The sequence below is a fragment of the Paenibacillus sp. AN1007 genome (genome assembly GCF_040702995.1).
GTDB lineage: Bacteria > Bacillota > Bacilli > Paenibacillales > Paenibacillaceae > Paenibacillus.
On sequence record NZ_CP159992.1, the window covers coordinates 4,837,501 to 4,895,171 of the forward strand.

Below are 57,671 nucleotides of genomic sequence, written 5' to 3' on the forward strand. Positions count from 1 at the left end.
TTCAGATTCAGGCAAAATGATAAGTGTAAGGAATGCTGCCAGCAAACCGGCAACCCCGGCCGCGTAAAAAGGAACCCGTATGCCGAACTCGGCAATGTAACCACCGATTCCTGGACCAATGATAAAACCGGTTGTAATGGCTGCATTAATGAGCCCCATACCTTTACCCCGCTCTTCTTCGGTCGTTATATCAGCCGTGTAGGCCATAACTGCCGGGAAAATCATCGCCGCACCAATACCACCCAGCATCCGGGCTGCAAAGAGCAGATAAGGCACATTCACCGCGCCAAACATAAATTCAGATACCGCAAAGATCAGCATTCCGAAAATAATAATTTTTTTACGTCCCCATTGGTCCGACCACCTGCCTGCAGCTGGAGAAAATAGAAACTGTGTGAAAGAAAACGCTGCAAACAAAAGCCCCATCGTGAACCCGGTAATATGAAGCAGGTTCATGTAAGCAGGCATGATCGGAACAACCAGACCAATACCCATAAATACGAGAAAAATATTCAACATCAACAGCAGCAGTGCGCCCCTGTTTCGTGTTAGTAAAGCCATAACTCCATCCTCCATCGTTGTCTAATTATGCTGTTTATCCTTGGCGATTCCGTGCAAAAATACATTGGCGGCCTGGCGGTATAATGCTAGAGCCTCATCAGGCTCCAGCTTCCGTGACATTTGGCTGAGTCCAATAATGGTACTTTCCAGAATGAGTGCAAGATGATCCACATTTTGCTCGTGAAACTCTCCACGATCTATACCTTCTTGAATCAGCTGTTTGTTAAATTGAATATGCCGCTCAAATAATACAGCGATTCGTTCTTCAACATCATTCTCTTTTTGCGCTCCAGTGAAGAACTCATCGGCCGCTTTCGTCAAAGGATGGTTGATATCATCCATAATCAGCTGCTCTGCCAAGCCATAGATTTTCTCGGTGGAAGTGCGATACAGATGCGCTTTTGCCGTCCAGCTCGCCTCCCATTCCCGTTCCCATTCATCAATGAGATAGAGGAAGAGTCCTTCCTTGCTTTTAAAATGGTAATATATGTTTCCCTTGCTGCTGCCCGTCGCCGCCACGATGTCCTCAATAGAAGTTGCTTTATATCCTTTTTGTACAAAAAGGGCTTTGGAAGCATCCGCAAGTTTTCTCTTGGTCTGCTCGGACTGGAGCTGTTTTTTATTCAAACTCACTTTCTTCACTCCGTTCTTATATACTGAACATTCGTTCTGTATTTTATCAAATATATGTCTGATCCGCAATATTAAAAAGGAGAACCCACATTCCTGCGAGTCCTCCCTTCTTATTTAATTACTCGCATCAGGCCAAATGGCTAATCCATTTGACCTGACCTTTCATTAATTATGATTGATCACTTACGGATCAGACTATTATTTCTTCTTTTTCCCCTGTCCATGCAGTATCTTCAGTTGACCATTCTCGTAACCGATCTGATACGTTACATCATATTGGGTCGTTACGTACTCTCCATCCCTGCGCTCCTCAGCAGCAATTACACCGCTTATTTCCATCCCCTCGCTATCTTGGTTTGAGGACGTGACTTTTTCCAGACTCACATAGCTGGTGTTCGCGTAACCTTCACGGAACTTGGCGTAACTTGTGCCGCTCTGCCAATCACTACCGAGCAAAGCATAAGCAGACACGTAATCACTCATATTCAAGTAGTTGTAAAAAGCAGCCACCAGCGCCTCCGCTTCCGATAATGCATCGGATGACGTCTGCGAGGAGGAGTCACGAACCGTTTGCACCGCTTTCGCATCAGATGAACGTTCGGACCACTGCTTCACCTGCTGCAGCACACTGCTTATGGGGATGCTGAACCCGATTCCGCCTTCCTGTTTTACGACGGTCGAATTAATGCCAAGCACCTCTCCTGTTTCCGCATTAATTAGCGGCCCTCCGCTGTTTCCGTTGGTAATCGGAGCGGAAATCTGATACAAATTCGTATATATATAGGGCGATATTTCAAAACTGCGATCCAGGCCGCTGACGATGCCGGTTGTTACCGTATTTTCAAATCCCAGCGGACTGCCCAGAGCTAAAATCTCATCACCAACCTCCGCTTTGGCGGAAGCGATGGGCAGAGGTTCCATTTGCCCAAGATCCGGGACTCTCACCACAGCCACATCCGTTTCTTCCCCGATGCCGATGACTGTGCCCCGATATTCCTGATGGTCCAAAGTACGAATGGTCACTTCCCGGGAGCCCTCCACCACGTGAGCATTGGTGATTACATCGCCTTTGTTATTATATAAGAAGCCGGAGCCCAGACCGTCACTGCTTTCAATCGTAACCACTTTTTTCTGGCTATCTTCAATAATCTGTTTACGCGTTTTCTTGTCGGCTGTATTTGAAGCTGTCTTTGCTTTTGGCTTGCCCGCCTCTTTAGAGGAGACAACGGCTAATTTGGGTGCGATCGCCAGCTCATCCGCTGCATGCTGGTGAACCCAGAACACACCACCAGCACCTGCGCCAATGATAACTGCACTGGAGATAATCGTTCCCCATATACGTTTACTCATTCTGATCGTCCTCCTACTCCACATACCATGCTGCGTTCGTAACCGTCACTTCTGCTGCTTCATACACCCCGTAATAAGATGTTTCAAAATAACCTTCTTCTCCTACATCCATTATATCCGGATACACATAAGCATCTGTTTCACCGATATAATCACCAGTAGAAGAATTAACATTAATGATTAATGATACGGATGATATTGGACGTGTCCCCTGATTGACGATTGATCCACGGATATGCAGGTCACCGTAATCATCCAGTTCGGCAGATAAATCCGTTATAAATACGGAACTCGTTTGATTTCGAAGGTCTTCTTCAGCCGCCTGCTGTTCTGCAAGCCGGATACGTTCTTTTTCCGCCTCTTCAAATGCCTTTTTCTCGCGCAGCACTTCATCCCGGAATTTGGCCAGTTTCTGGTCATCGGGCACATAAGATAATCCGTTGTCCACCGTTTGCAGTGCTGCTGTAAAATCACGCTTCTTCACCATCTGCTCTGCCTGCTTGTAGCTGATTCCTGCAAGCTTATCCATAATCTGCTGCTTCACAGTTTCGGCTTCTTTGCCGCTGAGGCCTGCTATTGCTTTGAGTTTGTCAGCCAGTGCCTGAACGGTGGTTAGCTGATCAATCTCCTTTTTCACCTTAAGAACAGCTAGAGTTACCTTGCGATTATTTAAGGCTGCTCTCGCTTTCTCAAACACAGGCTCCTGCTGTTCATTTAATGTTTTGGCGGCCGTTTGAATAATTTTGTCTGCTTCCGACAACCTGCCTGTTTTCAATAATTTGGCGGCTTCGTCCATCTGATGTAATAGATTGTAAGCTTTCGCCGTAATCTGCCGGTCCTGAGCAAACGCCCCCACATTCGGTCTTTGAACGAGAGCTTTATCCAGCAGCTCTAATGCCTCGGCATATTTCCCAGCCAGTGCGGCCTGCTCCGCCTCAAGATGCAGTTTCTTCACGTGAGCATTAATACGATTTTCCTGATTATAATAATACGTCAACAGACCGCCCATGATCGCTGCAAGCAGCAGCGGGATCACCCATAAGAACGGACTGCTCTTGTGTTTATTTCCCGTTCCGACTGCTGATGCATTGCGCGGTTCCAGTCCAGTTCGGTTAGACCAGATCTGTTCCTCCGTGGAGCTGCTCTGCTTCAACGGAGTCCCGCATTTTTGACATTTGTCATTCTCCGGGCTATTTTTCGTCCCACATATGTGACAATACACCTCGATCCCTCCATTTAAAACGTATGTATGATTCCATTGGTTATCGGTTTGTTGTTCTTTGTTCTTCCACAGCCCTGATATCCACTTTTAGAATATGTACTGCGGAAACTCGGGGTGAATCGACATTTATCATATAGCAAAAAGGTAAATCGCACCATATATTCCTGACCTAAAATACGATATTTCTTAATGAGCAGCACTGATCGCTTCTTTTGGACGCGATACAGCCACTAGTGCTCACCTCGGATTTCCGGAATAGATCCCACTCCAAATTACTGTCTCGCGTATACGCTCTCAATTCGGTATAATGATGCTATTCCAAGCATGTGAGGTGAAAGGGATGTCGTTCCCAATCGTTCGAAGTAATTAATTGTCGGGCTGGATCAAAACGCGTACCAGCTGCCAAGGGGCAGGTCTGTCCATTTGAGTCCGTTCGATGTGTACAAGAACGATAACATGCGACAACAATTCCTGATCACAACATCATATATTGGAGGAAGATTTTATAATGACAAAACAGTGGGATTACAATGCATTTTATGAACGTGTAGGTCAGCTAAATGGCTGGGATTTCAGTACGATGAAGGTCATCTCTGAACCCTTAGGCTGGAACTTGTATGATGAGGTTATCCGAAGCACACAACCATCCGACCTGCTGCTGGACATTGGTACGGGTGGAGGCGAAGCGGTGCTCTCCATTGTCAATCACGCTCATCTGCTTGTTGGCATTGATCTGGCTCAAGGCATGATCGAGACAGCACGGCGAAATTTGGAGAAGAAAGCGAACTGCCCCAATGTACGCTTCGTGCAGATGGATGCAGATCACTTACAGTTCCCCGATCAATTCTTCAATGTTGTATCCTGCAGACATTCTGCATTCAAAGCCTCGGAAGTGTACAGAGTTATCGCAGAGGATGGCGTCTTTCTGACCCAACAGGTCAGCGAGTACGATAAAGTTAATATAGCCCAGGCTTTTGGACGCGGACAGCATTTCGGCATTGAACCCGGGACGCTGCTGGAACGGTACAAAATGGAGCTAAAACAAGCCGGTTTCCAGCAAATCGAAGTTCGCGAATATAATATCACCGAGCATTATGCTGCACCGGAAGATCTTTTATTTCTGCTGACGCACACACCCATAGTTCCTCATTTCGGAGAGCTCGCATCCGATCAGGAGATTTTCGAGCAATTCGTACAGGACAACCGGGACGAGAAAGGTATTCGTACCAACTCGGCACGGTTCATGATTACAGCTCGAAAATAAAAGAATCGACGGACTGAAATTATGATATGAATTGATCTGAAATAATGAGTTTGACATAAAAACGCGCCTTGGTGAACCCGTGTGGATTCCGCCAAGAACGCGTTTATTTGATTTCGTCCTGATATGATGGATATGATCGACTTAATGAACGAGTTCAGCGTATCTTTCTTCCGTACCTTTCTTCACGCTGCGGTTACGGCTCGATCTGCAGCTTCTCCAGAAACGGCTTCAAACGGTCTACCACATAGTGACTGCCGCCACGACCGTTAACCTCTTCAATCACTGCCGCCAGCAGAAATGATGGCGATTCGGTATCATAGGTGACGAAAAAGCCATTTTCCTGACCTTTCTCCCCTTTCTTCGCCTTCAATTCCGCGGTTCCTGTTTTGCCTGCAAGACCACCCGTGATTGAACTGAGTGTATGTGCCGTACCTCCTTGGCGAGAAACCACTTGTTTTAGCGCGTCTGTAACGGTATTAGCCACTTCCGGTGTAATGATCACCTCAGGAGCAGAGGTTTCTTTTCCAACAATCAGAACAGGTTTCACCAGCTTGCCTTCATTCACAAAGGGTGTGAAGGCAGCAGCAAGATGAATAGGCGACATTAACATCTCACCTTGTCCGTAGGAAGTATCCGCCAGAAGCACTTCGGAGGACAAATCCTTGTGTGCCTCGTTCGCGTACTGGCTTGGCTTCAAATACAGCTCATCCAAACCGAGGTTAGTACCAAACCCGAATTTTTGAATCCCCTCGATAAACTTCGTGCTCCCCATCTCAATGGCTTCCATCGCAAAATAAATATTGTCCGAATATACCAGAGCATCGACCATGCTGACAGGGGTAAGGCTTTTCACTCGTTTGACATAGTATCCACCCCAGCTGTCGTCCTTCCGCCACTGCAAACCGGAAATGTCATGGGTTTTATCCGCAGTTGTCACCTTCTCCATCAGTCCTGCCGCTGCAGTAATTGCTTTAAAGGTGGACCCCGGGGCATATCGTGTCGTTACTCGATTGATAAAAGGCAGTTTCTCGTTTGCCGAATAGGCATCCCACTCTGCCTGAGTCAGACCGGTAACCATTTTATTCGGATTGTAGGAAGGCGCACTAACCAGAGCAAGCAGGTTCCCGTCCTTCGGATTCATCATCACCATGGCCCCGGCGTCCCCGCCGCCAGAGAGCGTTTGATACAGCTTTTTCTGCTGCGCAGAGCTGATCGTCAGCTGCACATCCCTGCCATCCACCGCCTCCTTACGTATAATTTCGGAGCGGGTATTGCCCGCTTCATCCGTAATCTCAATCAAACCCCCGCGTTCTCCGCGCAGCTGTTTCTCCATGGACTGCTCCAGCCCCGCTTTACCGATCCAGTCCTCCGCACGGTAATACCCTTCCGTATCTTTGTCCAGATCTTCTTTGGTAGCCTTACGCACATATCCAATCAGATGTGCAGCTGCTTCACCCAGGGGGTAATAACGGATTTCCTTACTTTGCAGGGCAACTCCACTGAGTGAATCTGGTACATCAAATTCCTCTGTGGAGCCCATCGGAACAAAAAATTCAGGTTTCACCCATGTCTGACCAAGTGCCTTCTGAATTGTTTCTACCGATACCTTATAATGATCCGCGATACGTGCAATCATTTGTTCCGGATTCTCTCCCAGCTTCTCGGGAACGATCCCCCACTCATTCATAGTGCCTTCAGTGGCCAGCGGCAGTCCGTCACGATCTACAATATCCCCTCGATTCGGGAACAGCGTTTTCACCCGAACTTTGCTTCCCTTCACCATATCACTCAGGATCAGGGAAGGCTGCCAGTTAATCTGCCAGATGCTGCTCCCATCCTCAAGCTCTCGTCTAACCAGCTGTAACGTATGCGTTTCGCTAACTTCGCCCAGAAACGTTGTCAGCTGCACTTTATAATCGGCCTGGTATAAGTCCGAGCTATCTGCTGCCTGCTGTGCCTGGTCCTTACCCTTTTCATTTTCCGTGGTGTTTAATCCCTCCTGTGTATCGGTTTTATTTTCAGTTTCTGCTGCTTGATTGTCAGGATCTGTCCCGGCTGCGGCCTCTGACGACTGCGCCGGCTCCAGTTCGGCCTTAACGGCAGACACCTGCATCCCCGAATAGATGGCATTGTACTTCTCGACAAATTGTTCCTTGGTCATGCCTGCCTCGGTTAATGAATCAGGTGACATTAATGAATACAGCTGGTCAAACTCTTTCTTTTGCAGATGCTCTATGTACTGATTCACAATCGGCTGGGGCTTGGCTTCCTCTGTTTTGTTATTCTGCATATAAAGATACATTCCGATGCCGCCTGCAAACAGGATGGGCAGCAATCCGTATAATAATTTACGTTTGGATTTCATGTCACATCACCTCTACTCTATACTATAGATTTCCAGCGCCAATTACACAATGTAACAAATCTGATGAATTTGTCATTAAAAATAGCCTTTGCCTCGCATAATATGTTTAAATAAGAATAGTGAATTACATACTACAGCTTTTTGCGATGCAAAAGGTTGAAAAGGAGCCCGATGATGGAAATCAGCTATTTTTTACTCCCAAAAGCCGAAGTGGCCTATATCAAGTCTACCGCTTCCATGAAAGATGCTATTGAGCAGCTGGAATCGCACCACTACACCGCCATTCCTGTAATTGATCCGGATGGAAAATATGTTGCTACTCTATCCGAAGGTGATCTGTTATGGAAAATGCGTAATACCCCCGGATTGACATTTGATAACATGGATCAGGTGCAGGTGCAGGAGATCAGCAATCGCATCTATAATGAATGCGTGTACATCGAAGCAGAGATGGAGGATATGCTGACACTTGCGGCAGACCAAAACTTTGTACCTGTGGTGGATATAGATCGTGTCTTTCTCGGAATCATTCGTCGTAAAGATATCATTGAGTACTACACACGCAACATATCCGACTAGCATTTGTTTCAGGTAACGGTCAAGTCTCATGCGAAGACGGCTGCATCTGTATAGGTATTACGAAGAAGGCGAGCCAGGCGGGCTCGTTTTTTTTGTGCCGTTTTCCGGAATGTGTTCAGTGTGACGACTCCGATGAGTCAGCGTTAATATCATTCGGACAACAAAAGAGTACTTCTTTAGCCTGTATGACAAACCGAGTACCCTTTTGTTTTATACATCCAACATCCTATTGTAAGGTCTTTAAGTTAGTACGAAGTACCACTCCAGGAATGCACTGAAATCTGCCCATTGCGGCTTGCTCTCACCATTCAGGAAAAGCTCGATTGACTCCCCTAATTCAACCAGCACAACCTCGCCCGTCTGGCGATTATAGAAAAACCCACCTTCTCCTTCAAAGCTGTCCAGGGGAATGTAAGCCTCAGGCAGTCCGAGTGTGAGCTGCGATATATGCATATCCTGAAGGTATACCGTATTTTCGATGACCCAGCAGATCTGATACAATTCCTGGTTTCGACTGTAAAACGTTGGCCCATCCTCAGCATGCAGGTAGAACTGTGCAAAATCCGAGTTCAGATCAACATCCAGTTTGCGCAGCGCTTCCTCGTACTCAGCCGGGACATCTTCATGCCACCAGCCGTTCAAGCGGCAGTGTTCAATGACTTTAGTGGATAACATCACAAGCCCCCTAATTCATGTGTACGTCATTACATCATTTATCGTAACTCTATTGAAAGAGTAGCACGATTATAGAGGCCTGCACAAATTAAGAAAATACTTCACGACGGCGAAAGGTCTGATAGGTAAAATATCATTACATCTACAGAATCAGAAGAACGCTTGGGAAGATCATGTTGGTGAAACTTTCCCGCTTCACCTCCGTTTAATTAAAGACTACCCTTAAAGGAGATGACTATGCGTATAAGCTGGAGCCCCGGTTTTCCGGGAAGTATGATCGGTTCTATTGATCTGAGACCCACTGAACCCAATCCAACAAGTCAAATTACAGCACATGTTGACCCGGAACTCATTGTGATCCCCTATATAATCGACCCGGACTTTGGATTACACTTTGATACAATGAAGATGATGACAGGTACATATCAGGAAGAGTTCCACGAGAGCTATGATGTGGAGTTTACTATCGATGTCGATAAAAAAGGGTATATCACGCAGTTTGAGCATACCTTCACGCTTGAGCGTTATTTGAACCTGATCCGGACCCAATCGTACCGGGTAATCCAGACTCTTTGGCGCGGGCGGCCCTTTCACGTGATGACCTATAGTTATATGGAAGAAGTCATCAACCCCGACAATGTTATCTTCCGATGTACGAATGCCGAGGACGTGTTCGTTGTGGCCGAGCTCATTCCTTTTCGTGCGGGTGGGGTTGTAGAGCAGCCGAACCATCGATACCTTCATTTCCGTGCGCTGATCTCAGCCCGAGATGACCTGTACCCCATTGAATATATGTGCAGGCCGGATTTTGACCTGAATCTGGACTGAGCAAAAGCAGCGAAACAGACGATAATATATTAATAGTTAAGATCAACGTAATCAGATTCAAAGTGCAAAAAAACAGCCGGGTGATTTCACCGGGCTGTTTCTTCTTAGATCAACCGCATCCTTGAATCAAGAATTTTGAACAAACTTATCCATAAACTCATCCGTATACAGTACTTCAATGCATCCCGACCAGTTCAGAATGGAGCCGATAAAATCCGGGATGTCCAGCCCCTCCATTTCATACGTATCTGCTGTATTGACCGTGCCCGCTGCATCTTCAATCAAGGTTACGTTGAATCCCTCATGTTCGGCAGTTATTGCCGTAAACAGACAACAATATTCCATATTAAAACCCGTAATGAATACATGCTCAACCTGCTGATCAAGCAGCCATCTTTTCAGTTCACTATTACTGAAGGCACTTGGTTTATTCTTCACCAGAACAGGATATTGTCTGGTATCCACAACAATTTCCAGGTTCTCGGTTTTGCCGCGATAGAGTGAGGACTCTTCCTGATGCTCATCAACATGTTTTATAAACACCACAGGCCAGTTCATCTTCTCAAAGACATGTATGACCGATTCAATCTTTTCCAATGTCGCTGATACATCTCTTAGACTCGTTAATCCGTGCTGCACATCAAGTACAATTAAAGCTTTATTCATCTCTGACTCCTTTCCACATTCTCTTTCACCCGATACTCAACGATCTGGCGGATTAATTCTTCCGGGAGCGGCTCATCTAGCGGAAACTGGACGGACCCCTTCGCTCCTTTGAACCTGGAGAGCTGTTCTTTGAATGCCAGAATACCGCTGGGTGCAGGATAAAATCCGATATGTTTCGTATATGCGGCAAAATGAACCAGATTCCCATGCTGCGCATAGGTAGGCATTTTATAACTGATCTTCTCTTCTACAAGTGGGGCTGCCTCACGAATAAGTTCCCGCATCCGCTGCAATTTCAGCTGCACATCTGCCGAAAAAGAATGGATATATTCATCGACCAGCACCGAATGCTGCCTGTTATAATCCATCTTGCACTCCTTTCGCCGCGCAGGCTGCTCTGTGATTCGCGGCACGTAATAATGGCTCTATTGTACTTCATCTTCATGAAAAGGCAGCAGCTTTTTTCCTGCAGAGTCTATCCAATGCCTGCCTGCAGGTGAGGTAGTCTACAGCGTCATGGCTCGGCCGTTGCGCATCAGATAATCTTCTTTTTCCTTGTAATCCGGCATAATGCTGCCCACCCGCCGCCAGAAGGAGCGGTCATGGTTCATGTGGTGAATATGACACAATTCATGGATGATGACGTAATCGATCACTTCCGGCGGTGCCATGGCGAGGCGGTAATTAAAGGTCAGTTTTTTGTCCCAGCTGCAGCTGCCCCATTTTGTGGGAGAGTCCACAATGTCGATTGACTTGGGCTTCACCTTCAGCTCCTGTTGATAACGTACAATCCGCTGTCCAATCATGCGTTTACACTCGGCAAAATAAAACTTTTTCAGATTTGCCCGCAGCTCCTCTTCGGTATATCCTTCTACCGGGATCAAGTCCTGCAGCGCATAAGTCCTGCCAAAGAGCAGGAATGCCCCCTTTCCCTCTTTTTCATATTCCTTGGCCTGAGGGCCGTCCAGCACCTGCTGCATTCGAGCCGACTTGTGTATAATCTCCTCACCATGCTGTATAACCAGCTGCCGAATCAATTCCTCGCTTGTGCCGTTCGGTGCCTTAATGGTGACCATATAGGGGAGCTCCATTGTTATCGAGGCTTTTTTTCGTTTACCGAATTCAATATGACATGTAATCATTTGTCCCTGGATATTAATCGTAAACATGATGTACTCCATTTCTGCAAATTGAGTTGTTTGCTTGTCCTACAGATTGTAACCCAATATTCAAATGTTGGATATCTGTACAAATTTATTGAATATTTATGCAAAAATATGTAATATTATTCTATTGAAATCATACTGTCTTTAGAAACATTACATTGAAAGGATGAACCATATGTATTCAGAAAAGCACACGCATCGGCACATTGAAGAATTAACACTCAATCACTGGCAGCCTTTATCAACCTCATTTTATGACGGTTGGGTGCTGCGATTTGCCAATGGATATTCGAAACGAGCCAACTCGGTCCAAGCGATCTACTCTTCGTCTCTGGATGTGCACGAAAAAATCCGGGTATGTGAAGAAATGTATAGGTCCAGCCAATTAAATACTGTTTTTAAAATTACACCATTTGTTCAGCCGGGAGAACTGGATCAGCTCCTGCAGGATAAGGGTTACGTCGTTGTAGATCGCACCCTCGTACAGCTTCGAAATCTGGAGGATCTAAACACACCAAAGCCCGTGGACATTCACATTGACGAGCAGCTGACTGATGAATGGCTGCATCATTTTTGCCGTTTGAATTCTGTCAGTGGACAGTTCCGCGAAACGATGACACAGATGCTCTTGAATATTCGTGCACATACCGCATTCATTCGCCTCTCGGTTGATGGCCTCGTAGTGGCCTGTGGACTTGGTGTTGTGGAGCGGCAGATTATCGGACTGCATGATATCATTACAGACCCGGCATACCGCAGCCGCGGCCTGGCAGAACAGATGATTCTGCATCTGCTGCATTGGGGAAAAAGCCAAGGTGCAGTTTCAAGCTATCTGCAAGTGGTGGCAGAAAACGCTCCCGCACGGCGCTTATACGCAAAGCTGGGATATACCGATGCATATTCTTATTGGTATCGCGTTAAAAAATTCACATAATAATGCTCCATCATGCAGCGTAATCGGCACAGCTGGAACGGTCTCTCTGATTTTAAAAAAAGGCCGTTTTATCCTACTCCTATATTAAAAATGTTGATCTACCTTTCCAGTCCATAGGACCAAACACCTGGATCACTATCCTTGACAATAAGTCGTTGTGACCATACACTAGCAATGAATATTAGGTAATTAATAGGAGGTTTGAAAGATTAGAGGTTTGATAACGAGTTTTACCCAGAAAAATAAGAAAGCGGTGTACCATGAAACGACTATTTTTTATGATGTTTGCACTTACCCTGCTGCTCGCCGGCTGCCAGAGTAATGATCAGGAGAGCAGCCCATCCGATAACATATCAGGCGAAACGAAACAGGGATCCAGCATTTTAAGCCTAAAAGAAAAATACGGCACAGCATCCGACAAATCCATCATGCCTATGTACAACGTAGCCCAGAATGAAGAATTTACGTTTAAGTTTAAAGCAGATTTGAGAAATTCAAGCTTGTCTTCAGATGATATTATTTCCGTACATACCGATATCAAAGGACTTAAAGCAAGTAAAGTTTATGCTCTTCCAGAAATAAATGGAGAGAGCGTATCGATTAAACCGCTGGGCTGGGGTGTGTTAAGTTCTGAATCCATGGAAAAAACTTTAGATAGCAGTTGGGGCGGCGCTCCAATCTATTATATTCGTCTGAACTATGATCCGGATGCGGATAAGCTTACTTTACTTGATAAACCCATAATTATACCGTTTACAGTAAAGTCTGAGCTGCCGGTACCTAAACTTAGATACGAGATCGATAAAGACAGACGGTTAGCCCTAGTATGGGACAAAGTTGAAGGGGCAAGCCAATATAAGATATATAAACGCATCGATCGAAGTAGAATTTTCGATCCAAACAATCTCCCTCTTCAAGGTGCGGAAAATGCTTATAGTGAAAGTAATCCTTTGGTTATCGCAACGACAACCGAAACAACCTTTAATGATTTTATGAAAGATGGGCGTGGAGGCCTTGGTATTTATAATGATATCGTTACAACGAAGCAAAATTTCGGCATTCAGGGAGAATACTACGTTACCGCCATCGGGGAAGGTAAAGAATCCAATTTTAGTAATGGAGTTGCCACAGCTCCACTGGCATCGCAATTACCTTCATCAATGAAAGAAGATTTTTATCGAGACAAATTAAAAGACATTAACGAATTACCTCAGAAAATAACGGTAGAGTACAATGATGGCTCTCTGGCCCGTGAAACGCTTGTCTACGATACGGCTAATGTAGAAATCTCACCGTTTAATGAAACAATCATTCCATTTCACGTCAAGGGAACGGCACTTAAAAATTACGTACGTGTAGAAAATGTCACCCAGGAAGATTTGGATAAACTTACCCAGCAGCGTGTGGCGGATTCCAGCAACGGATTCGTTGAGCCTAAAAACAACACGCCTTATGTACCTGCACCAGATGTACCTACCATTATTAACAACAATGACACACCACCAGCAGCCGAAGAAAATAACGACTCATCAGATGCTGCGGTCAAGAACAATAACGATCCAAGTGTATCTTCCAATGAGACAGCCGCTCCAGATGTAGATTCTCAGGAGAACCTTGTCGATGAGCAAAAGTCAAACACTGAGCAGAACGTGGAACAGGGTAACCAGGAGATCGTGCCTGAGCCGGCTGCCGGTGAGGATTTTATTAATGCAGATTCTGCGCTGGAAGAGGTTCTCGCTAAAAACATGATTGCTGCTCAGGACAGCATCTCGCTAAAAGCTTTTCCTGAAGCCCAGAATTTCACCACTCTCTCGGATGTCGTCTTGAAGGTAATGTACCAGAATCCGCTCATTCTTGGCGTAGAAGGATTCGAATACAATTATGGCACGCTTACCCTCTCGGTTCATTACAATGAATCGGCTGGAGATATTCAGAGAAAACAGAATGAAATTATCGCCAAAGCAAAGGAAGTTACTGCTTCAATTATTAAACAGGGCATGAGCGATGATGAGAAGCGCAAAGCCATCTATGATTATCTGAACGACAATGCAAAATATGATGACGCAGCACTGAAAAGTGCAGAGCAGAACAATTTCAAACAAGTGGATGCACAATTCAATGACTCCTTTACCACCTACGGTATTCTCGTCAAGGGTATAGGTGTATGCGCAAGTTATGCATCCGTATATAAGCTGCTCTCGGACTTATCTGGATTGGAAAGCATCGTTGTCACCGGCACCTCCAGCGGTGTACCTCATGCATGGAACAAAGTCAAAATCGGAAATGATTGGTTACACGTGGATGCAACCAATAATCAGACCAACTCCGGCATTCCTTATTTCCTGTATAACGCTAATGATGAGACAGCCGAAAGTCAGAAAACGGTAGCAGATAAAGACTACTGGCTGGACACCGAGCTGGATCAGTTCAAAGGTGAAAGTGATGCTAGTGATTATTATGTGCAGAATGATCTTGAAGTTAATTCGATTAGCGAATACAAGAACAAGGCCGAAACGCATTTGAAAAAAGGGGAGACTTCTGTCATTCTTCGCTTTGCCTCCCCTGTTGACTCCGATGAACTGATGACAGCTGCAGGTGAAGCGCTAACTGCAGTGAACGAAGCCCTGCTGGATCACGCGCAGCTCGCCACCCTGGGAAGCTATGTGATGCTGGAAACAAAGCCGGAAGAGAAATAAAACGTAAAGACGGGATAAAGCAGCGCACTTCTGCTTTATCCCGTCTCTTTATATAACCTGAAGAACGCAAATGCATCGAGAGGACGCGACCTTTCATAACAGGTTCTTACGATTCAATTCCTCATTACGGACTAACCGTACCGCCATTGGCATTCAAGGTCTCTCCGCTCACATAGCTGGATTCCTGACTTGCCAGAAATACGTAAGCCGGAGCCATCTCTACAGGTTGCCCTGCTCGTCCCAGCGGGGTATTGTTACCAAATTCGGCCAGCTTCTCTACAGGCTGTCCACCGACAACCTGCAGCGGTGTCCATACCGGCCCCGGTGCCACAACATTCACACGAATACCTCTGCTGCCAACCTGCTGGGCGAGTGCCTTGCTGAATGTGTTAATTGATGCTTTAGTCGTTGCATAGTCCAACAGAATTGGAGACGGGCTGTATGCCTGAATGGAAGATGTGTTGATGATTGAGCCGCCCGCTTTCATATGTTTGACTGCTGCTTTGTTAAGCCAGAACATGGAATATACATTCGTTTTGAACGTAGCGTCGAATTGTTCTGTCGTTAGATCTTCGATCTGCTCAACAAACTGCTGTTTGCCTGCCACGTTCGCGAGAATATCAATCCCGCCCAGTTCTTTGACCGCAGTTTCAATTAGTTGTTCGCAGTATTTCTCATCCTTCAGATCTCCTGGAACAGCTATTGCTCTTCGGCCAGCTTCCTCAATCAGCTGCACAACTTCCTTAGCATCTGCTTCTTCCTCCGGCAGATAGGAGAGTACAACGTCTGCTCCTTCACGTGCATAAGCAATCGCCGCCGCACGGCCAATCCCGCTATCTGCACCGGTAACAACCGCTTTGCGGCCTGTAAGGCGCCCGCTGCCTTTATACGTTGTTTCACCACAATCGGGAACCGGAGTCATCTCACGCTGCAATCCCGGCTCTTCCTGCTGCTGTTTCCAGTCCGGGTTTGCCTTCGGATATTGTGTCGTTGGATCTTGAATCGAATGCTGATCTTGCGTCGCCATGTTCAATTCCTCCTTGGTTTGTATTTATGTGTTGTGAATTTCATTTGTGTAAAGGTTCACTCTTTCCTTTGTAACCGAGATGCCTGTCCTTTAAACTGCAAAAAAAACACACCTTAAACATATTGGACTCTTCTCAGGTCGCCTCATATGTTCAAGGAGTGCATCACTACCGCCATACACGCGGTATTCCACTCTATGATAACGGACAATTCTTTTTGAATTTTAATTTGCCGTTATTTTTTATTATTTTTGATCGTTTGCTTTCTCGCGACCGCCTATACCAAATACGTAGTAACCAACCACTACAACCCCCATAAACGCCGCACCAACGATCAGCGGCAGCCGTGTATCCGGGTTAAAGGCCATACCGATGATAACCAGGATCAGATACACAATAATGATGTAATTGCTGATCGGGAACCATTTGGACTTGAAGTTATGCTCCGCCAGTTCCTGGCCCCAGCGCTTTCTGAAACGGAACTGACTGAACGCCAGTGCAAACCAAGGCACCATCCCCGGCAGTACACTCGCACTGTAGATGTATAGGAACAGCTTCGAATCAGGCATCAGATAATTCAATATCACGCCAATCAGGAGCAGCGAGATGGTCACCACGATACTGTTGCGGGGAACCCCGCCTTTGGACAGCTTTTTGAAAAAGGCAGGCGCCTGCCCGTTCTCTGCCAGCGTGTACAGCATCCGCCCGGCACTGTAGATCCCGCTGTTGCATCCCGACATTGCCGCTGTCAGCACGACGAAGTTAATAATCCCCGCAGCTGCCACAATACCAACTTTGGCAAAGGTCAGCACGAATGGGCTGCCCGTCTCGCCTACCTCATTCCATGGATACAGCGTAACGATAACAAAAATTGCACCTACGTAGAATATGAGTATCCGCCACACGATATTTTTGATCGCTTTGCGCAGCGTGTACTTCGGGTTTTCGGCTTCCCCAGCCGTAATCCCCACCATCTCTACCCCTTGATAAGCGGCCGTTACGATACACAGCGCAAACAGGAAACCTTTGATTCCTCCGGGAAAGAAGCCCCCATGGTTAATTAGATTGGACAAACCGATTGGCTGCCCGCCATTCCCCCATCCGAAGAAAATAAGACCTGTTCCGATGACAATCATCGCCACGATCGCAGTCACTTTAATCATGGCAAACCAGAATTCAAATTCTCCATAGAACTTGACCGCCGCTAAATTCGCTGCTGCAATGATGAGCACACCCGCAAGCGCCGGCAGCCACTGCGGAATATCCGGAAACCAGTATCCCACGTAAATTCCGATTGCCGTAACTTCTGCCATACCCACCGTAACCCACAGAAACCAGTAACTCCAGGCCGTGAGAAATCCGGCAAGCGGTCCGATATATTTGTGGGCAAATGTCGCAAACGAACCCGTTACCGGTTCCTGGATCAACATCTCTCCCATAATACGCATAACAAAAAAGATAATGATACCAGCCATTAAATAGGCCAGCAGTACGGATGGACCTGCCCATTTGATCGTACTGGCCGATCCCATGAATAACCCCACACCAATTGTACCGCCGAGCGCAATCAGCTCAACATGGCGTGGCTTCAGCCCTCTCGATAGTTCTTTTGATTCCAAACGATTCTCCCCTTTTCTAATAAACAGCTTCCTTTTTTCATCCACTTCAGATCATTCACATTAACGCAATGCAGAATTGCTTCATCAAATTGTACGAGATGTGCCGCAGAAATACAATATGGAATGTGAGGAAGTAAGCAGCCGCCCCGTTACTGGAACTTTTCAGCAGGAATGGCGTATTGTTTTTAATGCGTTTTCGAAAAGCATCCTCAGAACGAATTCAAAAACAGGTTCTCCAGATCTTTGATCTATCCGATGGGGTTGATTGCTCTGATTCACTTACTATTCCTTATGCTGTTGTAAACAAATTTCTCATGGGGAGGTATGCAGTATGCACACCGAAAGAGTCGAATTATTCGTTTCTAATACAGAGATCATCAAGAAACCATTCAAATATCAGCATACGATGATGCAGCGTATAGTCGCTTTACTCTACGCCGCGGAGAATAAAACCGTGGACGTGGAAGCGATCCGTCATAGCAACGAATTGATCAAGCAAAACACCAAACGATTTTCTACATTTAGAGGTTTTTCTTCCTTCAGCATCGCAGCCATGCTTTCTCTGACTAATGATGGGCTGACAAGGCTGCAGCATATGCTTCAAGTTTATGATCTGATGAAAGATATCAAGTTTCGCAATTCCGAATACTTGGTGATGGCGGCCTATCAGATTGCTGCTCAGGCTCCGCCTGAACAATTTCAGCATGCGGTACAGCGGGCCAAAACCTTCTATGACCAGATGAAAACAGAGCATCCGATCCTAACAGGAAGGGACGATTATATTTTCACAGCAATGTTAGCTCTTTCTGACTTGGAACCGGATTCCACAATAGTACGCATGGAACGTTTCTACCAAGACTTGAAATCAACCTTTTCGGCGGGTAACCACTTGCAATCTTTAACGCAGGTACTCGTTATGGGCAGCAATGATCCGGAGGTCAACGCTCGGATCATGACGTTAAGAGATACTTTCCGTGCAAGGAAACTTCGGATGGACAAAACATACACCCTGCCCTCTCTTGGACTTCTGACCCTATTACCTTCTGATCCGGAGAAGCTGACAGATGAGGTAGTGGATACCTATGACTGGTTACGATCCCAGAAGGGGTTCGGCCCTTGGTCCATTCACAAGCAGGAGCTGCTGCTGTTCTCCTCTGCACTGACAATCCTTGAGCATGTAGAGAATCTGCGCAGAGAGGTACTCCCAACAGCCATGTCAACAACGATTACTAACATGATCATCGCCCAGCAAGCTGCTATGACCGCGGCAGCGGCAGCTTCAGCAGCTGCCGCTGCTTCCCAGTCATCCGGTTGACAGATCCGGCAGTATAAGGGACATTGATCGCTGTTATCATGTTCTATATCAAAAACGAGTATGCAGACGACATGTCTGCATACTCGTTTTTTGATTGTTGATTTTTATTTGACGATACCTGTACCCCGAAACTCCTCAATAAAATCATTCAGCCAGTCTGCACCATAATCCAGTGCACCCATATCACTCTCGATAAAGGCCGCATCCAGACCCATCACCCAGAACCGACGGGCAGTAATAAACAGGTCTATCGCCTGCTCATCTGCATCTGAGAAGTTACGAACCGAACGATATCCTTTCATCAGCGCATCCCACAGCCGTTGCTTCTGCTCAGGATCACCTGATTGCCGTTTTCGAACTTTCACTTGAGCCAAGTCATACGCACGCCACCCCGGAGCAGCCCACTCGAAGTCATAATGAGTGAACTGATCCTGCTGCTGAAACACATTGTTGTTTCCATGCATATCACCGTGGCACAAACCATAATCCAGCCCTGTGCTGGAGACGGTCAGAATCTTCTCTTTTAAGACAGAGGCAAATGTCTGCAAAAATGCTGATTCCTCATGATGCTCACTCGTGTACCGAAGGATTCGTTCCAAGGACTCATCGATAAGAAACTTCGTATCCAGTTCGAACCTTGGACGGTTTGTTCTCCATTCCAGTACGGGTTCCAGCTTGATCTGATCCATAGCCTTGTGCAGCTCAGCAGCAGACTGACCAAAAGCATAGCAGGATTCCTCATCCTGCAGATTATTTTCTATCCCCTCAATATAATGAAACATGACAGCTGCCCGCTTTCCTTCCGCTGCGTCCAGCATGATGTAACCGGTCTGATCCTTTGCCGTGATAAAATCTCCAATCTTCGTGTGTTCGCTCGTACCCAATCCTGCTTTAAGCGCAGTCAGCACACTCAATTCATAACGAACATCCGCTTCCGTCACCTCGGTACGATAAATACGCAGTATATATAACCCTGTACTTGTCCGTACACGATAAGTGTCATTCAGTCCTCGCAGCCAAAATATGCATTCTTTCCACGTTCCAATATCGTAATGTTCGTGCAAGGCCCACTCCAGATAAGCCGGACTGAGTACCGAACGTAAAGCCGTTGGTTGATTGAACATATGCAAAATCCTTCCTGTATGATATATCGTCAACACACTTAATATATACCAACGAGGAATTTATTGGAATATAAATTATGGAGCCACTTTAGCTCTAACCACCTTCCACTTCTGCTGCTGTTCAGATTCAACAGCGGTACCCGACAAAACCCCACACTCCCGAAAAGCAAAATGTCTGCAGCCTCTGCATTTCTCTTGATTCAAGTGCTGTAAGGCATAGTTAATAGCTTCCCCGGTATGTTCAAACCGATGAGCAGGATTGATTCGCTCCAGCAAACCCGTTCGTTTCAGCATCTCAAGCGGCTGCTCCTGTATCCCAGATAACAACACAGTTCCGCCCTTTCGTTCAAAATGCTTGATTAAACCAGCCAGATTAGCCTCGCCCGTTGTATCGATAAAAGGAACTTTCCCCATGCGAAGCAGCAGCAATCCGGGACGTTCTGGGAGTGAATCCATCACTGATTTTTCAAACATATCTGCCGCACCAAAAAATAATGGGCCTTCAATCGTATAGAGGCTAATCTGCGGACAATCATGTCCCTCCTGCACCATATGAGCCATAACTTTCTCATGTTTATGATCTGGATCAGGCAGGACTTTGGCGACTTTTAACATCTCGCTCATTCTTTTCACAAACAGAATGACTGCCAGAATCAAGCCAACTTCGACCGCTGTCGTAAGACTTGTAAATACGGTTAGCAAAAATGTCAGAAGAAGCACAAGCGAGTCACCTGTTTTGGTCCGCAGCACATGCGCAAAGGACTTACGCTCACTCATATTCCAGGCCACCAGCATAAGTACCGGCGCCATACTGGCAAGTGGGATGAGGGATGCGTAGGGTGCGAACAGAAGCAGCACAAGCAGTACGACAACACCATGAATTACGCCTGACAAAGGCGATACCGCACCAGACTTAATATTCGTTGCTGTACGTGCAATTGCTCCTGTAGCAGGAATTCCGCCAAACAGCGGCGTAATCAGATTGGCAACCCCCTGCCCGATCAGTTCCCGGTTGCTGTTATGACGGCTTCCTGTCATGCCGTCAGCTACAACAGCGGACAGCAGCGATTCGATACCGCCCAGCATAGCGATGACAAAAGCAGGCTGCAGTAAATGAATCATCCGTTCCCACGTGATCTCCGGCAGGCGGAACCCAGGTAACGTTCCCTGTATCGCCCCAAAGGATGAACCAATTGTAGCCACCTGATCTTTGAAAAAAACGGCAGCGACAATAGTCGATAGAATCAAACCTAACAATGAAGCAGGCACTTTAGGTGCGAACTTTGGCACAAGCAGAAGAACAGCCAGGCATACCCCCGCTGTCAGCAAACTATATATGTTGATCGTGCCGATGTGCATTCCGATCTCTCTCATATTGGAGTAAAAGTCCTCGTGCTTCGTAACACCTGTGAGTCCTAGAACATTCACAATCTGACCGCTAAAAATGAGAACGGCAATCCCTGCGGTAAAACCAATAGTAACTGGTCTTGGTATAAATTTGATTAATGCCCCCAGCTTGAACACGCCCATAATAATCAGCATCAACCCAGCCATCATACCCGCAATCAATAAATTCTCGTAACCATACTGCATTACAATGGCAAAAAGAATCGGAATAAATGCCCCGGTAGGACCTCCAATCTGAAATTTGGAACCGCCTAGCAAAGAAATCAAAATCCCCGCAATAATGGTTGTATACAACCCATATTCCGGCTTGACTCCCGAAGCGATAGCAAAAGCCATGCCAAGTGGAATTGCTATAATCCCGACAATTAGTCCCGATATCAGATCCTTGCGAAAATCAGCCATTCGATAACCCGCGTATCTCCCGGTGCCTTTCATGCTCCATAACCTTCTTTTCTTCATATATTTGAATATTTGAATATATAATGAACACTACTCCTTGATATATGCACTGTCAATCGCAAATATCACAATCCTGTATAATTATTGGAACTCTTATACAAAATCAAAAAACAAGAGACACACGTACAAACTTACGGCTGCTCTTGTTTCTTGTATCAGCTATCTTTGCGCATATCCTCCAGCATCGAGATGGCATCGACCAGATGATTGTCGAAAATTTGTTTGGCTACTGCCAGCAGGTCTTTAATCAGTGGATCACGCAGCGAATAGGTGACCGTCGTACCTTCCTTGATGCCCTGTACCACATTTTTGCTGCGCAGCACAGCCAGCTGCTGGGACACCGCAGAACCTTCCGACCCGAGAATGCTCTGCAGCTCATTGACATTTTTCGCCCCTTCGCTCAGCAGCTCCAGAATGCGGATTCGCATCGGATGTGCCAAAGCTTTGAAGAAGTCCGCTTTAAATTGCTGTACGCTCTGATTCATACGCTTTGCCCCTTCAATCGAACTTGCTAACTTGAACACTATCATAACATAGAACGAGATACAGCTTTCAATTCACACGTTGTGATATGATGAAATCGCTAGTACATCAAACTGTGCAAGGGAGCGGTAAGCATGTCCAAATCCTCAGAATATTCGCCCTCCGGCGTCCCAATCCTTCGTCATAAGGACAAAGGGCGTGAGTGGCAGTCTGCTTCATATGCAGCAGACGAATGGCTGGAGCAGATCGAGCAGCACGCTGACCAATATCTTGGCGAAGCTGAATCCGTGTTTCATGAGCTGCTGTCGGACAAGGTTCATATCGATGTTCATGTCGTTCGCCCAACACCGAATCGCAATTATTACACGTTATACACCACAGGTATGAGTGCCCTGCCTATGAACACACCAGAAGATGCAGAGGACTATGCGTATGCGGAACTGATGATTTGTTTACCGCCTGATTGGCCTCTGTTTGAAGAGAAGCTGGAGGTATCGGATCACTACTGGCCCATACGCTGGTTGAAAACGATGGCTCGCCTGCCGCATGACTATGATACCTGGCTGAGCTGGGGACATACTGTACCAAATGGTGATCCGGCAATTCCTTTTTCAGGCAATACTGACATGTGTGCCTTCATCGTACTTCCGCCGCTTGAGACGGATGAGGATTTTCTGACGCTGGATATGGAGGACGGACAAACCGTGCACTTTTATGCGATTCTTCCCATCTATCTGGATGAGCTTGAGCACAAGCTGGAATATGGTTTAGACGCTCTGCTCGACCGGTTTGAAGAACATCACGTGAATGAAATTTTGGATCTAACCCGGGTCAATACCTGTGAGGATGCGCGGCATTAATCATTGGACACTCCTCTGTAATCCCTACTGAACACAGCTTGAATACAAATTCATGAAAGAGCTTCAGAAGACATAAAGGAATGCATGAGTTATGCAGTTAACAAAAAGTTACATGAAGTATAAGCGGCCTTAATCCCCCATTCATTCCAGGATTAAGGCCGCTTAACCGATTTTATCTTGAAGTGCTGTCTACCTATTTGTCCAGCTTCATAAATTGTTGGAATTCTTTCTGAGTCATTTTCTTGATCGGTTTAACCTTTTTGGCTGCTGTATTATATCTAAAAAGACTCATTTGATCGGAAGGATACTCACTAATGTAATCGAACGATTTTCCGTTTTTGTGCCAAAGGATAATGCCTGTACTAATATAGTTTGTTGTACGCGGTACATATTCAAAAGTGCCTTTCTCCGCATCGTATATGGCTAGTGAACTCTTCTCCGTATTCCCGTATGAAATCGCGAGCTTGTCCTCCACAGGTGACCAGTTGAATGAAGGGATACTTTCTACACCATTCTTACCTTCCTTTATAAGGCGATCGTTTAAAATCGTGGATTCACCCGTTTTTAGGTTCACAAGAATGACAGCACTACCGGCGCTTTTTGCTGCCTGAACAGCCACCCAATCACCTGAATTTGAATCAACAACACGTATTACTTCATGCCATTTTTCTGCCAAATCATCGGTTTTTATCGTCTGCTTCATCTTCCCTTTAGAAACGACAATAGAACGAATTACTTTGGATTCTGATGCAGGGACATTTTCTTCCTCTACGATGTTTGCGATTAATTTAATATTTTTTCCATTCCAGATTACTTTGTCCTTACTTAACGTTTTTTTAAATTTGGGAACTTCCTGATACACATTGGGTTCTACCGATGCAGCTTTTACAGAAATTAGTGATGTCGTCTTACTACCCTGATCAGCTGATACTTGAGAGACCCCGGACAAAGTTGTGATGATGCCTATGGCTGCTACACTCGACAGGACGGTTTTAGCTGCTTTCATTATACAATCTCTCCTTCAATGAGAGTTTAATTGTGTGCACCGTATTCAAACCAGTCAAAGTCCGCTGCCTGATCGGACTTTTGACCATTGCTGCTGCTGAACATACCGATACAGCAGCCAACAAAGCCGCCAGCGACTTCCGTACTCAGGCTGGTTGTATCCACTTGTCCTGCAGCCAACTGATAATCACTTCCATCTGTGCTGTAGTAGAAGCTGAGCTGCTGTCCTAGCGCTACCAATTTAATGTATACACGCGGAGTTTCTCCATCCAGCACAACTTGGCCAACCTGTGATTCCTCACCACCAAGCCATGTCATCACCCGCAGCACCTGCTGTTCACCTTCACGTGCTCGCTCAATCCGCACATGATACTGATCATTCTGAATGACTACCAAGCCAGCCGTTTCATACTCATGCTGCGGCACAAATTCCATGGCAGCAGCTGCCACATAATCCATATGCCGCTGCCGTACACAGACAAAGCTGGAGTTCTCAAGTTCCTTCAATGTTTGCGGTTTCAGCTTCAAGCGCAGGTAACCTTTACGTTCCGTTAACGAGTACAGGTCCTCCTGAGGATTACGCAGGAACATCCACTGCAGCCCCAACTGTTCACTATCAAAATTTTCACAACGCAGATCCGGTGCCACAGGTGCTGCTGGCAGATTCAACACACCCTGCTCTTCCAGTTTTCCAAGCCCGCGGTTGACCACAGGCCAGCCATCTTCCCATTCCACCGAAGCAATGAATGTCTCACGACCAAGATTACTGAAAGCGCCACCATATGGTCTGGAAGCCAGCATCACCATGAACCATTGACCGTTAGGTGCCTGTACCAAATCAGCGTGTCCTACATTAATAACCGGATAATGCTTGCCCATATGGCGATGCGTAATAATCGGATTATTCGGATTGCCAACGTAACCTTCGGTCAGACTGCTGCTGCGTGCGATGGTTACCGCATGGTTCAGGCCCGTCCCGCCTTCCGCAATCATCAGATAATAATAATCACCAATTTTGTACAGATGCGGCCCTTCCGGCCAGATGACATCCACCATCGCGCCGCGCCATAGAACATAGCTGTCTCCGACCAGCTTCATGCTGCCCAAATCCAGTTCACGCAGCCACACTTCCCAGTTTCCGTTGTAACGCACTCCTTCCGAACAAGGACGCGTTCCGAGATAATACGCCTTTCCGTCTTCATCGAAGAATATCGTTGGATCAATCCCCTCCGCACCATCAATGAAATAAGGATCGGACCATGGGCCAGCCGGGTCTGAGGCTGTCACTACAAAGTTTCCGCCATGCGTTACATTCGTTGTTATCATGTAAAAGAGCCCATCATGATACCGGAGCGTTGGTGCAAAAATACCCTGCGAATGACCTGCTCCTTGCAGATTAAGCTGCGAAGCACGATCCAGCACATTACCGATCTGCTTCCAGTGAACCAGATCACGACTATGAAAGATCGGAACACCCGGGAAATAAGCAAACGTAGACGTAACCAGATAAAAGTCTTCTTCTACCCGGCAGACAGACGGGTCCGGATAGAACCCAGGCATAATCGGATTTCTAAACGTGCATTGCTCGCCTTGATTTACATTGTTCATTCTTTTACCCCTCCAATGGTGAGTCCAGTGACAAAGTATTTTTGCAAGAATGGATACAGTATAACGATGGGCATCGCGGTCACGATGGTGATGGCAGCCCGAATGGATACGGGGGTGACCATATTAGTCACATTTTTATATTGATCCACATTGACGGTTCCCCCTTGTGACGTTGCTGAGGATAACAGCTTCATCAGTTCATACTGCAGGGTGGTCAAATTGCGGTTGCCTGCCGTATAGAGCATGGAGTCAAACCAGGAGTTCCACTGACCGACCGCAATAAACAGCGCGACTGTCGCCAGTACCGGCTTGGACAGCGGAAGCACAATACGCATGAAGATGCGGAAATCGCCCGCTCCGTCCATCTTCGCGGATTCAATCAATCCCTCGGATAATCCCTGAATGTAGGTACGGATGACGATCATGTTGAAAACCCCGATCAGACCGGGAATAATATACACCCAGAAGCTGTTCAGCAGTCCCACTTGTTTGATCAGCATATACCCGGGAATCAACCCGCCGCTGAAATACATCGTTATGACAAAAAGGGTAGTCACAAGTTTGTTAAACATATATTCCTTACGGCTCAGCACGTAAGCCAGCATAGCTGTACAGAAGAGCTGTACCACAGTTCCGATGACCGTTCTGGCTACCGAAATAAATGCGGCTTGCGTCAGATGGGGATTTTGGAACACCGAAACATAGTTTTGCAGCGTCCATTCTCTTGGCCAGAGATAGATTCCCCCGCGAATCGTATCAAGACCGTTGTTGAAAGATACGGCAATGGTGTTTAAAAAAGGATATAACGTAACAACCATAACAAGCAACATAAATATGCCGTTAGTGATCGAAAAAATAGAGTCACCCAAGCTTTGTTTTCCGCTAAATCGTTTCACAGCGCTGCCCCCTTATCATATCAACCGCTCTTCACCAAGAGACTTGGCAATCCCGTTGGCGATAAAGATGAGTATTAAACTGACTACACTTTTGAAGATCCCTGCTGCGGTAGCAAGTGAGTAGTTCCCCAGATTAATCCCGTATTTCAAGACAAAAATATCGATCGTCTCGGATACATCCTGCACCAGTCCGTTCCCCAGCAAATATTGAATCTCAAAGCCTGCATTCAGTACGTTACCCACGTTGATAATCAGCAGGATAATAATGGTTGGTTTGATGCTCGGAAGTGTGACATTCCACATTTTACGGAATCGACCAGCCCCATCGATAGATGCTGCCTCGTATAAGCTCGGATTAATGGAAGCCATAGAAGCCAGATATATAATGGTGCCCCATCCGATCTCCTTCCACATGCTGGACAGCCCCACGATGCCCCAGAAATATTTGGGTTCGGCGAAAAAATTGATCGGTGCATCGATCAGGCCCAGCTTGGTCATCAGTACATTCACAATCCCGTTTTCCGTTGATAGTACATTCGCAACGATACCCGTCACGATGATCCACGACAAAAAGTGTGGAAGATAGGAAACGGTCTGCACCACACGTTTAAATAAAACCATCCGCAGTTCGTTGAGCAGGAGTGCCAGACCAATCGACCCGGCAAATCCCAGAAACAGACTAATGAGACTCATTGCGAGTGTATTGCGAATGACGCGTAAAAAGGTAGGGTCCGTAAATAGCGTTCGAAAATGATCAAGCCCCACCCAATCCTGTTCCATGAAACCAATGCCTGGTCTGTAGTTCTGAAATGCCATCAGCCATCCCCATAAAGGGCCATAGGCAAAAATAGCAATAAACGCAATGAAGGGGAATGACATCCACATCAATTGACGCTGACTTTTCATTCTGGACAAGTTATATCCGATCCAGCTTTTCCCTGAAGGAATATGGCTGGTATTGACTGAAGGCTGCAGCTCCTTTTTGGCCATTTTTTTCTCTCTCCTTGATTACGAGTTTTATCTATATCATCCGAAAGGATGAGTCGAATCCATTCCTGTCCAATAAGCACACCTATCTGTGTTGAATAAGAAAGGCTACAGGATATCCTATAGCCTCTGCCTTACTCCTAACTGTGTCTGTCCTATACTGCTTATCTTTTCTGATAACTTGTCGTATTGCTTATCACACTGCTCAGCCTATGGCTTGTGTCACATTACTTGTCGTATTACTTTATAGGGATGCTTGCTTGTAGTTCTTCTTGACCTGCTTGTTGTCGTACTTCATGCAGATGTTTCCTCTAGTTATCCCCACAGCTCTACACGTCTGCGAACCTCTTCTGTAAGTGCATCCTCATAGGCTTTAATATCTGCACTTTCTTTCAGTGTCGATTGATATTCCTCCCATGTCTTATCGAACTCGGCTGGTGACGTCATGATTACTTTAGGCAGCCACTTCCGCTTCACATCGTCCATCTTCTGTCTGGCGATGGTCTCCGGCTTATTCGGTTCGAAATTGTACGTATAGATCGGGAACCATGGTTCGTTCTCTTCTGCTGGCTCCAGGAAATCCGTAAATTTGGTATATCCATAGGCTTTGAGTACTTTTTTATCGATATCATTCAGTGTTGCGAGATACTCTTCAGGCTGCTCTTTCGGGTCCAGTGCATTTTTACCGTCTGCTGTCATGCCTTCATGGTGCGGGAAGTAAACCAGCGGGCTTCCTGTGTTCGCCAGCACCCAATCCGGATCTTTGGCATTGGCACGCTGCTCCTCGTTACGGGAGAAAACGCCTTTGTCATCCACCTGATAATCTACATCTTTCTGTCCCCATGTTCTCAGCACTTCAATCTCCGGATCGAGCAGGTCATTAATGTATTGAAGTGCTCCCTCCACATCTTTACAGCTCTTCGTGATGGCAAGTCCGCCGTTGACGTTCAGGATTGGCTTATGCTGATACCGTCCTTTTACGTCCTCGGACAAGGTAATGGACAGCGGTACATACGTTCTTTCATACAGCTTTTGTTTGACAAGAGAAGCCTCGGCGTCAAGGAACTGCCATCCCTGATCGACCATACCGAGTACGCGTCCAGTCGAAATTTTGGAGATGTACTGATCGTAATTGGCAGTGAACGTCTCGTTGTCAACCAGCCCTTTATTGTAGACTTCATTGATCTTTTTAAAATAAGCCTTGGCTTCCGGAATCGTATTATAGTTCTTCGCCGTTAATGTGGCTTTGTCGATAATAGCAGCTCCCTCGTTCGGATAGCCTGCCAGGAACAGCGGCGGGTTCTCCAGTGCGAAGTAACGCCAGTCGTAAGAAATAATCTCGAAACCGATGGTTGGCTGACCATTAATCGTTGGATTCGCGGCTTTGTACTTTTCGATCAAGTCAAAGTACTGATCCAGTGTTTTGATCGTAGGGTAATTGGCCCACTCCAGCACCGCTTTCTGAATCCAGAATGCTTCTCCATCATGGGATACCTTCATGGACTCACCCTGTAAATTTCCAAACTGAGGAATAAAGTAGATGTGACCATCCGTTGAATTTTTCATCTTCTTCCAATTGTCACCCAGATAGTTTTTGATATTTGGATATTTGTCGATATAGTCCTCAAGCGGTACAAGGGCGCCGGCAGATACCAGCTGCTGTGTACCATCACTGCCATCAATAAAGTCCGGATATTCCCCGCCTGCAATCATGACACCAATCCGTTCTTTGGCGGTCTGACCCGTGAGCCAGTCCATCGTGACCCGCACTCCGGTCTTTTCTTCAATCGCCTTTAAAACACGGTTGTCGTCAGGCGCAAGCTTGCCAGGTACAGCAAAAAATGCGGAAAACTGCTTCAAGTCTTTGCCGTCTGCTGTCTTTTCTTCTGTCTTGGATGAACCCGGCGAACACCCGGCGAGCACTACCGTAAGCATCAAAGTCAGTAATACGAACTGCCTGAATCTTTTTCTGACATCCTTTTTCATCATGACCCCTCCAGCGAAATATGTTGAGAGACAAGCCTTGGAAAGCGCTTTCCAAATGCTGACTTAAAATTATCATTGTTACCTGCGCTCCTCAACGGGACAAACTATAGGCCTCATCCCAATAATTCCAGATATGCAAAAAAACCTGCTCCCCTCTACGGAGAACAGGATGAAGAATCCGAAGTATACACCGCTTGTGCCCTTTTTCGATACTGTGCTGGCGTCTCTCCCCTGACTTTCTCGAAGCGGTTAATAAAATAATCGGAATCCCGATATCCGACCATTGCTGCAATCTCATACACCCTGTAATCGGTTCTACGCAGCAGCCGGGCAGCCTCTTCAATTCGGATCTGATTCAGGTAATCACTGAAACTTACCCCATAGTGCTTTTTGAAAATCTGTCCCAGATAGGCACTGTTCATGTAAAAATGCTCTCCGAGCAGTTTCAGGCTGATATTTTCCGTATAGTGCTCATGAATATAAGCTTCAACCCGGGCAAGTACCCCCATCGCATTCCATTTCTGCTGCTCTTTCAGCTTATCGGCACATTTGTATGAGAACTCGCATAGATTTTCGATATTTTCTTCCATGGACAGCATGGCATAGTTCTCCTGCAAAAATGTGGACTGCAACCATTCCTCATCCGGATTCCGCTGCGCATGATCACTGTTAACCAGGCCGAGCAGGGTGTACGCCAAATAATGAAGATGAATGCCCACAATGCCCGGCTCAATCCGCTGTTCCAGAAAAAATTGAAAAATAGCCTGCGCATGACTGTGTATATCCCCGATTCGCTGTTCCTCAATGGCTTGAATCAGTCCATCAAAGAGCTGCTTTTCCCGCCCTGCAGGCTGATTATTAAAAACAGTTGTATCCATATGCTCATAATAGTAGATCGGACCATATGCACTGAAAAAGCGCAAACTTTTGATCCTGCTGCAGGAATAGTAGGATTCATGCAGTTCCTCCAGCCTGCTTACCTCCTTGCCAGCATAGATCGCAACAGCCGCACTCTGTATGCCGCTCAGCTCCGCATAAAGCCGAGTAACGTATTGTTCCAAAGATAATGCCTCCTGCTTCAGCAGCAGGTCAGTGACTATATGCAGTATTCTATTTTTCTCGCCGGTAAAGGATTTCAGGACAGTTCCTGCATGATTCTGGTTCATACTCGCTTCCACGTGCAGACACCAGTCAGCCTGCTGCTCTCGTCCAGACTCCGTTTCAATCATCAAACATCGGAACTTCGCTGCATCCCCGTATTGAGTTCGCACATGGGCAAGAGTCTCCTCGTCAGCTGATCCAAGCAGGATCGACTGCACATGCTGGACCATAACAATCTGTTCCTGCTTTTCCTGATGTCTCTTTTCTTCCGTCCTCTCCAAAAAGGAGGCTCTGAATGCCTCCAGCACCTGCAGCAGCTCGTCTTTGACAATCGGTTTAAGTATATAATCGTTCACCTGATACTTAATCGCTTGTTTGGCGTACTCAAACTCATAGAATCCACTGAGCAGCACCATCTTCATCTCGCCGCCATACTGTTCATATATAATTTTGGCAAGCTGCATACCATCCATTTCCGGCATTTTAATGTCGGATATGACAAGGTCAGGCTGCACTTTCCGAATACATTCGAGTGCCTGCACCCCGTTTGAAGCCTGACCGCAAATCTGAAATCCAAGTGCGTTCCAATCGATCAGCAAAAGAAGTCCTTGGCGAATAAATGGCTCATCGTCCACAATCAGCACGTTGATCATATCCTCGCTCCTTATCCCTGAGATGCTTGTACAAGCGGAATCTGTATCCGAATTGTAGTCCCCTTGTACCTTTCACTGACAATGTCCACCTGCACACGTTCATCAAAATACATGCGAAGCCGAATATAAGCATTCATAACCCCGATACTGCTCAGCTCACTGAGCCGCTCCAGACTAGGATCAAGCATCATATTGCGAAGCACATCCAGCTTGTCCTCTTCCATGCCAACCCCGGTATCCTGAATCATGATATGCAGTTGGTCATTCTGTTTCTGAAACCTGACTTCCACGACACCATCATTCAAGCTTCCCTCGATGCCATGAATGCAAGCATTCTCTACAAATGTTAATACCGTCAGTTTTGGAATTTTCATCTCCAAAATGCCAGTATCTGCAGCGTCAATAACGAACTGCAGCTTCTCCCCAAAACGGTATTGCTGGATCACCAGATAACTCTCAACAAAGCGAATTTCATCCTGAATGCTGACAAGATCATTGCCCCAATTAATCGTCTGCCTCAGCAGCAGCGCGAGCTTCTGAATAATGTCCGAGGTTTCGTGTTCTTCCTTGATCAAACTGCGCATGCGGATCGTTTCAAGGGTGTTAAACATAAAGTGCGGATTGACCTGGCTCTGCAGCGCCTTTAATTCAGCTTGTTTCTTGGAGATTTCCAGCGCCTGCCGTTCGACCTGTCCTTTAAATACAATTTCAATCAGATTCCTGATTTTGATCACCATCATGTTGTAGCTGTGGGTCAGGCTTCCGATCTCATCCCTGCCAGCCGCTTCTGCGATTACTTCAAATTTCTCCTGTTTAACTTGATCCAGATGTTTGGCAATACGGCCTACTCGGTGAACAAGTGACCTGGAAATGAGCCAGATGAGCAGCGTTGGTACGAGCAGATTAACAATAATCAGCAGCATCAGATTAAATCTGGAATCAACGATCTCTGTGAGAAAATCCAGTTTCTCCCCGCGCACGATAATCTGCCAATTTTCTGATACGACAGGAATGGATACCACCGATTCTCCAGTATCCCTCTCCATGTCGGACATCAGGTAAAACGGCTTCCGTGCTTGATTCATCTGTGCGTCATTCGAGAAAATAATCCGGTCGTTTGAAACGATGTATATTTTCCCGCCAGCTCCTTCGTTTTTGAAGGACTTGTTGATGAAGGCATAATCGAGGTCTACCTTTAATACCTTCTCCACCTGCTGTTTTCCGAAATAATTCAGCTTGCGAATAATGCTGACCTTCCGCCCGCCTTGACTTTGCGACATCTCAGCCTGCTGCTTGTCAAAGTACGAATAGATCATCATCTGCTCATCCGTATTCATCAGCGCCTGATACCATTCACTCTTTCGGATCTCATCATTTAGCTTGATGAAATTACCGCCATTCACGAACGTATCATTGTCTACGTAGAAGGTTACCTGGTTCACCTGCTGGTAGCTGTAATAATAACGGACCAGATTGTTGCCGCTCAGCATATCATAATATGCAAAATAATAGTCTTCCTGATTGCGGTACTTGGATTCCATAAACCGGTTCATTGTGGCATCCGTGTATAAAAAATTGGATACGTACAAACTATTGTCCAGACTGTTCCGCAGATTAAAACGAATCCGCTGCTGCATTTCGTTAATCCGGCTCTGCTCTTTTGCTTCGATCTGTCCCTTGATACTTTGATAAAATACGGCATTCGTGGCTAGTACGGGTATCAGCACACAAAAAATAAACAATATGTACAGCTTCGTTCTAAGACTCCAATCATCCAGTAACTGAATACGCTTACACTCCATCCTGCGTTTCATGTCCGTTGTTGTCTCCCCCACCCGTGTCATCCATTAACACCATTATAACGAGCCATGGCGATAATGGAATACACGTTTCGGGTTAACATCTTACATATTTGCGCTTGAAACCAAGCTGATTACGATCCACTGCTTTTTGAATATTGTCGGAAGCACTTAACTGCTTGCTTTTCGGCTTGTCCAAGCCTACCTCAACCGGGCCCACTCTTTTGGCCGTTTGCACCGCCAGATCATGCAGCGGAACATAAGATATCGCGACATTGTAGATAAATAGATTCATCGCTATTTTGGCCCGTTCCGGAGCAGTGTGAATCGTTTGTGCTGCCTGCTCAAGCATCTGTTTAATTTTATCTTCCTCAAACTCGGTATCCTTGCGGCTGCCGAGCAGCCAGCAGTAACAGCTCCACCCGCCGGACATTCGCAGTTCCTCTCCACTGGCTATCCACTGATCCGCAACCTCTTGTGCAATATCTGTCTCTGCCAGAGTTACAGCGACCACATAATCGGACAGCATATAGAAATAAGCCGCATCCATCCAGCGATCAAAGTCGGCCTGGGTCATGGCTTTGGGGTCAGCTATAATGCCTGCAAAATACATGGCATCATAGTTGCCTGTTGCATACAGCTGCTCAGCCAGCGGCTGATTTTTCTTGATCTGCTTCGCCATCGGTTTCATTGCTCCTGTCGCAACACCAAACAGCGGTTCATGTGCACCATTAGACAAATAGATTTTTTTAGTACGTTCCTTGCCCAGAGCCTCCAGCTCCTGCATAACCTCGTTGATATTCATATGAGCAGCTCCTTGCTTTCCTAGTTTTTTCCTTCCTCTCCGTTAAAGTGTAAACTGAATCCGTTTAGTCTCATAGTTATTAAAAGCAGCTTTCGCTATACATAGCTTCAAGTTTTGACATAACTTTTCATTAGTCTAGCACATAAGGGCGTGTGTCCATACATGCAGCATATCATCCTTAAATCAAAATGTGTTGGCGCCACAAAAAGCCCAAAGGCCTATAACAAGCTGCAGACCTTGAGCTTTTTTGCGGCAAACTAATCATTTTCACGTCGATTCCATGAAGTACAACCTTGCCAATATTGATCTCACACCGATGCCTGCGCCCCAATTCGGGTGATAATCGTATCAAATGGAGCGATATGCAGCGTCTGCATACCGTGATCTGTTTCAATCGTGGTCGTCTGCGCTTCATCGCTGTTGTTGATGACAACCAGCTTGCCGCTCTCGGGATAATACGCACACTCGGTAACCATATTATCCGTAATATACTTGGTATTGTGCAGCTCATTACCGCCAAAGTGGACCAGATTCAGCAGCAGCCTGGCATTCGCCCAGTTGAACTCGAACGAGGACAGATAGATCCCATGCCCCTTACCAAACGCATGAACAGACAACGCAATATCTCCTCCTGTCTTCTGCAGTACCTCGGCCGTTCCATCCGTCAGATACAGCTGCGGATTGCCTGTCACTGCCGCACCTTCCGGTATAAGATCATGCCGATCCTGAACGTCATACGCCCATTTTCCATGCACCACACGCGCACCGGTGTCCTCATCAACCCCGAGCACATGAGCCATTCGGAAAAAGGTATCGTACCCTTCCACCGCAGACGGCTGGTTGATGCCAATGAACGTGCCTCCGTCGTGCACCCAACGGGTGAGCTGATCTACACATGCCGTGTCTCGCCATTGTTCTCCGCCACTCCACGCAGAACCCGCACGGCCCGCATTAATGACCACATCCACCTCACTGAGCACGCCCTGACGTATATCCTCAAAATCAATAAACCGAACGTTTACCGGCAGCCCGGATAATGCTTCATTCACATGAATGAGATCATGCATATAGGTCTCATGGAAATGTCCTGACAGCGTCCACGATCTCAACCTGCCCCAGCTGTGCAGTACAGCTACCCTGGTTTGAAGCTGAACGGGTTTACCTGCCTGATGCAGCTCCTTGATCTCCCTGAACTCGTCCGCGACCTTCTCGATATATTCCACGAAATCAGGATACGGCTCCACCAAATGCAGATATCCACCCAGTCCAATCCGGTCAATCTTCTCGCGCAGCAATGCACGCCGAATGTTGATCCAGTAGTTTTTGGCATCCAGCGTCGGATTTCCTCCCTCTTTAAAAGTTGGTAATCCGCCCAGACCCACAGGGAACAGGTACGGGTGAAGACGAATCTCGTGTGTGTCCACCTTGATCCCCGAGCACATTCTGACCTCATACCCGGAGAAAACACATTTGATCATGCCATCGAAGCCAAACTCTTCAAAACGATCGTTGTACGGCTCCATGCCTACCCAGCTGTCATCATAGAAGACATAGGCAAGTTTGCCATGCTTATGTACGATATCAATCAGTTTTTGGCCGAATTCAATGACAAAATCGTTGATGAACGCCATCCAATCCAGCTTTCGCTGCCCCGCAGGCATATGGCTGACCTGATATTTGCCTCCATTCACAAAATCTTCAGCTGTGAGTAAATAGCCATATTTTTCGGCAAAAAGATCTAGCCCTTTTGAACTTACCGTGAAATCATATGAACCCCAGTCGGAGAACAGATGACGGTTCCGCTCATCACTACCCCATATCCAGGCAAAATTATAGAAAAGCGAGGTAAACCGGACAACCGTTGTTTCCGGATGCGCAGCGCACCACCGTTCCATCCAATCCAGCAGATACGTCTGTGTATCCGTATAAATGGGATCGATCTGCATCAGGTGTTCCTTGTCCCAGTTGTTGGTCGTGTGGTTATACATGGAGATTTCTTCCCATATACGATAAACCATGAAACTTACCGTGTATTTATGCCAGGCCGCAATGCCGGTTATGACCACGTGGCCGGATTCCCTTTCGTAATTCCACTGGCTTCTCGGCACTTCCTGTCCCGTCGTTCGGTCATATACCTGCCAATACTTTAACGCTTCCTTCGAATCGTTGACCTTGAATTGTTCGGCAAAAAAATCTTCCATCAGATAGAAGGAGATATAATCCTGCACGGCCACCTTCGGCTGTGTAATCAGAAAGCACTGCTGCAGCTTATCTTGGTTTCCCGACGCCCATTCATTATGATCCCGAATGATGCAGATGGTCGAATAAATGCCGTATCCGGCTTGAATAATCTCATCCGACAATCTCGTCCCGTCACTGTCACGAATCACATCGGCTCCCCATCGCTGGGCCAGCTCCAGCGTCAGCGCTTCATAACCGGATTCTCCCGGTAACGTGAAAGAGCCTTTGGTCGATTTCGGCAATGTGTTCACTCTCCTTGTCGCAGCAGATCGGATAGAAATGCCAGTGCCAGTCCCTGACCCCAACCTTGAATCCAATCCTTCGGAATGTTACGGTAACCGTCGCGGTCCTTCATTACAGCCGTTCCACCGGATACACCCAGCACACGCCCATCTTCGCTAATATGGTTCAAAATGCCGCTCAGCGCTTTTTGCACATATTTCGTATGCAGCGGATTGCCATTATTGATCATCGCAGCGGCAATGCCGCAGGATGCAGAGACTTCCTCATATGATTCCGGATCATCCAGTACGGTACGCCACAAGCCCTCTTCCGTCTGCAGCAGCTTGAGAGCCGCAAGCTGATCTCGCAGGGAACACTCAACGTCCATACACTGCGGATACAGATACCATTCTCTAAGCTGCGGTTTTACCTGCGACATCGTATAGGCTCCCCATGCATTCGCACGTCCCCAGTAAAAACCCGACATATGATCCTTGTTCACATTGTTATAGCCGTGGTACCACAGGCCTGTGCCGGGGTCCTGCAGGTATTTGATATGCCAGTAATACTGATTCAGGGCATCCTGAATCATCGCTTCATCCTTCAGCTTGCTGCCTACCCGGAGCAGGAAGAAGGCTGCCATAAACAGCGTATCCGCCCAAGCCTGTTCGGGAAAATCATTCGCGGTGGATACGGTATGCTGCGAGCACCCGATCGCCGAAGCGGAGCGCATGATTTTGCAAATAATCCACCTTACTCATCACGATATCCCAATATTTCTGATTCCCGGTCTCTTCATATAACGTAATCAGCACATGCCCCATCGCACATGTATTCACCGTCCAGCTCGGAAGCCCCAGTTCAATATATTCATCTGCCCATTGTACCAGTCTGTCCAGAACCTCCTGATCACCTGTTGTTTGGTAGGCTCTCGATACACCGTAATAGGCCACACCGCAGGGCCAATCCCACGTCAAATCCATATCCAGCGTTTTTCTCGTTACATGGTGAATCACATTTAGAAGCTGTTCCCGGTCATATTTCAACTGCAGCATTTTGTATTATTCCCCTCTCCTGCGCACACTCCTCCAATTGATCCCGAGAAGCGACTGTCCTGTGATGTAAACGCTTTACTTATTTCATTGTACGCAGTAAAATAGTCTGCATCTAAGCATATTCGTAACAAAACTGCGCAATTTCGATCATTTATAATCAGACGAATGGGAGCAGCCGGACATGCCCAAACCTAAGAAACCTGTCATTGAATACCGTCATTACAGCCTGCCCATCGATTTTCCCGTACTGCTGCTCAGCGGGGAACGCTGGAAAATATCCGATATCAAGAGTGAGCATCTGCATTTCCATAATCATATGGAGATCGGCATTTGTTACTCCGATGGAGGGGTGATGGAGATTAAAGGGGAATGCGTTCCATTCCGGGCAGGAGACGTGACATTTCTTCCCCGCTATCTGCCGCATACCACTTACAGTTCACCTAATAACGCAAGCAGGTGGGCTTATCTCTTTTTTTCACCAGAAGAGCTGTTCCAGCATGCTTTAAAGATGCCTCACGGTAATATGGAGCCGAATCTCCGGACCATTCGAGCAGACCGCTGTGTGCTGCATAAAGATCAATATCCGAAAGTCTATACGCTGGCATCTTCCATTGTGGAAGAAATACAGCAGCAGTCCCCTTTCTACCGGGAAAGCGCGTATGGGCTGTTAATGTCACTCTACATCGAGCTGCTGCGTATTCATGCCGGCGATGAGCTCGGCTCTAATCCGGAGAGGAAGCCAGAACAGGCACGGGAACAGGAGATGCAGGGCCGTCAACCTGACCTCGTCATCTCACCTGCCCTGGAGTTCATTACGAGAAGTTACATGATGCCTGTGACGATTGACGAGCTTGCAGAGCTATGTCACCTGAGCACCACTCATTTCCGCCGTAAATTCCATGAGATTATGGGGACGACACCGCTTGATTTTCTTAACAGCACAAGGGTCGAAGAGGCCTGCAAACGATTAAAAAGTACCGATGCCTCCGTGCTGTCGATCTCCGAGCAGGTTGGCTTCCGCTCCATCTCCAGCTTTAACCGCTGTTTCGCCAGGTTAATGGGCGAGTCACCGAAAGCATGGCGAACAGGAACGCATGTGGAAGCCCCCTCCGCCAAAGCGTCTATATTGGCATTTACAGGCTGGGTTTGACCTCCGACATTCAATACAATAAACAAAAAATAAACAAAGAAAATTGTCGAAATTCAATTGCAGCCCCCAGGGATATCCGCTACAATGCCGATAGACTACTAGAGATGATTGGCGATCTCCCAAAGGAGCAGCTTAGCGTGTTATTACGAATTTTGAGTGCTGTGCTTACAGTGATGCTTGCTGCGGCGCTGCTGGTTCTGTCCACGATCAGAGAGCCGCAGGCTGCCGCACTCCATGCACGCCAGGGTATTCTCGATCTCGCAACCTGGAACCCGAAGCTGATGGATCGCATCAGGCTGGATGGGGAGTGGGAATTTTATTGGAAAAAGGCCCCCTTACCTCAAACGATAGATCAGAAACAGCATGATATCCACGTCACTCCCGATGCCTATGCCGAAGTTCCGGGTACTTGGGGCCCGGTTCAGATAGGGAACGAACGACTGCCTTCGTACGGCTTTGCTTCATATCGGCTTGTGCTGCGCAATACACCGATTGAGGGCACACTCGCCATCAAAAAAAGCAATATCCGTTTCGCCAGCGAAATTTACGTCAACGGCATCAAGCTGCTGCAGGACGGACAAGCCGTGGAAAAAACAGCCGGTTACAAGGCAGGTAATTCTCCACAAATCGGTTTTTTCCCTTATGATGGCGGCGATATTGAAATATTGGTCCGGGTGGCGAATTACGACTATCCTAACGCCGGCATTTCCGGACCGCTCTTTTTTGGCGAACAGGCGGCGATGCTCAAAAGCCATCAGAGCCACACAGCCATTGAACTGGCCGCAATGGCTGTTCTGGCTGTAATAGCCGTCATTTTTCTCGTCAGCTACTTGGGGTCGGCCTTGTATCGAAGCCGAGATGATTCTCTGCTGCTGCTCGGCCTAATCTGTCTACTGTATGCCCTGTATAATGGCATGATCAGTGAACGTGTTCTGACCGAAACAGGAATTCATTTTTCATTTAGTACGCTGTATAAATTAAAGGATTTTTGCTCTGTTGCCTGTCTTGGCCTGCTCATATTTTATTTCCACCGTTTCCGGGCAGGCATGATCTCCGCAGGAATAACCTCTACAGCGTTGTTTGTTTTTGGAGCATATATCTGCCTGCTCGCACTCTTTCCCATCTCCGTCTACGTGTTAACGGCACCTATTGTCATCGGGCTGTATACGTTAATTCTGCTATGGCTGCTTGTACAGTGTGCTGTGCGGTTTGTAATTAGCGAGAAGGGAGAACGACTATCCGGCTTTCTATGGTACGCAGCCATGCTCTGCATTACGCTGTACTGTCTGGACATTAACCTGTTCTCCGTTTCGCTTAAGGAAAACGTGAATATCGGACAGGTGTGCATCGTTCTGTTCAGTATCTTGATGCTCTTTCTCGTTGTGCTTCGATTCTTCGAGGCTTATCTTACCGTCCAATCCCTTAAGGACCAGCTTCTTTTACTCGATCAAGTGAAGGATGACTTTCTCTCCAATACTTCGCATGAATTAAAGACACCGCTCAATGCCATCGTCAATATTAGTGAAAGCCTGCTCAAAGGTTCGGAAGGCCGGTTAACAGAGGAACAAGCTCAAAATCTGGCGGTTGTAACAAGCAGCGGCAGAAGGCTGACATATCTGGTGGATGAACTGCTGGACTACTCCAAAATGAAACATGGAGATATTCCGCTGCACCGCTCGGCTGCCGATCTGTCCGCCTATGCTGAATCGGTGATGCGTATGCACTCATTCCTGCTGGGCACGAAAAACGTAGAGCTGATCAACAGTATCCCGGCGGATTTCCCGCTGATTTATGCGGACGGGAACCGACTCGTGCAGATCCTGCATAATCTGGTCGGTAATGCCGTCAAATTTACCGACCACGGTTCTGTTCGCATTAGTGCCTCGATTGTGCACGGCAAAGCTGAAGTGCGCGCTGCAGACACAGGCCGCGGCATCAGCCCGGACAAGCTGGAGCACATCTTCCTGCCATTCGAGCAGGAAGAGGGTACGGGACCCAGGGCTGCCGGGGGGACAGGGCTTGGTCTGAGCATTACCCGCAAGCTTGTTGAGCTGCACGGTGGAACGATTCACGCTGAATCGGTGCTTGGTCAAGGATCTGTGTTCGTTCTAACTTTCCCGCTTGCCGAAGCTAAAAAAGTGAAACGTTCCAACGTTCCACCTCTGAACCTGCCTCCGGCGGTTTCAGGTCATCGTGCACTGAGATACGAGGAACCTGTCATTATGCCGGGCCTAAAAAATGAATGGATTCTCGTCGTTGATGATGATGCAGCTAATCTGCAGACGATCATAAGTCTGCTGAAACTGGAAGGTTACAGTTATGCCGTCACTTCACAATCCGGCTCGGTATTGGGTCTGCTGGACCGGCTCCCTGCCGTTCATCTGATCATAGCGGATATCATGATGCCAGGCATGTCCGGTTACGAATTGCTTGATCGTATTCGGGAACGCTTCTCCCCTTCCGAACTGCCCGTGCTCATGCTGACCGCGGGCAATAAAGCCCATCAGTTAAAATTGGCACTTGAGAAGGGAGCTAATGATTTCGTAGCCAAACCCTTCGAATCGGAGGAACTACTGGCTAGAATCGGCGGCCTGACCCGAATGAAGACGTCTGTTCAGGCGGCACGAAATGCCGAGATTTCCTTTTTGCGATCCCAGATTAACCCGCACTTTCTGTATAACGCCTTGAATGCGATTGCCGAATTGTGTGTTGATGCACCGAATCAGGCGGAACAATTAATCCTGCAGCTGTCCAGTTATCTGCGGGGAAGCGTGCACTTCAAACATCTGGATTCCAAAACAAGTCTGGTCAACGAGCTCGAGATGATTGAAGCTTATGCAGCCATTGAACGCGCGCGATTCGGATCAAGGCTGGAGGTCATCATCGACGTGGACGCCGATGTAGACCGCAGCATGGACATTCCGCCGCTCATCCTGCAGCCGCTCATCGAGAATGCCATTCGGCATGGTCTGATGTCCCGTGTGGACGGCGGACGGGTGATGCTGTCTATTCGTAAGGTGAATGAAATGGAAATCAGATTTACCATTGAGGACAACGGCATCGGAATAACAAAGCAGCGAATGAAGGACATCCTGCAGGCTGCCGATGGCAGCACCGGTGTCGGTCTATGGAATATTTCCAGCAGGCTGAAGCTGCTGTATAACAGGGATATTCAGTTGGAAAGCCATGATGGTGAAGGAACACGTATTACGTTTGACCTTCCCATTCAGTACTACAGCAATAAGGGTAACGGGGGTTACAGTACATGATGAGAGTAATCATCGTAGACGATGAAGACCTGTCGCTCAAGCGGCTGAAGCGTATTTTGACTGAAAGTGGAAAAATAGAGGTGTGCGAAGTATTCCAGGACCCCGAGAAGGCTTGTGAATACGCTGCGAATAACAGCTTTGATGCTGCCTTTCTTGATATTACGATGCCGCGGATCTCAGGGATGCAGCTGATTGGCGAATTGCGCAGACATCATGCTTCCCTTCCGATCGTGCTTGTAACAGGATATGAAGAGTATGCCGTACAGGCTTTTGAAAAAGAGGTCATCGACTATGTGATCAAACCCGTGACCGCCGAGCGTGTAAGCCGCAGCATACAGCGTTTGCAGGAGCGGCTTCGCGACACCATCATCTTGTCAGAGCCCGTTTCCCCGCCCCCTCGCCTGACGGTGCGGCTGTTCGGTGAATTTATGGTGTTTGCCGGAGAGGATACGGGTAGTCCTATCAAACTGCGAACACCCAAAACGGAGGAACTGCTCGCATTCCTCTTATATGCCAAGTCGACAAGCCGCGATGCACTGGCCGATACGTTATGGAAAGACCTAAGTCCGCAGAAGGCGTGGACGAACATCAATTCAACGCTGTATTATGTTAGACGTGCGATTGGAGACAACACCGATATTCCCATTATCCTCAAAGATCGAAACGGGATTCGTGTAGATCGCAGCGTAATGGATTGTGATCTGTATGAGTTCGAAACCTTATGCCGTAAAATTCGTCAAACCTCAACCTATCAGCCTGAAATGTTTGAACGAATCGATACCCTTTATCGTGGAGAGCTTCTGAAAGGGCGGCACTATGAATGGGCTTTGGCGTGGTCAAGACAGCTGGAGATGGATTTTATTACAACGATGGAAACCGCCGCCCAGTATCATCTCCAGCAAAATCAACCGCTCCGTGCCCTGCACTATTTTGATCGGGTCCTGCAGATTGACTCTATTCGGGAAGATATTCACCGTGAAGTAATTCTTCTCTATCTTTCGCTGGGCCGGAGGGCGGAAGCCCAGTGGCAGTATCAGCTTCTGGAGGAACTGCTCCATGAGGAGCTTGGTTCGCACCCATCGCCTGATCTCAAGCAGCTGCTTCGGCAATCATAGCCTAAATAAAAACAGTAAAGCCCAAGCCTCGCGGTATGACCGCAAGCTTGGGCTTGTTAACGTTTATTTTTGTATCCTCTAACTTACTTGGCTAATCTAACTTAATCAGAGATTCTCTGTGGCAAGTGTAAATCCTTCAATTACAGCGTCCTCGTCCACTTCAATCATGATACAGCGTCTTCCCTGGTAGTTGACTTGTCTCACATATTTGAGATCCTGCGGACTGATGGAGATGGTTGCTACCTTCGTATCAATCTTGATTGATTTGGAAGTGTATTTGGGCATAACACTATTGGCTTTCAGCTCATAGTTTTTGTTGTCCACGATCGTTTCAAATGCTCGTTCCACCTTCTCGGTGGTTAACTCTTCTACACCGCTGGCGGTAAGCAGACGTTCCACGTCTTTATAATCCAGCTTCGGCGGCTCTTCTTCATGCGATTCTTCGTTCACTTCAATGACACGATTGATCTCTTCATACACATGGGCCAAGGTGGTCGCATCCATCTGCTCCCCTGTAATCTCTTTGACGATATCCTCGAAAATGGCCCGCTCCTCCAGTGCCGTTACAGAACGTTCACCATTCAGCACATTTTCTACAAAATGAGGATCGGGGAAATTCGATTTTCCCGTGCAGTACAGCACACGGTTCACGTCCGAATAATTATCCGTCACACTTGGATACAGGAATCCCTGCTCCGGCGTGCTTAATTTGATGATCGGATCAACGATGATGTTGTACTTGAATTCCCGCTCTACATAGTCAAATAACAGCGTCTTCCGCTGCTTCTCCGTGGAATTCACACTGCACAGGATGAAGGGATGAGCAAATACCTCGTTTTTCTCACTCTCTTCGGCTTCATCGTTTCTGGCTTTTGTCGGCAAATAATACTGCCCCTTAATAAACGTAACAACCATATCCCGCTCATACTTGGCATCGGCCATCATGCGGTCGACAAGCAGCAGCATGAGATCCTGCCACTCATCTGGGTCTCCAGTGACGAGCGCCTGATGAAGCATCACCTGTGCCGGTTCCTCCGCCTCTTCTTGGAATTTCAGTTCGAACAGCTTCTGATCGAGTTCTCCTGTCAGCAGTTTTTTGAAATTACCCATGTATAATTCCTGCTTCTCTCGATCCACCAGCTCAAAAGGATGGCGTTCCCAGTGATAAACTTCATTCGTTTCTTTTGTAATATAGACATTCAGAATGTCGTAAATGTTCAGCAGATCATGATCCAGCTTGAATTGTTTGCGAATGTGCGCGACTTCTTTTTTATTCATGATTCGTTAGACAACTCCTCAAGTAAATTGGCTTTACAAGTATAAACGATAAAAAAAAGCTTCGCCAGAAGGAGGTTTGTTGTTCATGGTTTTGTGCATGATACAGCCCTGCAAAATAGCAAAAAACACGATTCGATATTTCAATTGATTCAGTTCAATTAATTCTCATCTGGCTTCCTTCATTTCATATATTCAAACAACATTTGTCCATATCGAAGCAACGTCAAGCTATGGCTGAAATGCCCTTGATCAGTTAAGTTCATGATAGTTATTATCCGCATTCTCAGCAGAGATAAGATGGAAGTTTGGCATTTTCAAAAAAACAGGACAAGGAAGGAAGCGAGCCAAATCATGAGCGCTAATACAAATGCAATGATGGGATTTGCCCCCGCGTTGGGCTGGAATTCATGGAATACGTTTACGTGGGACATCAATGAGCAGTTGATTCGGGATGTGGCCGATGTGTTTGTAAAGGAAGGATATCGAGACGCTGGGTACGAGTACATTGTGATTGACGATTGCTGGAGCCTCAAGGAGCGGGATGCAGACGGAAATCTGGTCGTAGATCCTGCCAAATTCCCGAGTGGAATGAAGGCGCTTGCAGATTATATCCACGACAAAGGCCTGAAGTTTGGCATGTACTCCTGTGTCGGTACACACACCTGTGCAGGTTATCCGGGCAGTTTCGAGCATGAGTTTCAGGATGCTGCGCTGTTCGCCGAGTGGGGCGTGGATTATTTAAAATATGACTACTGCTTCAAGCCGCGCCACATCTCGGGCGAGCTGCTGTACAAACGCATGAGCCTTGCTCTCAAAAACTGCGGGCGCGACATCCTGTTCTCTGCCTGCAACTGGGGTGAGGACAATGTATACGAATGGATTCGCGAATCGGGTGCACATATGTACCGCTCCACCGGAGATATACGCGACAACTGGGATTCGGTCAAAGAACTGGCCCTTTCACAGCTTGGAAAACAAAGCTATACCGGCTCCTTCTGCCACAATGACATGGATATGCTTATTGTAGGCATGTACGGCGGAAGCAACAGCGACTTTATCGGCAGCATTGGCGGCTGCAATGATATCGAATACAAAACCCATTTCTCCCTCTGGTCCATGATGGGTTCACCCCTGATGATCGGATGTGATGTGCGCAAAGCCAATGAGACAACCAAAGATATTTTGCTGAATCCCGATCTGCTAGCTATTAATCAGGACCCGGAGGCACGCGGGGCTTACCGCATCAAACCCGAGCCGCAATGGTTTCATACCGATGACGTATTCATGCTGGTGAAGGTACTTACGGACGGTGATCTGGCGATTGGTTTCTTCAACCTGAGCGACAGCCAGCGGGAGTTGTCCTTGCAATTCTGGGATATGGGCCTGCCCTATGCATCTGGTTACTCTTTGTCCCTCTATGACTGCTGGGAGCACAAGGAACTCGGTGTATTCCGCGAGCGTTATGCACCCGTAGTGGCAGCTCATGATTGTCTCGTTGTGCGAGCCAAGCTGGTGAAATAAATGGCACAAAGCCGGCTGTGCACCACCTGTCAGGTTCCGCTTTCTTCCGACGATGTGGGCATTTATCTGAAATTAGTCTCACGCACTGCCCAGCAATTTGTCTGCATTGATTGTCTAGGTGTTAAGCTGCACTGCGGACGGGAGCCGATCGAGAAGCTGATTCGTTATTTTCGCGAGTCCGGAAACTGTGCCCTTTTTCGTTAATCCTCAATTGTAGTTCATCTTACAGGTTAGCGTACCGCTCAGTGATGTATGGATGTTGAGCTGTTTTCTCCTAACGTGCTGCTCTTTTTTTGGTGCAGCATCATGTAGGCTGATGGCGTATATGATGCTGCCTTTTTGAATACTCTGGAAAAATAAAGCGGATCCTTATATCCTACCGAATATGCTATGGATTGAATGGACAATTGGGATGATTTCAGCAGCTCGCAGGCACGCCGAATCCGGCATGCTGTTATATATGCGGACACCGATATACCTGTGGCTTCTTTGAACCTGCGGAACAGGTAGCTTCGTTCCAGATTCACGACCTGTACAACCTCCGCAACCGTTAAGGAAGATTTCCAGTAGTTCTGCTCAATATAGGTTCTTGCCAGCCACACATCATCCCTAACTTCCTCCTTCTTCCCGCTGGGAAAGAATTCTATGTAATAGGACAGCAGCTGCTGCAGACGAGCGTCCGCTCTCAACACTTCACTTGGTGATGCACCCGAATTCCAGGCCCGATGAAACCAAGGCTCCATAGACTCGGGCGCAGCTGGCAGGACAGGATGCTGAACCGATAACTGTGTCAACGCTATGAGGTGCCGGGCATCTCTGCCGTTGAATTCCATCCATACGTACTCCCACGGGTCCGATGAGTCAGGATAGTAATAGATTTCTTGCTGCGGAAAAATGATAAAACTCTCTCCGGCACCCAGCCGGAACCGCTGACCTCCGGTTTCCAGTGTACCCTGCCCTTGAATGATGTAGTGCAGCGCATAGACGTCACGCACACCCGGTCCCCACTGATGAAGATTAACCGGTTTGCGATCGCCGCTGATAAAATATATCTGGCTCGCTCTGCTCCCTTCTCTCCATAATGAGTCCACTTCCAGCACCTCCATTCCTTTTACCAGTCATTATATATCATTTAGATGAAGTCAGAGATTTTTAATTTAGATGCTGGAAACAACGCTTCAAGATGCTTATGATAGAGACAGAGGGAAAATCACCCCGCACACTTGTAAGCGCAACCATACATCTTGGATCGACATGAATAATAATGTTCAATTCAGAGAGGAGAATGTGTGTTGCTTAGAACAGTTACGGTAGAGAATGGTCAAGTTCAGGGGCTGCCTGCCGCAGACCCGCGTATTACAAGTTTTAAAGGTATTCCGTTCGCCGCGCCCCCGGTAGGCCGAAATCGCTGGCGTGCTCCGCAGCCGGCATCTGACTGGGATGGTGTGCTTCAGGCTTTTGATTTTGCTCCCACCTCTATGCAGGCCCCCACGGTGATCGACGATAACAACATTTATACCCGAGAGTGGGCGGTCGATCCGGACCTGCCGATGAATGAGGACTGCCTCTACCTAAACGTGTGGACACCCGCCAAACGTACGGATGAGAAGCTGCCTGTGTTTGTCTGGTATTTCGGCGGCGGCCTTCAAGTGGGTCACACGGCCGAAATGGAATTTGATGGTGAGCGTATTGCTCGCAGGGGAATCGTCGTCGTTACCGTCAATTACCGTCTGAATGCATTTGGTTTCCTGTGCCATCCCGAGATCAGTGCGGAGTCTCCACAAGCCCCTGCAAACTTTGGACATCTGGATCAGCAGGCAGGCACGCAGTGGGTGAAGCGCAACATTGCTGCATTTGGCGGTGACCCGGATCAGATTACAATCGGCGGACAATCTGCCGGCGGCGGCAGTGTACTCAGCCAAATGACTTCCCCGCAGAACAAAAACCTGTTCCAGCGAGCCGTCATTATGAGCGGCATCGCAACCGAACTGTATCCAAATGTGCATGTCCCTGCTGTCCGCAGCACACTGCGGGATGCCGAACAGAAAGGCGTTGATTTTTTCCGTTTTCTAGGAGTATCCTCCCTGGATGAAGCCAGACAGCTGGATGCGATCACGCTGCGGGATAAAATACTGGAATACAAAAGCTTCTGGGGAACGGTCATTGATAACCAGTTCTGCGTAGGCGATCCATTCACCCGGTTTATGCAGCATAAGCGCGAACTCGTTCCCGTCATGCTGGGACACACCTCTTCCGAATTCTGGACCCGGCCTGCTGTCAGCAGTATGGAGGAATTGAAACAGATGGCGGCTGAACTTTTTGGCGAGGATGCTCCTGCCTTTTTGCAGCACTGTGAAGCCGATAACGGCGATCTGGATCATACACTGCAGCGGGCTTCTGTCCGCATGATTGAACATGCGATTCAGCTTGTGATCCGCTCGAATAGCGGTCATCCGTCCGAGACGCCGCTCTATTATTATAACTTCGACGCAGAGATTCCAGGCTGGGATCAGCCAGGCACATTCCACTCCGTCGATCTGTGGTTCTTTTTTGAAACACTCGCGAAATGCTGGCGTCCTTTCACGGGCAAACACTATGATCTCGCACGCCAGATGTGCAATTATTTGTCTAATTTCATCACGACAGGTGACCCGAATGGTCTGGATTCCACCGGCAAACCGCTGCCTTACTGGATTCCGAGCAGTACCGAACAGCCGTATCGTATGGAATTTGGTGATCTGGCCCAGCTGCAGCGCGAAGAACCTGGACCTGTGCTCGAATTGGCGATTAAGCAGCATTTTAAGAAGCAGAATGAACCTGTGGTTTAATACGTGAAGCATTTTCTCCTCTGGATAGGCTGTGCGGTGGCGCATGGCCCTCTTCTTTCTGAGCTGATTATCTTAGTGGAGACATTACTTTTGTTAGGCCATTTGCACACTAAATTTACAGAAAAATCACATATCAATAGACTATCCTTATTCTACCATGGTAAAATTAATCAACTTACTCCACTTTAGATAGAGGTATAACATATGATTATTTCGCATAACTTAGCGGCTGCTAGTGCACATAGGAAAACTCAAGAAAACGCCCGTAATAACTCCAGCCACCTACAGAAACTATCTTCTGGGCAGAGAATTGATCGTGCGTCTGATGATGCAGCAGGACTAGCAATATCCGAGAAAATGAGGTCACAGATTCGCGGACTTGACCAAGCAAATCGAAATATACAAGATGGGATTTCTCTTGTTCAAACAGCAGAAGGCGGACTGCAGGAAATTTCAGCTATTTTACAAAGACAGAGAGAACTGATTGTCCAGGGTCTAAATGATACATACACCAATAATGATCGTCTGAAGATTGAAAGTGAGATTCAAGAGCTTACGGATGAAATAAACCATATTTCCCAAAGCACAAGCTATAACACGATAAACTTGTTGGCAAGAGATGATTATAAAATACTGGCGGATCGTTCAAGTTCCAGTACAAACACTTTCCTTAGTGAGCCGCCCACAATTACAACCGTACAGAAAACTGTAGTTTATGCAGCCTCTGGGACACCACCCGAAGCAAGACACCTGACCAGCAATTCTAATACGTCATCTACAACTCAGACGTATACAAACACAAATGTAATTACTCCGATAACCTCGCAGGATTCGGGACAAGGTTACAACGAATATAATGTGGATACGTATACAACAACTAAAACAGATACAGAGCGTTCAGTATATGAAACGTTAGCGCCTACAACCGATCCGCAATATTCAGCACCAGACTATTGGTATGCTTCGGGAATCAACCCAACTTGGTTTGGCCCCAAAACATTAGGTCATGTTTATGGCACGATGAGTGAGATTGTACAAGTGGATGGCATGATGCGACCAGTGGAGTATACATCTAGAAGCAATACCGGTACAGTTCCGGCTTGGGATCATATGTGGTTTCCAGATAGCGATGTATCGATAAAAAGAATCCGGACTATACTTCCAGATAATTCGATGCAAATCGAATATATAATAAATAACGGAAATTCAACGGATACGAATGTAAAGCTAAGCAACCTAGTTAACCCGCCTGATCATTCAGTGATGACAGATGCAAATGGGCTGCTTATCCCCAATGGTGTAACATCCATTAATTCGCCATCTGGGAATACAACATATACGATGACAGGAACGGAAGCAAATGCTAGTATTACGTTCGATAATTCTCTCGGATCTCTATCACCAACCCAACTTGCAATTCATAATCCCGCAGGGGGACAACCTACAATTAATTTTGATTGGGATGTTAGCCTCCCTTCTCAATCAAGTTTAACACTTGCTTTCAAATACGGTCCTTTCTCATTAAATTTGGATGTATTTGAACGTACAAACGAAACAGAAGTGTCTACACGCCTAGAAACAACTTTAAATGTCAAGATCAAAGACATAGACTATATCACACCGAAACTCACGGTCCAAGCCGGAGCTAATCAAGGGCAGCATATGGATATCCCTTTATTCAACGTGCAGGCTGATGCGTTAGGTATTACAACGATGGGCTTGTTACTACCATCTATTCAAGAACAAGCATTATCTCGTGTAGACAAAGCCATCTCCAAAATTTCCAATATTCGTGGAATATACGGTTCAATCCAGAATCGAATGGCACATGCATTAAACAATACAAGTAATGCTGCAGAGAATTTGAGTAATGCAGAATCTCGAATTAGAGACGCAGACATGGCCAAAGAAATGTTAGAGTACACAAAATCAAATATTTTATCGCAGGCTGCACAAGCCATGCTCACACAATCGAATCAAAGCCCTCAATCCGTTCTACAATTGCTCCACCAGTGAATAAAATTTAAGGGTGTCCCACAAGCCATTTATATAGCTTGTGGGACACCCCTTTTTGATCTTGGCTGCTTTCTAGTATACTCTTCGATGCTTAAATACTCAGTGAAACGTTAATCCCACTCAAAAGCTCCAGTATACAATTGATAATACGTACCTTTCGCCGCCAGCAGCTGTTTGTGGTCACCACGTTCCTTGATCTTGCCGTGCTCCAGCACCATAATGGCGTCGGAATTTCGTACAGTTGATAAGCGATGGGCGATCACAAACACGGTTCGACCCTGCATCAGATTATCCATCCCCTTCTGAACTAATGCTTCTGTACGTGTATCGATGGATGATGTTGCTTCATCCAGAATCATGACAGGCGGATTGGCAATTGCCGCTCGGGCAATCGCCAGCAGTTGACTCTGCCCCTGTGACAGTCCGCTGCCGCTGCCATCAAGCCGGGTCTCATACCCGTCAGGCAGCCGTTCGATAAAACTCGCCGCATACGACAGCTTCGCCGCCTGGATCACCTCATCGTCACTCGCCTCCAGCCTTCCATATCGAATGTTCTCAGCGACCGTACCCGAGAACAGATGGGTATCCTGCAGCACAATGCCCAACGAACGCCGCAAATCCGTTTTTCGAATACGCTGAATATTAATGCCGTCATAGATGATCTCGCCTTCTGTAATATCATAAAAACGATTGAGCAGGTTGGCGACAGTAGTCTTGCCCGCACCCGTTGCACCTACAAACGCAAGCTTCTGCCCAGGCATGGCATACAACGTCATATTCTGGAGCACTTGTTTCTTTCCGTCATACGTAAAACTGACACCCTTAAACTCCACTTTGCCTTTCAGAACAACGCTTGTGCCATTCTCCAGTTTCCAGACCCATCCGGACAGATACTGATTTTTTTCCAACGTCACGCGGCCTTTATCTGCCTCAGGCTGTTCATCCATCATGTTAAATATCCGCTGAGCCCCTGCAACAGCTACGACAAACATGCTGACCTGCGAGGAGATTTCGGCAATCGGCATCGTGAAATTACGGGATAAACTCAGAAAAGCTGCGATAATTCCCAGACTCAGACCGGCGTTCCAGCCTGAGATCGCCATAGCTCCGCCCGCAATAGCCACAAGCACATAGATTAATGTGGACAGATTCTCATTGATTGGCATGAGGATATTCGAATATTTGTTAGCTGTCGCCGAGTCGTCAAATAATCTATTATTCAGGTGGGCAAATTGTTCCATCGCTTTTTGCTCGCGACCGAATATCTGCACCACTTTCTGCCCATGAATAATCTCCTCGATATATCCATCCACCACACCGATCGATTCCTGCTGCTTGAAGAAGTGCTCGGTTGCCTTAGTACCCACGACTTTGGTAACCCAGAGCATGGCAAGTGCACCTAGCACAACCACAATCGTTAATGGTACATCCAGATACAGCATCGTACCAAGAACGACTACAACCGTCACGACAGTGGACAACAGCTGGGGCAATCCATCCGTCAGCATCATGTTCAGCGTATCCACATCGTTCGTGTAATGACTCATAATATCCCCGTGAGCTTTACGGTCAAAATATTTAATCGGAAGCTTCTGCATGTGATCGAATAAGCGGTCACGAATCCTCTTCATAATCTGCTGTGAGACGGTAATCATCAGCCTTTTCGTGACAAACGTACTGATGACTCCAGCAGCATAGATCACAGCCAGAATAATTAAAGCCTGTAACAAGGCATCAAACACTGGATTCTGATTTCCGAGCAATGGCGTAATAAAGTCATCAATCAGCAATCGCAGAAAGGCCGCTGAAGCAACAGAGACGGCAGAACTCACCAGCACCAGGATCAGCGCTAGTGTCGTTCTGAATTTGTAATATTTAAAGTAGGTTAGCAGACGTTTTATCGTCCGGCCATATTGAATGTTATCCATCTAGTGCTTCACCGCCTTTCGTCTGTGTATAATAAGCCTCTTGATAAATTGTATTTCTGCCCAGCAGTTCCTGATGGGTTCCGATATCTACCATCCTGCCTTCATCCAGAATGACAATCTGATCGGCATCTTCCACAGATGCAATACGCTGGGCAATAATAATTTTGGTTGTATCCGGTATGCTTTCCTTGAAGACGTTGCGGATTAACGCGTCGGTCCGTGTATCTACGGCACTGGTGGAATCATCCAGAATCAGAATCTTCGGTTTTTTGAGTAAAGCTCTGGCAATACATAGCCTCTGCTTCTGACCTCCCGAAACGTTCGTACCGCCTTGTGCCAAATGAGTGTCATATCCATCCGGAAACGTGGAAATAAACTCATGTGCCTGTGCTGCTTTGCACGCTTCAATCAACTCTTCATCGGCAGCATGTTCATTGCCCCAACGCAGATTCTCCTTAATCGTGCCTTCAAACAGGACGTTTTTTTGCAATACCATCGCAACCTGACTGCGAAGCAAACTTAGATCGTACTCCTTCACATTGACTCCACTGACAAGCACTTCGCCCTCACTGGCATCATACAGACGTGGAATCAGCTGCACCAAGGTGGATTTTGCACTGCCCGCAGCTCCAATAATGCCAATCGTCTGTCCCGAAGCCATTCTCAGATTGATGCCAGACAGGGCATAATTCTCGGCTTTGCCTGAGTAACGGAAGGACACATTGCGGAATTCGATTTCCCCGTTGTGCAGCTCTGTAACGGGTGACTCCGGACTGGTAATGTCCGGCTGTTCACTTAACAGTTCATTAATCCGTCCCGCCGAAGCACGAGCAATGGCAACCATAATGACAACGATGCCCAAGGTCATCAAACTCATTAGAATTTGCATGGAATACGCGAATAAACTCGTAAGCTCCCCGGTGGTCATGTTTCCGCCCACAACCAGTTTCGCGCCAATCCATGAGATCATCAGCATCACGGCATACATGACAATTTGCATCAGTGGAAGTTCATACGACAGAATGCGTTCTGCCTTAGCCATCTGTGCAAATATTCGCTGGGATACGGCCTGAAACTTGGATACCTCACGCTCTTCTCGTACATACGATTTCACGACCCGAATGCCGCGTACATTTTCCTGCACAACTTTATTGAGATCATCGTAACTGTCAAAGGCACGCTCAAATACCGGAAAAGAATACTTCATGATGATGACCATGCCAATGGCCAGCACAGGGATCACAATCATGAACCAAGAAGCAATGGATGGGCTGATGCGATACGTCATAATCGTTGCAAAAATCATCATCACCGGACTGCGGAAGGCAATGCGGATAATCATCAGAAATGCATTTTGCACGTGCGTAATATCTGTCGTCAGCCTGGTAACGATCCCTGAGGTTGAGAATTTATCCATATTGGAGTACGACAGATGCTGCACATGACGGAACAAGTCATAACGCAGATTTTTGCCAAACCCCGACATTGCAATCGCAGAATGCTTACCCGCCAGTGCTCCAAAGACCAGAGACACCAGGGCAAACAACACCAGAATCAAGCCGTACTTGGTCACCTGATCCATCTGACCCCCAGTGATCCCCTGGTCGATCAATTCAGCCATAAACAGCGGAATAATGACTTCCATGGCCACTTCGCCAAGTAAAAACAAGGGCGTCAGCCATGTATTCTTTTTATATTCGCGTACACTTTGCAGTAATTTTCTTACCATAAGCATTCTCCTCATCTAAAATAAACACGCTGATCTGCCATCTAGAAGTAGATCGACGCTCAGAACAGCTGTATTATAAACTGTATAGCAACTATACAGTCAATCCACTTTTTTAAAATCTGGAGGTGCTTATGCATCCGAATGAAATGCTGTCCATTAGTGCTTTTTCCAAGCTGTCCGAGGTTTCACGCAAAACCCTCATTTACTACGACCGCATCGGTCTGTTCAAACCTGCCTATGTAGCGGATAACGGTTATCGATATTACAGTCACAGCCAGTTTGAAACGATCGGCGTTATTCATATTTTCAAAGAGCTCGGCATGTCCCTGGAGGAAATTCAGCAGCATCTCGGTGAGCGTTCACCGGAAACCACCCTTCAACTGCTGCGTAAACAGGAGGAAAATCTGCAGCTGCAGATTGCCAAACTGACTCAGGCCAAACAAATGATTATGCAGCGTGCGCAAAATATAGAGCAATCCATGCATCTGGACACCAGCCAAATGCATGTCATCTGGCAGCCTAAAACCCCCTTGCTGCTGAGCCGACATATCTATTCATCCAAACAAGAGTTTTCAGAAGAGCTCTGGGAGGACTTTCGGGTACGTCTGGACAAGGAACATGCACCGCTCGGTTATCCCGGCGGCATCATCATTCCCAAAGCTGATCTGCTAAGAAAGGATGGAGACATGATCTCCCATATGTACAGCTATATGACTACCCAGCATCATGAACAGGCATATATGCCGGAGGGATTCTATCTGGTGTCTTATGCAAGAGCTGACTACGGAGATACCAAGAAGTTTTTCCCACAAATCTTTGATTATATCGAGAAGAAACAGTACGTCATTAAAGGTGATGCTTACGAGGATTACATGCAGGATGAGATTGTACTGCAGCATGCGGAGGATTATCTGGTTCGGGTTATGGTGCATATTGAGGAACCCGGTGACAAAGAAGATATAACCTGATAACTTAGCTTAATTTAAATCAAAATCAACTTTATTTAAATCAAAAAGGAACCATTCGCAGCCTGCCGAATCGTTCCTTTTTATTTCGTTTACACCCTTAACAAACCTCGGAAACCTCTTGCAGCGTAGTAGGACTCCGCACCGTTATGGTACATAAACACGGTATCGTAACGGCGGTCGCAAAAAACAGCTCCACCCCGCTGCCTAATATTTTCAGGGGTAATCACCCAACTGGATGTTTTAAGATCAAAGTTCCCCAGCTGCTGCAGTTCACGATACTGGGTCTCATCCAAAAGCTCAATGCCCATCTCGATGCACATTTGAACAGCGCTATGCTTAGGTTTGTTCTCTTTGCGTGCATCCAGTGCAGCCTGATCATAACACACACTGCGACGGCCTTTAGGGCTCTCTGCTGAACAGTCGACAAAGATATATTCACCTGTCTCCCTGTCAAGCTCGACGACATCCGGTTCGCCGCCTGTTTTCTCCATCTCGTGGAGCGACCACAGTTTATCGGGGTGCGCTTCGAGTTTGGCCTCAATGTTAACCCATTCCAGATCGGGATGGCGACTCATATTCTTCTCAAAACGGGTCTTTAATGCCTTGAACAATTCATCACGCTGTTCCGGTGACAGATCTTTTTCATTTTCAATGGAGTTCATGGTCATCCTCATTCTCCCCCGGTTCATTAGCATATAGTGGTGCAGCGCACTTATTCTATTCGATTGTATTGAAAATAAAGGCGGAAAACAACCTGTCCCATTCACAGGTTGTTCACCTCGGCATCCAGCTGCCGGGCCAGTCTCGATATGCTGTATAATTTCGTTATTCCCGTACCCCCTACACACGCAGTCTGAAATCCGGTTGGAAGGTGATCGCCAGCAATCGGCAGCTGTTCAAGCTCTATATCTGCCGTATCCAGCAGATATACCCGCTTGGCAATTCGCAGTATCTCATCCAGCAGTACAATTAACAAGGTGATCGGAATGACTTTCCATACATCCGTAATAATTGCCGTTTGATACGTATCATCTTCACAGAAATTGACGAACCCTGCTTTGTAACTGGTGTGAACGTCTGGTTTCGCTGCACGGATCATCTCGGCGTTACGCTGATTGCAGGCAAATACATCTGTAATGTTCAGCCTGCTTACGAACTCCGGAGTTAAATACCCCACGGCTAATCGCCTGCCTCCTTCATGTAATTCAAATAAGGCTGGATCAAGATCATCATAATTTTGCGTTAGATATCGATCCGCGGCATTAAACTGTCCAAGCAGCATTTCAAAAATAAAGTTTTTATTCACATAGGACAGCTCCACCGGAAGCTCCTGATGCAGCTTCACAAAGTGAAGATGATTCTTTCGGCTTGTCATCTCTACCGGATTAAACTGCTCATGTGGCAGATGCAGCGCACGGAGTGAAGGGTCTGCCCGGAAATGCAATCCTGCCTTCCAGAGGCGATAACCCAATTCCAGATCCTCGTGCCCCCAGCCGTGGAAAGATTCATCGAATCCGCCCACCTGTCTCAGCAGACGGGTTTCCACAGAGACCATGCTTGTCCAAAACATCGTCCATGGAGCAGCACTGCGATCCAGATCATTTTCATAAAAATCAAACTGTGTTTGTCTGGAATCGGGGTAAGCCTTCAGCATGGGATTCCGCAAGCATGCCTCCGGATGCTCCGAGGAGGCTATGGATTGCAAGTATTTCGCAAGCGGATGCTGGTCATCCTTTTGATTCATGCCATGAACCGTGCCGAGTCCAATCGTATGTTCGTGACAACGATGAAATTGAATGACATTAAGAATAAGATCCGCGCCGATCAATACACCGGTATCCAAGTATACACATATCTCATGTTTAGCCAGATGCAGTCCCATATTTCTCGCCGTTCCTGCCCGAAACCCCAGATCCTTCTGGTAGCAGTATCGCAGATCCAAATCAGCTTCAAAGGAACAGGCGACATCCTTGGTATCATCACTTGAACCATCATCACATACAATGACCTCAAATAAAGATGTGTCTGCCTCCTGATGCTTCAGGCATACTAGCGTTCTTTCCAACAATTCGGAGTGATTATATGTAGGAATAATGACGGTGACACCCTTGGTCATCTAACATGCCTCCTTCCTGAACTTGAGCGATCCCATGGTCTATACAGGTGACGAGTTTCATGGTCGTATTCATCACGTCCATAATGCTGTATTCGATGTCTCTGCCCATCTTTTTCAAGGCAGCAATGACTGCAAGCAGAGGCATGATCTCCGTCTTCGGGCTG

At 47.0% G+C, this 57,671-nt stretch carries 45 protein-coding genes and 2 pseudogenes (2 of these 47 only partly in view); 16 read left to right on the forward strand and 31 right to left on the reverse strand.

What is annotated here, in order from left to right; translation table 11 throughout:
- The 4 genes from ABXS70_RS21780 to ABXS70_RS21795 all read right to left on the reverse strand — a co-directional run.
- On the reverse strand, positions 1-561 hold the beginning of the coding sequence (locus ABXS70_RS21780) for an MFS transporter (protein WP_342554307.1). The gene continues 660 nt to the left of window position 1, outside the view; only the first 561 of its 1,221 coding nucleotides appear in the window; it begins with the start codon at positions 559-561; the stop codon falls past the left edge of the window.
- 21 nt (positions 562-582) lie between these two features.
- Positions 583-1,188 (reverse strand): TetR family transcriptional regulator C-terminal domain-containing protein, encoded by a 606-nt coding sequence (locus ABXS70_RS21785; RefSeq protein WP_342556228.1) that lies wholly within the window; start codon positions 1,186-1,188, stop codon positions 583-585.
- 204 nt (positions 1,189-1,392) lie between these two features.
- Positions 1,393-2,544: a trypsin-like peptidase domain-containing protein gene (locus ABXS70_RS21790; protein WP_366290828.1), complete on the reverse strand. Its 1,152-nt coding sequence runs from the start codon at positions 2,542-2,544 to the stop codon at positions 1,393-1,395.
- Positions 2,545-2,557: 13 nt separating this feature from the next.
- A complete protein-coding gene (locus ABXS70_RS21795; protein ID WP_366290831.1) occupies positions 2,558-3,697 on the reverse strand; it encodes a hypothetical protein in 1,140 nt (379 codons plus the stop codon).
- A gap of 577 nt (positions 3,698-4,274) precedes the next feature.
- On the opposite strand from ABXS70_RS21795, the gene ABXS70_RS21800 reads away from it, so the two are divergent.
- Positions 4,275-5,030, forward strand: coding sequence for a class I SAM-dependent methyltransferase (locus ABXS70_RS21800; RefSeq protein ID WP_342554304.1), 756 nt, complete (start codon positions 4,275-4,277; stop codon positions 5,028-5,030).
- A 193-nt stretch (positions 5,031-5,223) separates the two neighbouring features.
- Here the strand turns inward: ABXS70_RS21800 and ABXS70_RS21805 are convergent, their stop codons facing one another.
- The gene (locus tag ABXS70_RS21805; protein WP_342554303.1) at positions 5,224-7,395 is read right to left on the reverse strand and encodes a penicillin-binding transpeptidase domain-containing protein; all 2,172 of its coding nucleotides are present in this window, start codon (positions 7,393-7,395) and stop codon (positions 5,224-5,226) included.
- Positions 7,396-7,569: 174 nt separating this feature from the next.
- Between ABXS70_RS21805 and ABXS70_RS21810 the strand changes: the two genes are divergently transcribed.
- Complete coding sequence (locus ABXS70_RS21810) at positions 7,570-7,974, forward strand: CBS domain-containing protein (protein WP_342556227.1); 405 nt, start codon at positions 7,570-7,572, stop codon at positions 7,972-7,974.
- A gap of 240 nt (positions 7,975-8,214) precedes the next feature.
- Here ABXS70_RS21810 and ABXS70_RS21815 read toward each other — a convergent pair whose 3' ends face one another.
- Positions 8,215-8,649, reverse strand: coding sequence for a hypothetical protein (locus tag ABXS70_RS21815; RefSeq protein WP_342554302.1), 435 nt, complete (start codon positions 8,647-8,649; stop codon positions 8,215-8,217).
- Positions 8,650-8,886: 237 nt separating this feature from the next.
- On the opposite strand from ABXS70_RS21815, the gene ABXS70_RS21820 reads away from it, so the two are divergent.
- Complete coding sequence (locus ABXS70_RS21820) at positions 8,887-9,477, forward strand: hypothetical protein (RefSeq protein ID WP_366290835.1); 591 nt, start codon at positions 8,887-8,889, stop codon at positions 9,475-9,477.
- Positions 9,478-9,603: 126 nt separating this feature from the next.
- Here ABXS70_RS21820 and ABXS70_RS21825 read toward each other — a convergent pair whose 3' ends face one another.
- The 3 genes from ABXS70_RS21825 to ABXS70_RS21835 all read right to left on the reverse strand — a co-directional run bounded on the left by ABXS70_RS21825 (position 9,604) and on the right by ABXS70_RS21835 (position 11,312).
- Complete coding sequence (locus tag ABXS70_RS21825) at positions 9,604-10,143, reverse strand: isochorismatase family protein (RefSeq protein ID WP_366290838.1); 540 nt, start codon at positions 10,141-10,143, stop codon at positions 9,604-9,606.
- The gene (locus ABXS70_RS21830; RefSeq protein ID WP_366290840.1) at positions 10,140-10,511 is read right to left on the reverse strand and encodes a DUF1801 domain-containing protein; all 372 of its coding nucleotides are present in this window, start codon (positions 10,509-10,511) and stop codon (positions 10,140-10,142) included. The genes ABXS70_RS21825 and ABXS70_RS21830 overlap by 4 nt, the downstream gene beginning before the upstream one ends.
- A 138-nt stretch (positions 10,512-10,649) precedes the next feature.
- Positions 10,650-11,312 carry a SprT family zinc-dependent metalloprotease gene (locus ABXS70_RS21835; protein WP_366290843.1) on the reverse strand — a complete coding sequence of 221 codons (663 nt, stop codon included), beginning with the start codon at positions 11,310-11,312 and terminating at the stop codon, positions 10,650-10,652.
- 172 nt (positions 11,313-11,484) lie between these two features.
- On the opposite strand from ABXS70_RS21835, the gene ABXS70_RS21840 reads away from it, so the two are divergent.
- Together ABXS70_RS21840 and ABXS70_RS21845 are read left to right on the forward strand one after the other, a co-directional pair.
- Entirely contained in the window at positions 11,485-12,243 is a 759-nt protein-coding gene (locus ABXS70_RS21840; protein WP_366290846.1) for a GNAT family N-acetyltransferase, read from the forward strand.
- 260 nt (positions 12,244-12,503) lie between these two features.
- Entirely contained in the window at positions 12,504-14,939 is a 2,436-nt protein-coding gene (locus tag ABXS70_RS21845; RefSeq protein WP_366290849.1) for a transglutaminase domain-containing protein, read from the forward strand.
- A gap of 124 nt (positions 14,940-15,063) precedes the next feature.
- On the opposite strand, the gene ABXS70_RS21850 is transcribed toward ABXS70_RS21845, so the two are convergent.
- Together ABXS70_RS21850 and ABXS70_RS21855 are read right to left on the reverse strand one after the other, a co-directional pair.
- Entirely contained in the window at positions 15,064-15,966 is a 903-nt protein-coding gene (locus tag ABXS70_RS21850; protein ID WP_366290852.1) for an SDR family oxidoreductase, read from the reverse strand.
- A gap of 243 nt (positions 15,967-16,209) precedes the next feature.
- A complete protein-coding gene (locus ABXS70_RS21855) occupies positions 16,210-17,583 on the reverse strand; it encodes an amino acid permease (protein WP_342554294.1) in 1,374 nt (457 codons plus the stop codon).
- 204 nt (positions 17,584-17,787) lie between these two features.
- Here ABXS70_RS21855 and ABXS70_RS21860 point away from each other — a divergent pair.
- Both ABXS70_RS21860 and ABXS70_RS21865 read left to right on the forward strand, forming a co-directional pair.
- Positions 17,788-17,886: pseudogene (locus ABXS70_RS21860) on the forward strand (hypothetical protein); the annotation flags it as partial.
- Between the two features lie 28 nt (positions 17,887-17,914).
- Complete coding sequence (locus ABXS70_RS21865; protein WP_366290855.1) at positions 17,915-18,898, forward strand: DUF4003 family protein; 984 nt, start codon at positions 17,915-17,917, stop codon at positions 18,896-18,898.
- Between the two features lie 104 nt (positions 18,899-19,002).
- Here ABXS70_RS21865 and ABXS70_RS21870 read toward each other — a convergent pair whose 3' ends face one another.
- From ABXS70_RS21870 to ABXS70_RS21880, 3 genes are all read right to left on the reverse strand, one after another.
- Positions 19,003-20,022, reverse strand: coding sequence for a phosphotransferase (locus tag ABXS70_RS21870; protein ID WP_342554292.1), 1,020 nt, complete (start codon positions 20,020-20,022; stop codon positions 19,003-19,005).
- 75 nt (positions 20,023-20,097) lie between these two features.
- Positions 20,098-21,864 carry a sulfate permease gene (sulP, locus tag ABXS70_RS21875; protein ID WP_342554291.1) on the reverse strand — a complete coding sequence of 589 codons (1,767 nt, stop codon included), beginning with the start codon at positions 21,862-21,864 and terminating at the stop codon, positions 20,098-20,100.
- Between the two features lie 179 nt (positions 21,865-22,043).
- Complete coding sequence (locus ABXS70_RS21880; RefSeq protein WP_342554290.1) at positions 22,044-22,373, reverse strand: metalloregulator ArsR/SmtB family transcription factor; 330 nt, start codon at positions 22,371-22,373, stop codon at positions 22,044-22,046.
- 132 nt (positions 22,374-22,505) lie between these two features.
- Here ABXS70_RS21880 and ABXS70_RS21885 point away from each other — a divergent pair, with 132 nt between their 5' ends.
- Positions 22,506-23,231 carry a suppressor of fused domain protein gene (locus ABXS70_RS21885; protein WP_342554289.1) on the forward strand — a complete coding sequence of 242 codons (726 nt, stop codon included), beginning with the start codon at positions 22,506-22,508 and terminating at the stop codon, positions 23,229-23,231.
- Between the two features lie 193 nt (positions 23,232-23,424).
- Here ABXS70_RS21885 and ABXS70_RS21890 read toward each other — a convergent pair whose 3' ends face one another.
- The 10 genes and pseudogenes from ABXS70_RS21890 to ABXS70_RS21935 form a co-directional block, all read right to left on the reverse strand.
- Entirely contained in the window at positions 23,425-24,237 is an 813-nt protein-coding gene (locus ABXS70_RS21890; RefSeq protein WP_342554288.1) for a hypothetical protein, read from the reverse strand.
- 26 nt (positions 24,238-24,263) lie between these two features.
- On the reverse strand, positions 24,264-25,844 hold the full coding sequence (locus tag ABXS70_RS21895; RefSeq protein WP_342554287.1) for a glycoside hydrolase family 43 protein: 1,581 nt from the start codon (positions 25,842-25,844) through the stop codon (positions 24,264-24,266).
- Positions 25,841-26,740 (reverse strand): carbohydrate ABC transporter permease, encoded by a 900-nt coding sequence (locus ABXS70_RS21900; RefSeq protein ID WP_342554286.1) that lies wholly within the window; start codon positions 26,738-26,740, stop codon positions 25,841-25,843. The genes ABXS70_RS21895 and ABXS70_RS21900 overlap by 4 nt, the downstream gene beginning before the upstream one ends.
- A gap of 15 nt (positions 26,741-26,755) precedes the next feature.
- A complete protein-coding gene (locus ABXS70_RS21905; protein ID WP_342554285.1) occupies positions 26,756-27,730 on the reverse strand; it encodes an ABC transporter permease subunit in 975 nt (324 codons plus the stop codon).
- Between the two features lie 312 nt (positions 27,731-28,042).
- Positions 28,043-29,716 (reverse strand): extracellular solute-binding protein, encoded by a 1,674-nt coding sequence (locus ABXS70_RS21910; RefSeq protein WP_342554284.1) that lies wholly within the window; start codon positions 29,714-29,716, stop codon positions 28,043-28,045.
- 152 nt (positions 29,717-29,868) lie between these two features.
- Positions 29,869-31,467 carry a response regulator transcription factor gene (locus ABXS70_RS21915; RefSeq protein ID WP_366290863.1) on the reverse strand — a complete coding sequence of 533 codons (1,599 nt, stop codon included), beginning with the start codon at positions 31,465-31,467 and terminating at the stop codon, positions 29,869-29,871.
- Positions 31,468-31,478: 11 nt separating this feature from the next.
- Positions 31,479-33,281 (reverse strand): sensor histidine kinase, encoded by a 1,803-nt coding sequence (locus ABXS70_RS21920; protein ID WP_342554282.1) that lies wholly within the window; start codon positions 33,279-33,281, stop codon positions 31,479-31,481.
- Between the two features lie 82 nt (positions 33,282-33,363).
- Positions 33,364-34,071, reverse strand: coding sequence for a DNA alkylation repair protein (locus tag ABXS70_RS21925; protein ID WP_342554281.1), 708 nt, complete (start codon positions 34,069-34,071; stop codon positions 33,364-33,366).
- 308 nt (positions 34,072-34,379) lie between these two features.
- Positions 34,380-36,554: a 1,3-beta-galactosyl-N-acetylhexosamine phosphorylase gene (gene gnpA / locus ABXS70_RS21930; protein WP_366290867.1), complete on the reverse strand. Its 2,175-nt coding sequence runs from the start codon at positions 36,552-36,554 to the stop codon at positions 34,380-34,382.
- A 5-nt stretch (positions 36,555-36,559) separates the two neighbouring features.
- A pseudogene (locus tag ABXS70_RS21935) lies at positions 36,560-37,589 on the reverse strand (glycoside hydrolase family 88 protein).
- 181 nt (positions 37,590-37,770) lie between these two features.
- Here ABXS70_RS21935 and ABXS70_RS21940 point away from each other — a divergent pair.
- The 3 genes from ABXS70_RS21940 (at position 37,771) to ABXS70_RS21950 (ending at position 43,123) form a co-directional block, all read left to right on the forward strand.
- On the forward strand, positions 37,771-38,739 hold the full coding sequence (locus tag ABXS70_RS21940; protein WP_366290870.1) for an AraC family transcriptional regulator: 969 nt from the start codon (positions 37,771-37,773) through the stop codon (positions 38,737-38,739).
- 137 nt (positions 38,740-38,876) lie between these two features.
- Complete coding sequence (locus ABXS70_RS21945) at positions 38,877-42,008, forward strand: ATP-binding protein (protein ID WP_342554277.1); 3,132 nt, start codon at positions 38,877-38,879, stop codon at positions 42,006-42,008.
- A complete protein-coding gene (locus ABXS70_RS21950) occupies positions 42,005-43,123 on the forward strand; it encodes a response regulator (RefSeq protein ID WP_342554276.1) in 1,119 nt (372 codons plus the stop codon). The genes ABXS70_RS21945 and ABXS70_RS21950 overlap by 4 nt, the downstream gene beginning before the upstream one ends.
- Before the next feature lie 105 nt (positions 43,124-43,228).
- Here ABXS70_RS21950 and ABXS70_RS21955 read toward each other — a convergent pair whose 3' ends face one another.
- A complete protein-coding gene (locus ABXS70_RS21955; protein ID WP_293201533.1) occupies positions 43,229-44,401 on the reverse strand; it encodes a DUF4317 domain-containing protein in 1,173 nt (390 codons plus the stop codon).
- Between the two features lie 351 nt (positions 44,402-44,752).
- Here ABXS70_RS21955 and ABXS70_RS21960 point away from each other — a divergent pair, with 351 nt between their 5' ends.
- Entirely contained in the window at positions 44,753-45,922 is a 1,170-nt protein-coding gene (locus ABXS70_RS21960) for a glycoside hydrolase family 27 protein (RefSeq protein WP_342554275.1), read from the forward strand.
- Positions 45,923-46,126 (forward strand): hypothetical protein, encoded by a 204-nt coding sequence (locus ABXS70_RS21965; protein WP_342554274.1) that lies wholly within the window; start codon positions 45,923-45,925, stop codon positions 46,124-46,126. It begins immediately after the preceding gene.
- A gap of 38 nt (positions 46,127-46,164) precedes the next feature.
- Here the strand turns inward: ABXS70_RS21965 and ABXS70_RS21970 are convergent, their stop codons facing one another.
- Positions 46,165-47,013 (reverse strand): AraC family transcriptional regulator, encoded by an 849-nt coding sequence (locus tag ABXS70_RS21970; protein WP_342554273.1) that lies wholly within the window; start codon positions 47,011-47,013, stop codon positions 46,165-46,167.
- 201 nt (positions 47,014-47,214) lie between these two features.
- On the opposite strand from ABXS70_RS21970, the gene ABXS70_RS21975 reads away from it, so the two are divergent.
- Both ABXS70_RS21975 and ABXS70_RS21980 read left to right on the forward strand, forming a co-directional pair.
- Positions 47,215-48,750 (forward strand): carboxylesterase family protein, encoded by a 1,536-nt coding sequence (locus tag ABXS70_RS21975; RefSeq protein ID WP_342554272.1) that lies wholly within the window; start codon positions 47,215-47,217, stop codon positions 48,748-48,750.
- Positions 48,751-48,954: 204 nt separating this feature from the next.
- A complete protein-coding gene (locus ABXS70_RS21980; protein ID WP_342554271.1) occupies positions 48,955-50,766 on the forward strand; it encodes a flagellin in 1,812 nt (603 codons plus the stop codon).
- Between the two features lie 110 nt (positions 50,767-50,876).
- On the opposite strand, the gene ABXS70_RS21985 is transcribed toward ABXS70_RS21980, so the two are convergent.
- The gene (locus tag ABXS70_RS21985; RefSeq protein WP_366290877.1) at positions 50,877-52,694 is read right to left on the reverse strand and encodes an ABC transporter ATP-binding protein; all 1,818 of its coding nucleotides are present in this window, start codon (positions 52,692-52,694) and stop codon (positions 50,877-50,879) included.
- Positions 52,687-54,423 (reverse strand): ABC transporter ATP-binding protein, encoded by a 1,737-nt coding sequence (locus ABXS70_RS21990; RefSeq protein WP_342554269.1) that lies wholly within the window; start codon positions 54,421-54,423, stop codon positions 52,687-52,689. The genes ABXS70_RS21985 and ABXS70_RS21990 overlap by 8 nt, the downstream gene beginning before the upstream one ends.
- A gap of 131 nt (positions 54,424-54,554) precedes the next feature.
- Here ABXS70_RS21990 and ABXS70_RS21995 point away from each other — a divergent pair, with 131 nt between their 5' ends.
- Positions 54,555-55,391: a MerR family transcriptional regulator gene (locus ABXS70_RS21995; protein WP_342554268.1), complete on the forward strand. Its 837-nt coding sequence runs from the start codon at positions 54,555-54,557 to the stop codon at positions 55,389-55,391.
- A gap of 89 nt (positions 55,392-55,480) precedes the next feature.
- On the opposite strand, the gene ABXS70_RS22000 is transcribed toward ABXS70_RS21995, so the two are convergent.
- The 3 genes from ABXS70_RS22000 to ABXS70_RS22010 all read right to left on the reverse strand — a co-directional run.
- Positions 55,481-56,059 carry a DUF4256 domain-containing protein gene (locus ABXS70_RS22000; RefSeq protein ID WP_342554267.1) on the reverse strand — a complete coding sequence of 193 codons (579 nt, stop codon included), beginning with the start codon at positions 56,057-56,059 and terminating at the stop codon, positions 55,481-55,483.
- A 95-nt stretch (positions 56,060-56,154) separates the two neighbouring features.
- Entirely contained in the window at positions 56,155-57,507 is a 1,353-nt protein-coding gene (locus tag ABXS70_RS22005; protein WP_342554266.1) for a glycosyltransferase, read from the reverse strand.
- Positions 57,470-57,671, reverse strand: the final stretch of a protein-coding gene (locus tag ABXS70_RS22010) for a glycosyltransferase (protein ID WP_342554265.1). Its footprint extends 1,175 nt past the window's final position; 202 of the gene's 1,377 nt are visible here — the last part of the coding sequence; its start codon lies beyond the right edge, outside the window; it ends in the stop codon at positions 57,470-57,472. The genes ABXS70_RS22005 and ABXS70_RS22010 overlap by 38 nt, the downstream gene beginning before the upstream one ends.

Bases quoted from the DNA above. Each gene is read 5' to 3' on its own strand.
- ABXS70_RS21790 (WP_366290828.1), bottom strand. From the start codon at position 2,544: ATGAGTAAACGTATATGGGGAACGATTATCTCCAGTGCAGTTATCATT.
- ABXS70_RS21880 (WP_342554290.1), bottom strand. From the start codon at position 22,373: ATGAATCAGAGCGTACAGCAATTTAAAGCGGACTTCTTCAAAGCTTTG.
- ABXS70_RS21805 (WP_342554303.1), bottom strand. From the start codon at position 7,395: ATGAAATCCAAACGTAAATTATTATACGGATTGCTGCCCATCCTGTTT.
- ABXS70_RS21925 (WP_342554281.1), bottom strand. From the start codon at position 34,071: ATGAATATCAACGAGGTTATGCAGGAGCTGGAGGCTCTGGGCAAGGAA.
- ABXS70_RS21910 (WP_342554284.1), bottom strand. From the start codon at position 29,716: ATGATGAAAAAGGATGTCAGAAAAAGATTCAGGCAGTTCGTATTACTG.
- ABXS70_RS21920 (WP_342554282.1), bottom strand. From the start codon at position 33,281: ATGAAACGCAGGATGGAGTGTAAGCGTATTCAGTTACTGGATGATTGG.
- ABXS70_RS21870 (WP_342554292.1), bottom strand. From the start codon at position 20,022: ATGTTCAATCAACCAACGGCTTTACGTTCGGTACTCAGTCCGGCTTAT.
- ABXS70_RS21865 (WP_366290855.1), top strand. From the start codon at position 17,915: ATGCACACCGAAAGAGTCGAATTATTCGTTTCTAATACAGAGATCATC.
- ABXS70_RS21830 (WP_366290840.1), bottom strand. From the start codon at position 10,511: ATGGATTATAACAGGCAGCATTCGGTGCTGGTCGATGAATATATCCAT.
- ABXS70_RS21950 (WP_342554276.1), top strand. From the start codon at position 42,005: ATGATGAGAGTAATCATCGTAGACGATGAAGACCTGTCGCTCAAGCGG.
- sulP (WP_342554291.1), bottom strand. From the start codon at position 21,864: ATGAAAGGCACCGGGAGATACGCGGGTTATCGAATGGCTGATTTTCGC.
- ABXS70_RS21915 (WP_366290863.1), bottom strand. From the start codon at position 31,467: ATGATCAACGTGCTGATTGTGGACGATGAGCCATTTATTCGCCAAGGA.
- ABXS70_RS21985 (WP_366290877.1), bottom strand. From the start codon at position 52,694: ATGGATAACATTCAATATGGCCGGACGATAAAACGTCTGCTAACCTAC.
- ABXS70_RS21895 (WP_342554287.1), bottom strand. From the start codon at position 25,844: ATGAACAATGTAAATCAAGGCGAGCAATGCACGTTTAGAAATCCGATT.
- ABXS70_RS22000 (WP_342554267.1), bottom strand. From the start codon at position 56,059: ATGACCATGAACTCCATTGAAAATGAAAAAGATCTGTCACCGGAACAG.
- ABXS70_RS21840 (WP_366290846.1), top strand. From the start codon at position 11,485: ATGTATTCAGAAAAGCACACGCATCGGCACATTGAAGAATTAACACTC.
- ABXS70_RS21980 (WP_342554271.1), top strand. From the start codon at position 48,955: ATGATTATTTCGCATAACTTAGCGGCTGCTAGTGCACATAGGAAAACT.
- ABXS70_RS21965 (WP_342554274.1), top strand. From the start codon at position 45,923: ATGGCACAAAGCCGGCTGTGCACCACCTGTCAGGTTCCGCTTTCTTCC.
- ABXS70_RS21885 (WP_342554289.1), top strand. From the start codon at position 22,506: ATGTCCAAATCCTCAGAATATTCGCCCTCCGGCGTCCCAATCCTTCGT.
- ABXS70_RS21960 (WP_342554275.1), top strand. From the start codon at position 44,753: ATGAGCGCTAATACAAATGCAATGATGGGATTTGCCCCCGCGTTGGGC.
- ABXS70_RS21890 (WP_342554288.1), bottom strand. From the start codon at position 24,237: ATGAAAGCAGCTAAAACCGTCCTGTCGAGTGTAGCAGCCATAGGCATC.
- ABXS70_RS21850 (WP_366290852.1), bottom strand. From the start codon at position 15,966: ATGGCGACGCAAGATCAGCATTCGATTCAAGATCCAACGACACAATAT.
- ABXS70_RS21820 (WP_366290835.1), top strand. From the start codon at position 8,887: ATGCGTATAAGCTGGAGCCCCGGTTTTCCGGGAAGTATGATCGGTTCT.
- ABXS70_RS21835 (WP_366290843.1), bottom strand. From the start codon at position 11,312: ATGTTTACGATTAATATCCAGGGACAAATGATTACATGTCATATTGAA.
- ABXS70_RS21995 (WP_342554268.1), top strand. From the start codon at position 54,555: ATGCATCCGAATGAAATGCTGTCCATTAGTGCTTTTTCCAAGCTGTCC.
- ABXS70_RS21940 (WP_366290870.1), top strand. From the start codon at position 37,771: ATGCCCAAACCTAAGAAACCTGTCATTGAATACCGTCATTACAGCCTG.
- ABXS70_RS22005 (WP_342554266.1), bottom strand. From the start codon at position 57,507: ATGACCAAGGGTGTCACCGTCATTATTCCTACATATAATCACTCCGAA.
- ABXS70_RS21990 (WP_342554269.1), bottom strand. From the start codon at position 54,423: ATGGTAAGAAAATTACTGCAAAGTGTACGCGAATATAAAAAGAATACA.
- ABXS70_RS21800 (WP_342554304.1), top strand. From the start codon at position 4,275: ATGACAAAACAGTGGGATTACAATGCATTTTATGAACGTGTAGGTCAG.
- ABXS70_RS21955 (WP_293201533.1), bottom strand. From the start codon at position 44,401: ATGAATAAAAAAGAAGTCGCGCACATTCGCAAACAATTCAAGCTGGAT.
- ABXS70_RS21815 (WP_342554302.1), bottom strand. From the start codon at position 8,649: ATGTTATCCACTAAAGTCATTGAACACTGCCGCTTGAACGGCTGGTGG.
- ABXS70_RS21905 (WP_342554285.1), bottom strand. From the start codon at position 27,730: ATGGCCAAAAAGGAGCTGCAGCCTTCAGTCAATACCAGCCATATTCCT.
- ABXS70_RS21810 (WP_342556227.1), top strand. From the start codon at position 7,570: ATGGAAATCAGCTATTTTTTACTCCCAAAAGCCGAAGTGGCCTATATC.
- ABXS70_RS21845 (WP_366290849.1), top strand. From the start codon at position 12,504: ATGAAACGACTATTTTTTATGATGTTTGCACTTACCCTGCTGCTCGCC.
- ABXS70_RS21825 (WP_366290838.1), bottom strand. From the start codon at position 10,143: ATGAATAAAGCTTTAATTGTACTTGATGTGCAGCACGGATTAACGAGT.